This is a genomic window from Streptomyces sp. NRRL F-5727, assembly GCF_000719555.1.
Classification (GTDB): Bacteria; Actinomycetota; Actinomycetes; order Streptomycetales; family Streptomycetaceae; genus Streptomyces.
Window position 1 is genome coordinate 55913 of the sequence record NZ_JOGX01000016.1, and the last position, 55011, is coordinate 110923.

Here is a 55011-nt window from a genome sequence, read left to right on the forward strand (position 1 = left end):
GCCCGTGGCGGCCGTGACGGCGAAGTTCCAGCCCAGGGCCGGCGCCAGCGGGTTGAGGGCGAAGAAGAACATCGCGCCCACGCCCGCGACCAGCGGCCGGCGCGGCCGGACCCGCATGCCGAGCAGACCGCCGACGATCGTGCCCAGACCGTCGGCCGAGGCGATCCAGCCGTACCCGGTGGCGCCGTGCTGCTCGGTGAGCAGCGCCGCGCCCAGCGGCAGCGACGGGCCGAAGACGAAGAGGCCGTACACCGCCCACAGCGAGATGACGCCCCACAGCCAGGACCGGGACCGGAACTCGTGCCAGCCGGTGGCGAGCCGTCGCCACATCGGATCGTCGCTCTCGTCCCGCTCCGAGGCGAGCCCCCGCAGCGGCAGCAGACCGCCGGCGCTGACGGCGTACGCCACCGCGATCACCAGGAACGACACGGCCCGGTCCCCGTACGCCACCAGGAACCCGGCCAGGCCGGGCCCGATGAGGGTGGCCATCGACTCGGAGATCCGCAGCAGCGCATTGGCCCGCTGGATGTCGTCGGCGACCCGCGGGACGATGCTCGCCAGGCCCGGCTGGAACATGGCGGTCGCCGCGCCGCTCACCGCCATCAGGGCCATGATCTGCCAGAGCCGTACGCCGCCCGCGGCGAACAGCCCGGCCATGACGAGCATCGCCGCCACCCGGACCGCGTCCGCGCCGATCATCATCACCTGCGGGGTGAACCGGTCGGCGAGGACCCCGCCGAAGAGGATGAGCAGCACGATCGGCGCCATCCAGGCGGCGAGCGCGTAGCCCACGCCGGTCGCCCCGAACCCGGAGCCGAGGACCGACGTGGTCACGGACACCATGAGCATGCCGTCGGCGAGCAGCGAGGCGCTGCGCGCGGTGAAGAAGAGCCGGAAGCGACGCGACCGCCAGGGGCTGGGCAGCGGCCCGGCCCCCTGCGCCGCGGCGGTGTCATCGGTGGTCATGTGGCATCTCCCGGCTCGACCGGCCGGTCCCTTCCCTGAGAATCCGCTGCGCCGCGGCGGGCTGCCGCGGCGGGCCCTCGACGAACACGTACCGGTGCGGCGCCAGCACCCCGGGACGCCCCGGCAGCACCCCCATCAGCGCCGCGTGCGTCTGATCAGGCGTCATATGCGAGTAGTGCGCGGCCGGTTCACCGACGCCGATGTACGCGGTCAGCCTCGCGTCCTCCACCGCGACCTCGACCGGTCGCCCGCCCAGCGCCTCGGACAGCGCCTCGGCGACGGCGGCGGGGCGGACCCAGCAGCCGTCCACCCGCGCCCACTCCGGCCCGCGCACCACCGGACGCACCCCGGTCACCTCCGTCAGCGGCCCGGCGGTGTCGAGCGGCACGTCGGCCTCGGCGACGGCCTCCAGGAGCCGGACCAGGCCCGTGACCAGTTCCTCGGCAGCCGCGCGGGGGAAGAGGGCGGGGTCGGCCCAGGTGGCGAGGCGGAGGACCGGCTCCGTCTCGTACACGAAGGTCAGCAGTCGTGTCGGCAGCGACTGCGCCTCGCCCCAGGCGAGCTCCAGCTCCGGGGCGTCCTGGTCCGGGGCGGCCGCTCCGGCGAGCGTGCTGGGCAGCGCGCTGATGTCGTTGTAGACGGCGTCGCGCGCGAACTGGCTGCCGCGCTCGGTCGTGACCCGCCCGATCAGCTCCCACAGGTCGAGTGCGTCGAAGCGGCTGTGCCGGTACGCGTTCATCGCCGCGCCCCACGCCTTGGCGAGCAGCGCGTCGAACGACGGGACGCGGACGTCGAGGTCCAGGAGGGCGTCCTGGGAGAGGGTGCCGACCGAGCGGGCCAGCTTCGGCAGGAAGCGGTTCGAGGTCGGGACGGCGGCGACGCAGACGGACTGGCCGGCCCGGTGGGCGGTGAGCAGGCACCAGGCGGTGAGCAGCACCGTGCCGGGCAGCGCTCCGGTGCGCCGGGCGGCGGCGGCCAGCGCGCGGGCGCCGCGCGCGGAGCGGAGGGTGAGGCCCGGGGTGTCGGTCTCGGTGCCGGCGGCGCCGTCCTCGGCGAACATCGCCTGCGGTCCGGTGCGCAGGATGCGCTCCCAATGGGCCAGCGAGGCCGCGGACTTGCGGCGGCCGGACGGGCTGTGCTCCTCGGCGGCGAGGTCGAGCGGGGTGAGCGCGGTCACCGGCGGCAGCGGCTCGCCGGCGAGCAGGGCGAGCCACTCGTCCCGCAGCACGCCGAGGGCGCTGCCGTCGGTGACGGCGTGGCTGGCGGCGAGGGCGACCCGGACGGGCCGGCCGGCGCGGGCCAGGATCCGCAGCCGCAGCGGGAAGTCGAGGTCGAGGCGGAAGCGGGTGGTCCGGGCCGCGCGGGCCACCGCCTCGGCGTACGCGTCGGCGTCCTCGGGGAGTTCGTCGTGGTCGAGGACGGTGACGGTGAACGACCCCTCGGGGGAGACGACTTGTTCGGTGGGGACGGTGTCGCCGCCCGCGTCGTACGGGAACGTGGTGCGCAACGCCTCGTGGCGGGCGGTGAGCGCCGCGAGGGCACCGAGCGCCCGGTCCATCCCGGTGCCGTCGGGGACCGGCCACACGTCGTGGATGTTGATGCTGTCGGGCTCGTCCCGCAGGATGCAGCGGATCATGTTGGCCTGGCCCATGGTGACGGGGCCCCGGCGGGAACCGCCGCCCGCGTAGCGGACGGTGAGGGTGCGGGAAGCGGTGACGCCGTCCGGCGCGGGGGCGGTCGTCATGGCGTCACCGACGGGAGGCGGGGGCCGGTCGGACGGTTCACGGCGGTGCCTTTCGCGTGCGCGGTGAGGGCGCCCCAGACGTCGACGAGCAGGGCGAAGTCGGCCATGTCGGCGCGGGCATCGGCGATCAGCCGGGCTCGTCGCCCGGCGAACAGCTCGGCGGCGGTGGCGTACCGGCCGCCGAGGGAGCGGTAGCAGCGCTCCAGGACGTCGAGACGGGCCTCGTTGCCCGCCGGGTCGATCCGGGTGCTGTCGCGCACCAGGGCGGCGACGGCGGCGGGCCCGACCCGCCCGGCGGGGTCGAGGAGGGTGTCGCCGGCCGCGGCGAGGCCCGCGTACACCGCGTCGAGGTGGGCGGTGGCCAGCAGGTACTTGGCGAAGCGGAGCTGGTAGGCGAGGAAGCCGTCGTCCGAACGCCGCTCGTCGGTGTGGTAGTTGACGATGTGCCGGTTGTGCAGGACGCCGGGCAGCCGGGCGGCGCGCACGAGGTGCAGCAGGAAGTAGTCGGTGCCGATCGTGTCGGTGGCCGGGGGGAGCGGCACGCGGCCGTACACCTCCCGGCCGAGGGCGACGTTGCACATGTCGACGCGGGTGGGACTGACCAGGGTCAGGGTGCTGAGGTCGGTGGTGAACGGTGTGGTGCCGGCGCCCCGGAACGCCTCGTCGATCAGGTTCCGGCGCCAGAGCTCCGGATAGCCGTCGGGCACCGACAGGCCGACGACCTCGCGGTACACCTCCGGGTCGAGGGCGCGGATCTCCGCGACGTCCACGGACAGTTCGCCGATGAAGGACGCGCCGGCCAGGACGACCGTCCGGTCCGCGCAGCCGGGGTCGAGCCGGCTGCGGCCGACCGTGCCGGCCAGGTCCGCGGCCCGTCGGCCGAGGGTGGCGAGCTCGTGGTGGATGGGGAAGACCGGGGCGCCGTCCAGGAGTTGGTAGCGGCTGTCGGAGTCGCGGCGGTGCACCGAGGCGCAGCCCAGCGCCTCTGCCAGCAGGAAGGCCCGGTTGGTGCAGGCGCCGTACGACACGGCGTCCGGGAGCAGCAGGTCGAGCAGCCGGTCCGCCGTGGCGAGCCCGGCCGCCGCCAGGACCTCGCGGAGGAAGGCGCGCTGCCGGTCCTCGTCGAGGTGGTGGACGACGACCCCGGGCGCCGGCGGCAGGGCGGCCACCGCGGCCCGGTGGGCGGCGAGGTCGGCGGGCGCCGAGGAGTCCAGGATCAGCAGGTGCACCTCGGCGCCGAACTCCCGGGCCCCGTAGGCGGCTTCCTCGGCGACCGCCGCGATCGTCCCCGGGCAGGCGCGGTGGGTGGGCAGGGTCAGGCAGACGCGGCGCACGCGGGCTCCCCGGTGGCCTCGGTCGCGGGCCCGGTCGCGTCGGCGGGGTCCTCGTGCCAGGAGGTCAGTCCCAGCAACCGGGCTCCGAGCGGGGTGAGTTCGGCGGTCGGGTAGCGCTTGGACTCGTGCAGCACGGGGTCGCCGACGAGGGTGCGGTTCCAGCGCGGGGTGCGCAGGTGGCGCCAGGACTCGACGCGGGAGCGGCGCAGCTTCGCGTGCTCCTCCAGGGCGGGCATCATCGACAGGTACTGCACCGCGCGGACCCCGTCGGCGGAGGAGTTGCGGGCGACCCCGTGGGCGAGCAGGCCGTTCCAGATCAGCAGGTCGCCGGGGTGCAGGTCGGGGCGGACGACCGGGTACTCGGCGCGGTCCAGGTCCGGGCGGATCGGGTCGCGGTCGGCGGGCTGGCCGAGCCTCCACTCCTCGAAGCGGCGGAAGAGCTCCGGGTCGCACTGGAAGCCGCCGGTCTCGGGGCTGGTGTCGTTGAGCGCGATGATGCCCTGGACGCGCTGCGGCGGCACGCCGAGCGTGGTGTCGATGTCCCAGTGCAGCTCGATGTCGAAGCCCCGGTCGGTGGGTTCGATGAGGGCCCGGTCGCGGTTGCGGACGTTGGGCGGGTTGAGGTTGAGCCGGTCGAGGGTGACCCACAGCTCCTCGCAGTCCCAGACGTCCACGAAGGCGTCGTAGACGCGCTGGGCCTGACGGCTGTCCCAGAGCAGCTGGTGGTGGTACGCCTCGACGAAGCCGTAGATGTGCAGCTGCTGGTCCAGCTCGGAGCGGAACGGCCGGTCCTCGTACCAGCTGTCGGGCCGGTCGGGGTCCAGGCCCTGGAAGTCCCAGGCGAAGTCGAGCAGTCGGCGGGCCGCGGCGGCCGGGATCGCCTCGCGCACGACGACGAAGCCGTACGTCTGCCAGTGCGCGAAGTCCTCCTCGGAGAGCACCCGCAGTGGTCGGGTCTTCCGCAGCTCGCGCAGGGTCGTCGCGGCGAGGTAGGACTCGCCGTCGGTGCTGAAGTACGGGCGCTCGGTGGCCGCCCGGTGCAGGTACGGGGTGCGCGGGCGGCGCGGGGCGGCGGGGGCGGGGGGCGTGGTCAAGGTCCCTCCAGGCATGGGGTCGGACGGCGTGCGGGCGTGGGGGAGGGGCACGGCGGGACGGGACGCGGAGCTGGCGACGGTGGGGGGCCGCGGGGGACGAGGGACAGAATTGGTGTAGACCATCGCCGGTGTCAAGTGACCCGTCGGTATGCCCGCGTGTCGGTCGCCGCTCGAATTCGGGCCGAGGGGAGGAGAGTTGGACTGACGATCTTTGGTCTAGACAACCCTCGGGCGGCTGGCCTACTGTCCCCACTGCGCGGAGCCGCGACCGACCCGACCCCTCGGTCCGGCCCGACCGCCGCGCCCCGGTCGACGGCGACCGCGAGCCAGGCCCCGTCCCACCCGGCACCCGTACCGGGGCGGCGGCCCGCGCCCGCACGACCCACGCCCCGGGCCCCGGCCGGCCCGGCGCGCCGGATCAGGCCCGAGACCGACCGCCCACGCCGAGAGGGAACGGTTCCATGAGCACAACCAGCGCCACGACCCCGCCCGTCCCCGGCCTCCGGAGCCCAGGCCCGGGCCTCATCACGCTGGACCCGGCGCACACCGCCCTGCTGCGCGGCCTCGACACGCTGCTCACCGGCCTCGCCGCCCGGCTCTCCGCCCCCGAGGTGACCGGCCCTCCGCTGCTCGCCGCGGACGACCTCGCCCGCCTCGACTACTTCCGCAACTTCCCCCATCTCGGCGTCTCCGCCGCACGGTTCACCCCCGACGCGTACGACGCCCTCGCCGCCGGCCAGGCCCCCGGCGGCCGCCCCCTCGAACCCACCGGCTACGTCCTGCCCTCCGCCACGTGCTACGGGCTGCTGCTCTCCCTGGCGGGCACCGACGTCGGCGACGACGGCCTGCGGATCTCCGCCGCCGGACGCTGCTTCCGCAACGAGACCCACTACGACGGCCTGCGCCGGCTCTGGGGCTTCCACATGCGCGAGGTGGTCTACCTCGGCACCCAGGACGGCGCCCTCGAACACCTGGAACGCGGCGGCGCGTTCATCCAGGAGACCGCCGACCGGCTCGGCCTCGCCCTCACCCGCGCCACCGCCGACGACCCCTTCTACGACAAGGGCGGCTCCCGCGCCCGGCTGATGGCCCTCGACCCCGTCAAGCACGAGTACAGCGCCCCCGACGGCACCGCCATCGCCTCCGTCAACCGCCACCGCAACTTCTTCGGCGAACGCCTCGGCATCCGCGCCGGCGACCACGGCCCCGCCTACAGCGCCTGCGTCGCCTTCGGCGTCGAGCGCTGGGTGCACGCCATGCTGCTCGCCCACGGCGGCCCCGAACAGGCCCTCGACCGGCTCCGCGCCGTCACCGCCACCCCCGCATGACCTGCCCGCAACGACAGGAGAACCACCCCATGGAACGCGTCGCCGCCTGGCTCCACGAGAAGAACCCCGGCCTCGACGGGCCGATCGACGCCGACGAGGACCTCATCGAGGCCCGGCTCATCGACTCCATGGACTTCCTGGAGTTCATCGACCTCCTGGAGGACATCTCCGGGACGTCGATCGACCTCCAGGAGGTCACCATCGACGACTTCCGCACCCTCGCCCGCGTCCAGAAGCGCTTCCTCACCCCCACCGGGTGACCCCCGCCTTCGCGGTCGTCGCGACCACCCGGGAGGTCCTCGGCCACCCCGGCCTCGGACCCCACCTCCTCGCCCCCTGGGAGCGCCGCCGCCTCGCCGCCGTCCGCGTCCCGGCCCGCCGCGACGACGTCCTGGCGGCCCGCCTCCTCGCCCGGCTCTGCGCCGCCCGGATCACCGGCCGGCCGCCGGGCGGGAGCGGGCTCCTCGCCCAGCGGTGCCCGGAGTGCCGCCGGGACGGGCACGGCCGCCCGTACCTCCCGGACCGCCCCGGGCTCGGCATCAGCCTGAGCCACGCCGACGGCCTCGTCGCCGCGGCGGCCGGCCGGGGCCCGGTCGGCGTCGACGTCGAACCGGCCGGCCGCCGCCCCGGCCCCCCGTCGGTGCTCCGCCGGGTGCTGTCCGAGGCCGACCTGCGCGAGGCGGCCGCGCACGCCGACCCGGGCCCGGCGCTCCTGCGCGCCTGGGTCCGCGCGGAGGCCCGCTTCAAGGCGGGACCGCCGGGGCCGGAGGCCGTACACCACCTCACCGAGTGGACGGACGAGGGGCGCGGGGCCGTCGCGGCCGTGGTGGCCACCGACCCGCCGTCCCTCCTCCCGCCGTCCGCGGTGCTCGGAGGGCCGGCGGCCGGCGGCCGGTGATCAGGCGCCCACGTACTGCGCCAGGTGCTCGCCCGTGAGGGTGGACCGCGCGGCGACCAGCTCGGCCGGGGTCCCCTCGAAGACGATCTGGCCGCCGTCGTGGCCCGCGCCGGGGCCGAGGTCCACGATCCAGTCGGCGTGCGCCATCACGGCCTGGTGGTGCTCGACCACGATCACCGACTTGCCCGAGTCCACCAGCCGGTCGAGCAGCCCGAGGAGCTGCTCCACGTCGGCCAGGTGCAGGCCGGTGGTCGGCTCGTCGAGCACGTAGATCCCGCCCTTGTCGCCCATGTGCGTGGCCAGCTTCAGCCGCTGCCGCTCGCCGCCGGAGAGCGTGGTGAGCGGCTGCCCCAGCGTGAGGTAGCCGAGGCCCACGTCCACGAGCCGCTCCAGGATCCGGTGCGCCGCCGGGGTGCGGGCCTCGCCCGCGCCGAAGTACTCCTCCGCCTCGGACACCGGCATCGCCAGCACCTCGCTGATGTCCCGCCCGCCCAGCTTGTACTCCAGCACCGCCGCCTGGAACCGCCGGCCCTCGCACTCCTCGCAGGTGGTGGCCACCCCGGCCATCATCGCCAGATCGGTGTACGTGACCCCGGCGCCGTTGCAGTTCGGGCAGGCGCCCTCCGAATTGGCGCTGAACAGCGCCGGCTTGACGCCGTTGGCCTTGGCGAACGCCTTGCGGATCGGGTCCAGCAGACCCGTGTACGTCGCCGGGTTGCTGCGCCGCGAGCCGCGGATCGGGCTCTGGTCGACCGAGATCACCCCGGCGCCCGCCGGGATCGAACCGTGCACCAGCGAGCTCTTGCCGGAGCCCGCGACGCCGGTGACCACGGCGAGCACGCCGAGCGGGAGGTCGACGTCCACCTTCCGCAGGTTGTTCGCGGTCGCCCCGCGGATCGGCAGCACCCCGGTCGCCGTCCGCACCTCCGCCTTCACCGACGCCCGGTCGTCCAGATGCCGCCCGGTGACCGTGCCGCTGCCGCGCAGCCCGTCCAGGGTGCCCTCGAAGCAGATCGTGCCGCCGCCGCTGCCGGCGCCCGGACCGAGGTCCACCACGTGGTCCGCGATCGCGATCGTCTCCGGCTTGTGCTCCACGACCAGGACCGTGTTGCCCTTGTCCCGCAGCCGCAGCAGGAGTTCGTTCATCCGCTGGATGTCGTGCGGGTGCAGCCCCGCGGTCGGCTCGTCGAAGACGTAGGTGACGTCGGTGAGCGACGAGCCGAGGTGCCGGATCATCTTGACCCGCTGCGCCTCACCGCCCGACAGGGTGCCGGCCGGCCGGTCGAGGGCCAGGTAGCCGAGGCCGATCTCCACGAAGGAGTCCAGCGTCTGGCGCAGCGACTCGAGCAGCGGCGCCACCGAAGGATCGTCCAGCTCGCGCACCCACGCGGCCAGGTCGCTGATCTGCATCGCGCAGGCGTCGGCGATGCTGAGGCCCTTGATCTTCGAGGAGCGGGCGCCCTCGTTGAGCCGGGTGCCGTCGCACTCCGGACAGACCTGCGTGGTGGTGGCCCGCTCCACGAAGGCCCGGATGTGCGGCTGGAGCGACTCGACGTCCTTGGCCAGGAACGACTTCTGCAGCTTGGGGATCAGGCCCTCGTACGTGACGTTGACACCCTCGACCTTGACCCGGGTCGCCTCCTTGTACAGCAGCGTGTCCAGCTCCCGCTTGGTGTACTTCCGGATCGGCTTCGCCGGGTCCAGCAGACCGGAGAGGCGGTACGTCCGCCCGTACCAGCTGTCCGCCGTGTAGCCGGGGATGGTCAGCGCGCCCTCGTCGAGCGACTTGGTGTCGTCGTACAGCTCGGCCAGGTCGATGTCCGACACCCGGCCCCGGCCCTCGCAGCGGGGGCACATGCCGCCGGTGATCTGGAAGCTGGCCTTCTGCTTCACCGTCCGGCCGGCGCGCTCGACGGTGACGGCGCCCGCGCCGCTCACCGAGGGCACGTTGAAGGAGAAGGCCCGCGACGAGCCGATGTGCGGGGTGCCGAGCCGGCTGAAGAGGATCCGCAGCATCGCGTTGGCGTCCGTGGCGGTGCCGACGGTGGAGCGCGGGTCGGCGCCCATCCGCTGCTGGTCGACGATGATCGCGGTGGTCAGCCCGTCGAGCACGTCGACGTCGGGCCGGGCGAGCGTCGGCATGAACCCCTGCACGAAGGCGCTGTACGTCTCGTTGATCAGCCGCTGCGACTCGGCGGCGATCGTGTCGAAGACCAGCGAGCTCTTGCCGGAGCCGGAGACGCCGGTGAAGACCGTCAGCCGGCGCTTGGGGATCTCGACGCTGACGTCCTTGAGGTTGTTCTCGCGCGCGCCGATCACGCGGATCAGTTCGTGACTGTCGGCGAGGTGCGGGGCGGAGGGCGCCGCGCCGTTCCGCTGGGCCGTGCTCAAAGGTGTCTCCCTCGTCAGGGTGGGCCGGTGCCCGATCCACCTTAGGCGGCGGGTCCGACAGCGGCAGGGGGACGGGAAGGCCCGGCGCCGCGCGCCCGCTTGATAGGCAAGTGGTGACTTGCCTATCGTGGCGGCATGGAGGAGGATCTGTTCAAGGCGCTGGCCGACCCGACGCGCCGGGTGATCCTCGACGAGCTGACCGAACGCAACGGACAGTCGCTCTTCGAGATATGCGCCCGGCTGGCGACCCGGCACGGCCTCGCCCTCTCCCGGCAGGCGGTCAGCCAGCACCTCGCCGTGCTGGAGACCGCCGGCCTGGTCACGGCCCGTCGTGAGGGCCGCTACAAGTTCCACGACCTCGACCCCCGCCCCCTGGAGCACATCGTCACGCGATGGCTCGCCCCCGCACCCCCGGAGGACACCCCATGAGGATCAACCTGGCCAGCGTCTTCGTCGACGACCAGGAGAAGGCGCTCCGCTTCTACACCGACGTCCTCGGCTTCGAGCTCAAGCACGACGTGCCGCTCGGCGAGGACCGCTGGATCACGGTCGTCTCCCCGGAGGCCCCGGACGGTACCGAGCTCGTCCTGGAACCCTCGGGCCACCCCGCCGTCCCCCCGTACAAGGAGGCCCTGGTGGCCGACGGCATCCCGGCGACCTCCTTCGCCGTCGACGACGTCCACGCCGAACACACCCGCCTGACCGCCCTCGGCGTCCGCTTCACCCAGCCCCCGGTCGAGATGGGCCCGGTCACCACGGCGGTCCTCGACGACACCTGCGGCAACCTCATCCAGATCGCGCAGTACGCGTAACCCGACCGCACAGCCGCCGACCCCGCCCACGCGAAATCGGACGCGCCGTCGCGGACCTGCTGCGGCGCGGCGGGGTCGTCAGTCGGTGACCGCCAGGCGTACCGCGAAGGCTCCGATCACCGTGCCCGTCACCCGGTCCAGGGCCCGGCGGGCGCGGGGGCCGCGGAGCCAGGTGCCGAGGGCGGTCGCGGAGGCGATGAGGACCGTCGACCAGAGCATGCCGAGGACGACGTGGACGGAGGTCAGCGCGAGGCCCATGGCGAAGTGCGGCGCCTCGGCGGGGATGAACTGCGGCAGGACGGCGACGTAGAAGACGCCGACCTTGGGGTTGAGGAGGTTCGTCAGCGTGCCCTGCCGCCAGCCGCCGGAGAGCGTGTCGGCGCCGCCGGCCTCCACCTCCGCGTGCGCCCCGGTGCCGTCGCGCCGGAAGGTCTCGGCGATCATGCGGACCGCCATCCACAGCAGATAGGCGGCGCCCGCCCAGCGCAGGGTCTCGTACGCGAGGTGCGAGGCGGTCAGCAGGGCCGTGACACCCAGGGAGGTCAGCGCGCCCCAGACCAGGGTGCCGGTCTGGATGCCGAGGACGACGCCCCACGCGCGGGTGCGGCGGCCGAGCGCGGCCGTGCGGAGGACGAGGGCCGAGTCGAGGCCCGGAGTGAGGGTGAGGAGTCCCACGACCAGAGCGAAGGACCAGAGTGCGGTGCTCGATGCCATGGGAGGCCACCGTAGCGCAGGCCCGGCCGCCACCGGCCGGGCAACCCTCACTCCGGCCGTCGGGCGCGGTCGGCGCGTTCATAGGGTGGCCGCATGAGAGAACTGTTCCTGGCGGACCGGCGGGCGTACCTGCGGTGGATCGACCTCCCGGGCGACGGCCCCGTCCGCGTCTACCTCCACGGCCTCGGCTGCACGGCCGCCTCCGACTTCGCGCACATCGCCACCCACCCGGCGCTGGGCGGCGGCCGCGCCCTGCTGGTCGACCTGCTCGGGCACGGACTGAGCGACCGCCCCGCCGACTTCGACTACCGGCCCGAGGGGCAGGCCGCGGCGGTCGCCGCGCTCCTCGACCACCTCGACCTGACCGGCGTCCACCTCGTCGGCCACTCCATGGGCGGGGCCGTCGCCCTCCACCTGGCCGCGGCCCGGCCCGGGCGGATCGCCCGGCTGGTGGTCGCGGAACCCAACCTGTACGCGGGCGGAGGCGCGTTCAGCACACCGGTGGCGCGCCAGACCGAGGAGCAGTTCGTCCGCAGCGGGTTCGCCAGGATGCTGGCGCTCGCCGACCGGGCCGACTACGCGGCGCGGCTGCGGCTCGCCGACCCGCGGGCCGTGCACCGCTGCGCGGTCGCGCTCGTCGCGGGCGGCGACCCCGAGGCCGGCGACGTGCTCGGCGCGCTCACCATGCCCCGGGCGTTCCTGGTGGGGGAGAAGAGCCTGCCGGACCCGGCGGCGGAGCAGGCGGCGGCGATGGGCGTCCCCGTCCTGGAGGTGCCGGCCGCGGGGCACAACATGATGCTCGACAACCCGGACGGCTTCGCCACCGCCCTGGCCCGCGCCCTGACGCTTCCCCGATAGACAGCGGTCCTCCCTGCCGGGGCCCCGCGCAGAGGTCTTGCGCGGGGCCCCCGCCGCTCTCTACGCTCGGCGCGCCGATGGTTAGGAACGTTTCCTAACGAGCAATGGCCGTGAAGTGAAAGGGAGTTGTCATGCGCCGACGAAGCCTCCTCGCGCGAAGTGCCACCCCACGCACCGCCGTTCCCCGCAGGGGCATACCGCGCGGCGTCGTCCCGCTCGGACTCGCCGCCCTGCTGGCCCTGCCCCTCACCGTCCTCCCCGGGCACCACGCCGAGGCCGCCGACAGCCTCGTCTCCGCGGGCAAGCCCGCGACCTCGTCCTCCGTGGAGGGCTCCGGCTTCGGCCCCGGCCTCGCCGTGGACGGCGACACCACCACCCGCTGGGCCAGCCTCGAAGGCGTCGACCCCCAGTGGATCCGGATCGACCTCGGGGCGAACCACACCCTGTCCCGGGTGAAGCTCGACTGGGAGGCCGCGTACGCGAAGACGTACCGCATCCAGACCTCGGCCGACGGCTCCACCTGGACCGACGTCTACACGACGACGACCGGTGACGGCGCCGTCGACGACCTCACGGTCTCCGGCAGCGGCCGCTACGTCCGGATGTACGGCACCGGACGCGGCACACCGTACGGTTACTCGCTCTGGGAGTTCCAGGTCTACGGCGCGCCCACCGGCGGAGGCGGCGGCACCGGCCCCGCCGTCCCCTTCGGCAGCCACCTCAAGCCCTACGCGGCCGGCATGCTCAAGCCCTCCGGCACCCAGGCCGCGCTCGACCAGAAGGTCGTCGACTACTACAACCGCTGGAAGTCCGCCTTCGTCCGGCAGAACTGCGGCAACGGCTGGTACCAGGTCATCTCGCCCGACGCCGACCACCCGTACGTCGCCGAGGCCCAGGGCTACGGCATGGTCATCGCCGCCACCATGGCCGGCGCCGACCCGGACGCCAAGAAGATCTTCGACGGCCTGGTCAAGTGGAAGCTCGACCACCCGTCCTCGATCAACCCCGACCTCCTCGCCGCCGAACAGGACGTCAACTGCCGCAGCGTCAACGGCGGCGACGGCGCCACCGACGGCGACATGGACGTCGCCTACGGCCTGCTCCTCGCCGACAAGCAGTGGGGCAGCGGCGGCACCTACGACTACAAGGCGCTCGCCCTCAAGCACATCGCGGCCATCAAGAAGGACGAGCTGAACCCCACCACCAAGCTGCTCAAGCTCGGCGACTGGTCCAGCTCGGGCGACCAGTACTACTACATCTCCCGCACCTCGGACTGGATGGTCGACCACTTCCGCGCCTTCCGCGCCGCCTCCGGCGACACCACCTGGGACGCCGTCCGCACCGCCCACCAGACGCAGATCGCCAACCTCCAGTCCGGCTACGCCCCCGCCACCGGCCTCCTCCCCGACTTCGTCGTCGACACCGCCACCAGCCCCAAGCCGGCCCCGAACCAGGTCCTGGAGGACCCCAACGACGGCCAGTACTGGTGGAACGCCTGCCGCACCCCCTGGCGCATCGCCGACGACGCCGTGACCAGCGGCGACGCCAAGTCCCTCGCCGCGGCGCGCAAGCTGAACACCTGGATCAAGGGCAAGACCGGCGGCGACCCGAACAGGATCGGCATCGGCTACAAGCTCAACGGCACCCAGATCTCCGCCGGCAGCGAGGCCGCCTTCTTCGCGCCCTTCGCCGTCGCGGCCATGACCGACTCCGGCAGCCAGGCGTGGCTCGACGCGCTGTGGAACAAGATGCTCGCCACGCCGGTCGACACCAGCAGCTACTTCTCCGCCAGCATCCAGCTCCAGGTGATGATCACGGTCTCCGGCAACCACTGGGTGCCGTAGGCGCCGACGGGTCAGACCGTGGGCACCAGGCCCTCCCGGGGATCGGCGCGGACCGCCGCCTGCCAGACGGTCGGTCCGCAGCCCTCCCCGTTCGGGGTCGCCTTCCGCAGGGTGACCCGCGTGGAACCGTCGTGGACGACCCGGCCGCCCCCGGCCGGGTCGGTGACCGACAGACGCACCGCCACCTCCCGCGGCCCGTCCTCCTCCGGCAGCCGCACCTGGAGCGAGCCGAACGGGAACTTCCGCGACGACCCACGCTCCCCGCACTCCTCGTCCGCGCAGAGCCGGAACCGCGCGCCCTCGGGGTAGGCCGCCGGATCCCAGGTCACCGACACGCCGGAGTCCGCGCCGATCAGTGTGCAGACCCGCCCCGGCCCGACCTGGCAGGCGGTCGCCGTCAGCAGCGCGGTGACGGAGACCGCGAGGGCGGCCCGGGGGCCGCGGCGGGGCGAGCGCGACACGAGACGTGCGGATATCCGGATCATGGAGGTCAACTACAGGGTGATCCCGGAAAGTTCAACCAGACCCGTGACCAGACCTGTGGCCGGGTCCACGGCCAGACCCACGATCAGACCCACGGCCGGCCCCGCGGCCGGCCCCACGACCAGACCCACGGTCGGGTTCCACGACCAGACCCACGACCGGTCCCCCGGCCGGACCTCACGACCAGACCCCACGACCGGGCCCTCCGGCCCGGACTTCCGACCATGATCACCTGAACGAGTGAGCGGACCGCCGGCGCGGTCCGCTCGTGGTCCATCCTGGCTCGGTAGGCGCCCGCCGCGGACGCCCCCACCCCCCTTCCCCCAGGAGCCGGCCGGCATGACCAACCGCACCGACCGAGACGAACGCCCCGACGAACAGGCCCTGTTGCTCGTCGCCGGACTCGCCGACCTGATGGTGGACACCCTCGGCACCGCCGTCGGGTCGTTCCGCTCGCTCCTCGGCCGGTCCGACTCCGCGGACCTCGCCCAGGACGCCGCCGCCGACCTCCGCGCCCGCGGCCGGCTCGCCCTCGACCGCCTCGCCCCCGGCGGGGACGGCTCCGGCGGGCTCGCCCACATGGAGGTCCTGGCCCGCGAGTCCCTCGCCTGCCGGGCCGCCGCCGCGGCTGCCTCCGATGAGTGACGGCTGGGCGCCGGAGGCGTTCAAGACCCGCACCGACACCGTCCTCGCCGGCTTCCTCGACGACGAGGCCGCCGAACTCCTCGCCGTCGACGACGCCCTCGACCCGCTCGCCGAGGCCCTCCGCGCCACCGCCCGGCACGGCAAGCGGCTCCGCGCCGCCTTCTGCTACTGGGGCTGGCGCGCCGCCGGCCAGCCCGACAGCGACGCCCTGATGCGGGCCGCCGCCGCCATGGAACTCGTCCACGCGGCCGCCGTCGTCCACGACGACCTCATCGACGACAGCCCGCTCCGGCACGGCCGCCCCACCGCCCACCACGCCTTCGCGGCCCTGCCGCACCCCCGCCGGCGCCCCCGGGCCGCGGCCCGCGCCCTCGCCCTGCTCCTCGGCGACCACCTGATGGCCCTGGCCGGCCGCCTCTACGCCGAGTCCGGGCTGCCCGCCGCGTACCTCTCCCGCGGCCGCCCCCTCTGGGCCGCGCTCGCCCGCGAACTCGTCGCCGGCGAAGCCCTGGAGATCCTGCACACCGGCGGCCTCCCGGACACCGGCACCTCGCTCAAGGTGATCCGTTACAAGACGGCCAAGTACACCGTCGAACAGCCCCTCCTCCTCGGCGCCCTGCTCGCCGGAGCCCCCGCCGCGCTCCGCGACGGACTCTCCCGGTACGGGCTGCCGCTCGGCGAGGCGTTCCAGCTCCGCGACGACCTGCTCGGCCTCTTCGGCGACCCCGCCCGCACCGGCAAGGCCCCGCTCGACGACCTCCGCACCGCCCGGCCCACCGTGCTGCTCGCCGAGACCTGGAGCGCCGCCGGCCCCGCCCAGCGCGAGCTGCTGCGCCGGACCCTCGCCGGGGACGGAACGCCGGACGACGACGGGCTGCGCGAGGTGCGCGCGCTCATGACGGAACTCGGCGCGCCCGCCCGCGTCGAGCGGATGATCGCCGGCCGCGTCGAGGACGCCGTCCGCACCCTCGACGAACTCGACCTGCCCGCCCCCGCCCACCGCGCCCTCACCGACCTGGCCCACCGCGCCGCCGTCCGCCACCACTGAACCGCCCCCGGCCCACCGCGCCGCCGTCCGCCACCACCGAACCGCCCCCGAACCGCCCCGAACCGAGCCTGGAGCGCACCCGTGACCACCACCACGCACACCGAGGCGTCCCTCGACGCGCTGCGCCACAGCGGCGACGAGCTCGCCGACGCGGTCGTCGCGACCCTCTTCGAGCGGGGCGAGGTCGGCCTCTTCAACTCCCTCATGCGGTACGTCTCCGTCTCCGGCCAGGAGCTGCCCGCCGGCCTCCCCGACGTGGCCCGGGAGTACCTGGAGGCCACCGCCGTCCCGCCCGCCTGGGTGGACTGGAACGAGATGGAGAAGGCCCGGCTCTTCTTCACCGACAACAACGTCCACATCAACACGGCCCTCTCCTTCGCCGCCATGCCCGCCTGCTACGTCGTCCCGCGCGTGGCCCGGCTGCTCTCCGCCACCCACGGGCTGCGCTACCCGAGCAAGCGGATGGCCGAGACCGGCCAGTTCACCGTCTACCTCATGCGGCCCGACGCCTTCGAGGCCGGCGGACGGTTCGTCCCCGCCGCCCAGAAGGTCCGCCTGCTGCACGCCTCCATCCGCCACCACCTGATCCGCTCCGACCGCTGGGACACCGCCGCCGACGGCGTGCCCATCTGCCAGGAGGACATGATCGGTGGGCAGATGTTCTTCTCGATGCTCGTCCTCGACAGCCTCCACCGACTGGGCATCCACATGTCCACCGAGGGAGCCGAGGCGTACTACTACGCCTGGCGGGTCGTCGGCGCGATGCTCGGCGTCGACCAGGAGGCGGTGCCCAAGACCCTCGACGAGGCGCGCCGCTACCTCGACCTCTACCTGTTGCGGTACATGGCCCCCTCGGAGGAGGGCGTCCTGCTCACCCGGCAGCTGATCGACCTGTACGAGGAGGTCGTCCCCGGCACCTTCTTCGACCCGGTCGTCTCCGCCCTCATCCGCCACCTCGTCGGCGACACCTGCGGCGACTGGCTCGGCGTGCCCCGCAGCCGCTGGGACACCGCGGTGAAGGCCGTGCCGACGCTGCTCGGCGTCCTGGAGTCGGTGGAGGACGCCTCGCCGTTCGCCGCCTGGGCGCTCGACCGGCTCGGCCACCTCACCTCGGTCTTCGAGCTGTCCACGCTCACCCGGGGCCGCGTGATGCACTACGCCATCCCGGAGCACCTCAGGAAGGAGTACGGCGTCGACACGGGCGTCTCCCGCAAGAGCCGCTGGACCCCGCCGCCGGCCACCGTCTGACCCCGCCGCGCGGGAAGGCTCCGGCCCCACCGTTCCCGCCGCCCCCACCGCTCCCGCCGAGGCAAGGCTCTACTCGCAGACCATGTCGATTGGGATGAAAATAGTCTCACCCGGTGAAGGTGAGGCATGCATGGACAGCGAGCGGAACGGGTTCGGCGAAGAGCCGCCGGCCCGCCGGGGCGACCGCTTCACGGTGGACGTCCGGTCCGCCTGGGGCACCGAGACCGTCGTCGTCGTCCCGCGGGGAGAACTGGACCACGACACGGTCGAGCCGCTGCGCACCGCCCTGGAGAAGCACGAGGACGCGGCCCGGATCGTCGTCGACTGCGCCGGGCTCGACTTCTGCGACTCCACCGGCCTGAACCTGCTGCTCAGGGCCCGTTCGCGGGCCCTGGAGGCGGGGGCACGCCTCGACCTCGCCGGACTGCGACCCCCCGTCGACCGCATGTTCGAGATCACCGGGGCCCTCCACGTCTTCCAGGTGTACGCCGACGTGGGCGCGGCCCTCGCCGCCGACGGCACGGGCGACGCCCGCCCCGCGGGCCCGGCGTGACGGGCCCTCCGGCAGTGTGGGAGGGCGAGATGACCCAGGGCGACGGGACACCCGTGCAGACCCGCCGGCTGCTGCTGCACGGCAGCGTGGGCGCGGTCTCCCGCTGCCGCGACTTCACCGCGCGGGCGCTCGCCGACTGGGGCTGGATCCCCGCCGAGAGCCCGCGCGCCCGGGAGCGGGTCGAGGACGTGCTGCTGCTGGTCTCCGAGGTGGTCACCAACGCCTGTCTGCACGGCGGGGGACCGGAGGAGTTCGTCCTCCGGTACGGGGCCGGGGTGCTGCGCGTCGAGGTCGCCGACCGGAGCCCCGAGCACCCGCGACGGATGGCGCCCCGCTCCCCCTCGCTGCCCGGCGGTCACGGGCTGATGGTCCTCGACCGGCTGGCGAGCGACTGGGGCTCCTCCGACCGGGGGCCGGACGCCCCGGGCAAGGTGGTGTGGCTGGAGGTCAGCCGGCCGTCCGGTCCTCCGTGGCGCCGTCGTCCAGCAGACCGCTCCTGAGTTCGCCGAGGATCCGGGCCAGCAGCCGGGAAACGTGCATCTGGGAGAGGCCGACCCGCGCGCCGATCTCGGCCTGGGTCAGCTCCTCGCCGAAGCGCAGGGAGAGGATCAGGCGGTCGCGGTCGTCGAGCCGGGCCAGCAGGGGCCGCAGCGAGTCCAGGTCGTCGATCAGCTCGTAGGCGGGCTCCTCGACGGCGGTGCGCCGGCCGGTGCTTCCCTGCGGGGCGCGGTCGGAGTCGTCGTCGCCGACGGGCGCGTCCAGCGAATGGGCCGTGTAGGCGTTGGCCGCGAGCTCGCCCTCGGCCACCTCCTCCGGCGTCAGGTGCAGCTGCTCGGCGAGCTCCGACCGGTCGGGCCGGTGGCCGTCCCGCTGCTCCAGCGCGTCGGACGTCTTGGCGAGGTCGATCCGCAGCTCCTGGAGCCGGCGCGGCACCCGTACGGCCCAGCCGGTGTCTCGGAAGAATCGTTTCATCTCGCCGACGATGGTGGGGAGTGCGAAGGCGGAGAACTCGACGCCGCGCTCCGGGTCGAACCGGTCGATCGCCTTGATCAGCCCGATGGTTCCCACCTGGATGATGTCCTCCGCCGGCTCGGGGCGGCCGCGGAAGCGCCGCGCGGCGAACTTCACCAGGCTCAGGTTCAGCTCGACGAGGGTGTTGCGGACGTAGGCGTGCTCCGGGGTGCCCTCGTCGAGGGCGCGCAGCCGCGCGAAGAGCGCCACGGACAGCGTCCGGGCGTCGTCCGTCGTCGCCTCGGTCGGGTTCTCCGGCTCGGAGAGGCCCCCCAGCGCCCGGCGCCGGACGGCCGCCGCGTGCAGAGGACCGTCGTCGCGGGTGCGGGGCGGCGATTCGTTGGTGGCTCGGCCAATGGCCATGGCTTCCCCATCGACGCTTCCGGCGGGCCGGCTCCGCCCCAGGAAGGCAGGGCGAACGTCACGGACCGTCGGTTGAACGTCCTGAGGAAAGGATTCCCCTGAGAGGGTGTTCTGACTCATTTTCCGAGTGTTTAGTCCCTTCCGTCACGGCTAGACGCCGACTATGACGAAAGGCGACGGGAAACGGACAGCTGCACGCACCAGGCGCTACGCGCTCGGCGGAGGGCCGGGGACGGCCGGCCGGCTCCGTGACCTCTCCGCACAGGCGGTGACGGACTGGTACGCACCGCTCTCCCCGGCCGCCCGGACGGCCGCCGACGACGTACTGCTGCTCGTCACCGAGCTGGTCGCCCTCTCGGTGCGGCGCGGGGGAGTCCCGTACGAGCTCCGCCTCGACCGTTCCGTGGACGGCGTCTGGCTCCAGGTGAGCGACACCGTCCCCGGGCACCCCCTCACCCAGGACCGGCACCGCCCGGGCCGCCCCGTGGAGCACTGCCTGTACCTGGTCCAGCGGCTCGCCGGCGCCTGGGGCTGTGTGCCACGGGAGCGCGGGCGGACGGTCTGGTGCGAGGTTCCCTTCCCACCGGGGCCCACCGTCCGGGAGTTCGCCGTCTGAAGGCGTCCCGGGCGGGTAGCCGCCCGGTGGGACGACCCCGCCGGCGGTGGGCGACCAGGACCGAGGAGGTGCCCGCGATGGAAGAGGCCCGGCTCTCCGCGTACGAGCGGCGCGTACTGGCCGAGATCGAGGAGGACCTGAGCACCGACGACGGCCTCGCCCGGAGCATGGCCGGACACCGGCCCTCCCCTCACCTGCCCCGGTCGCGGCTCACCGCTCGGTCCCCCTTCGGCGCCCTGGTGCTCGGCGCCGCGACGCTGGCCCTGCTCGTCCTCGCTGTGGCGACCGCCAGCCCGGCGCTGACCTGGGCCTTCGCCGCCGCCTGGGTGGTGACGCTGATCCTGCTGCTGCGCATGGTGGTCCGCTGGACCCGGCAGCACGCCGGCGGCGGCCGGCCCGACGCATGACACCGACGAGAGGAGCCCGCGATGCCCCGCGGATCGAACGCCAAGCGCGAGAGGCAGTACGAGCACATCAAGGAGAGCGCGCTGGACCGCGGCGAGAGCCAGAAGCGCGCCGAGGAGATCGCCGCCCGTACCGTCAACAAGGAACGGGCCCGTTCGGGCGAGTCGAAGACGGCGAGCAAGAGCTCGACCCAGGACATGTCCTCGTCGCGGCGCGGCGGGAAGCGCTCGCACAGCGGCTCCGAGGGACCGACCTACGACCAGCTCTACGCGGAGGCCCAGCGCCGCAATCTGCACGGCAGGTCACAGATGAACAAGGCCGAGCTGAAGAAGAAGCTCGGCCACTGAACCACCGAGGGCCCCGGAGACACGGTCCCAGCCCACCGGACCACCGGGGCCCGCCCCTGTCCGCGCTCAGTCCGCCCGGCCGGCCCGATGCGCCGGCCGGGCGCCCACCACGCCCTCGACGACCCCCAGGTCCACCAGGTCCTCCGGGCGCAGACGGAGCCGGTCGGCCGTCACGTCCGCCTCCTCCGGAGGACGCTTCAGGATGGCCGTGGCCAGTTCCGGCGCGATCACCGAGAAGTACGCGTCCGGGGTCGCCCAGGTCCGGCCCGGCGCGGCCAGCGCCAGCGCGCCCCCCGAACCGCCCTCGCCGATCAGCAGGGCGGTGACCGGCACCCGCGCCTCCGCTACGGCGCCGAAGAGCTCCGCGATGGCAGGCCCGGCCCCGGCCCGCTCCGCCTCGGCGTCGTTGGCGGCGCCCGGGGTGTCGATCAGCGTCAGCACCGGGATCCCGAGCCGGCCGGCCAGCCGCACCAGCCGGGCGGCGGTACGGAACCCGGCCGGCCGGGTCGCGGTCCCGCACTGCGCCGCGTACGCGGCCGTACGCCCGTCGGGGAGGCGGCCGAAGCCGCACCGGATCCCCGGGTCGGTGCCGCCCGAGCGGTCGCCCGAGAGCTCCGCCCGCTCGGTGAACACCTCGGCGAGATACCGGTCGGCGCGCGGCCGCTCCGGTCGGCGGGCGCGGGCCACGGCCTCCCGCCCCCTCGCCGACGGCTCCGTGCCGCCGAGCGCGTACGGCGGCGGCACCGGGCCCTCGGCGGGGCGGGTGAGCAGCGCCAGCCAGCGGCCCAGCACCGCCCGCAGCTCCCCGGGCGGGACGACGGCGTCCACGTGCCCGTGGGCGAGCTGGGACTCCGCCGTGTACGCCGCGGGGTCGGCGTCCGGCGGCCGGACCCGGGCTCCCGCGAAGCCGACCTGCGCCCCCGGCAGCGCGAGGACCACGTCGGAACCGGCTCCGAGGGTGGCCCAGCCGCCACCGGTCGTCGGATCGCGCAGGACCGCGAGCTGGGGCAGCCCGGCGGCCCGGGTCAGCGCCGACTCCCCGGCCAGCCGCTGGAGCTGGACGAGCGCCCGCATCCCCTCCTGCATCCGGCTGCCGCCCGTCGCGAGGAGCACGGTCACGGGCAGCCGGTGCGCCCGGGCGTGGGCGTGGGCGGCGGCGACCCGGGCGCCGGTCCCCTCGCCGATGGAGCCGCCGAGGAAGCCGAACTCGAAGGAGACGAGCACCGTCCGCGTACCGCCGACCGTGCCGGTGCCGCAGACCACCGACTCGGACTCGCCCGAGCGGTCGGCCGCCGCGGCCCTCGCCCGGCCGTGGCCGGGCCAGCCGAGCGGCCCGTCGCCGTCCGACGGGCCCTCGGGGCGGGGGAGTTCGGTGAAGTCGTCGGTGACGAGGGCCAGTGCCTCGCGCGCGTTCGCAGGTGCTGTCATCGGGGCCTCCCGCCCGTCGCCAGGTCCGCCACCGTACCGCCGGGTAGCCACCCCCGACCGGCCCCCGGCCCGGGTGCGGCGAAGATCACCCCGGGGTGGTCGCGCCGTCCCGGCCGGACGGGCCGCCGAGCGCCGCCAGACCGCCCGCGATCCCCAGCGTCATGCCGACGAGGAACCCGCCCAGGTCGGACGCCACCCAGGAGCCGAGCGAGGCGAGGACGCCGACGACCGCGTACCGGCGCCGCCCGCGCGGATGGAGGACGACCAGCACCCCGCAGCCGCACATCAGCAGCGGCAGCGCGTACCGCACGTCGGCCCCTGCCGACAGCAGCACGCCCGGCCCGGCCCGCTGGACCAGCAGGATCTCCGCGCCGCCGAGCGCCAGGGCGAGCCCCGCGCCGAACGGCCTCCGCCGCCACGCCTGCCGGGCGCGCGCCGTGCCGGGACCGGACCGGGTCATGCGCTGCTCCTGACGCCGGGGGAGCGGTACGGGACGGGGAACCGCCCGGACCGTACGCCCGCCGCCGCCAGAGGTCAACGCCCGTGCGCCGCCCGCCTCAGGCCATGATCCCGCTGCCGTGCGGCGCGTACAGGTCGAGCAGCCGCACCCGCGTCACCTGGAGCCGGTGCGCCAGGATCGACCCGACCCAGAAGTACACCGCCGACCCGAACGCCTCGTCCGTGTGGCACATCGACCGGACCGCCGTCGCGTCGAACTGGTACGCCCGGACCGGGGTCATCGCCTCCGCCCCCGACTGGCACAGATACGGCGGGAACAGCCAGGACAGGCCCACCAGCTCCCCGTGGCGCAGGGTCTCGATCACCGGCGAACCCCGCCCGGGCACCTTGGCGTCCAGATTCACCGCGCCCGTCTTCACGATCCAGAACCGCTCCGCGTGCTGCTGCTCCTCGAAGAGCCGGTCACCGGAGTCAAAGTACACATCCTCGGCGAAGGCCATCAGCCGCTCGCGGTGCTCCGCCGGCAGCGTACTGACCTTGGGTGCGGCACTCCTCATGGCGGACCCTCCTCCTCGCGCGTACGGCTCCGCTCCCAGTCTCCGCCCACCACGGCCGGTCCGCAGGCGGCGGCGCGCGGGCACTCCCGGGACACCGCCCCGGCGTGCGTCCGGACGGAGCAGGGCGGAGCATGAGACCGAGGAGGAAACGGCAGACGGGGGCGTGAGCCAGGAGGGTGACATGCCCGTCCCGGAAGTGCCCGGCCCGGACCGCGGCGGCGCGCCCGGACCCGACCGCGGCGACGTGCCCGGCCGGTACGACGACGGCGACGCGCTCGTGGTCCTCCGCGGGGTCGACAAGCACTTCGGGACCCTCCACGTCCTCCAGTCCATCGACCTGACCATCCGGCGCGGCGAGGTCGTCGTCGTGATCGGGCCCTCCGGCTCCGGGAAGTCCACCCTCTGCCGGGCGATCAACCGCCTGGAGACCATCGACAGCGGCGAGATCCGCATCGACGGCCGCCCGCTGCCCGCCGAGGGCAGGGAACTCGCCAGGCTCCGCGCCGACGTCGGCATGGTCTTCCAGTCCTTCAACCTCTTCGCCCACAAGACCGTCCTCGACAACGTCACCCTGGGACAGATCAAGGTCCGCAAGAAGGACCGCAAGGACGCCGAGGAACGCGCCCGCGCCCTCCTCGACCGGGTCGGCGTCGCCGCCCAGGCCGACAAGTACCCGGCGCAGCTCTCCGGCGGCCAGCAGCAGCGCGTCGCCATCGCCCGCGCCCTCGCCATGGACCCGAAGGTGATGCTCTTCGACGAACCGACCTCCGCCCTCGACCCCGAGATGATCAACGAGGTCCTGGAGGTCATGCAGCAACTGGCCCGCGAGGGCATGACCATGGTCGTCGTCACCCACGAGATGGGCTTCGCCCGCTCCGCCGCCAACCGGGTCGTCTTCATGGCCGACGGCCGGATCGTCGAGGAGACCACCCCCGGCGAGTTCTTCGGCAACCCGCGCACCGCCCGCGCCCGCGACTTCCTCTCCAAGATCCTCCACCACTGAGCCCCCACGGGGTGATCACATGAACCCGCTCAGGACCACCAGGACCCTCGTCGCCTCCGCGACGGCCGTCGTCCTCGCCCTCGGCACGGCGTCCCTCGCCCAGGGAGCCGTACCCGCGGACCACGACGACGACGACCAGATCACCATCGGCATCAAGTTCGACCAGCCCGGCATCGGCCTCAAGACCCCCGACGGCACCTACACCGGCTTCGACGTCGACGTGGCCACCTACATCGCGAAGCAGCTCGGCCACGAACCCGACCAGATCGTGTGGAAGGAGGCGAAGAGCGCCGACCGCGAGACCATGCTCCAGCGCGGCGACGTCGACTTCATCGCCGCCTCCTACTCGATCAACGACGAGCGCGCCGAGAAGGTCGACTTCGCCGGCCCCTACCTCCTCGCCCACCAGGACGTGCTGATCCGCGCCGACGACGACTCCATCAAGCAGCCGTCCGACCTGAACGACAAGCGGCTCTGCTCGGTCACCGGCTCCACCTCCGCGCAGAACGTCAAGGACGAGATCGCCCCCGACGCCCAGCTCCAGGAGTACGGCGGCTACTCCGAGTGCCTGACCGGCCTGGAGAACGGCGTCATCGACGCCCTCACCACCGACGACTCCATCCTCGCCGGCTACGCCGCCCAGGAGGAGTTCAAGGGCAAGTTCAAGCTCGGCGGCTTCGAGCTGAGCAACGAGAACTACGGCATCGGCGTCCAGAAGGGCAGCGACCTCAAGGCCGAGAGCAACACCGCCCTGGAGAAGATGGTCGAGGACGGCTCCTGGGACGAGGCCGTCGAGAAGAACTTCGGCCCGGCGAACTACCAGAACGAACCCGCCCCGAAGATCGGCGTGATCGTCGAGTGAGCCGGCCGCCGTGTTCGACTTCCTCGAAGGCTACGACCTCCTGGGCGCCTTCTGGGTGACCGTCCAGCTCACCTTCTGGTCCGCCCTCGGCTCCCTGGTGTGGGGGACGCTGCTCGCCGCCATGCGCGTCGGCCCCGTCCCCCTCATGCGGGGCTTCGGCACCGCCTACGTCACCATCGTCCGCAACATCCCCCTCACCGTCATCATCGTCTTCACCTCCCTCGGCCTCTTCCAGACCCTCGGCATCAGCATGGGCGCCGACCGGTTCACCACCATCAACTTCCGGCTCGCCGTCCTCGGCCTCACCGCCTACACCAGCGCCTTCGTCTGCGAGGCGCTGCGCTCCGGCATCAACACCGTCCCCCTCGGACAGGTCGAGGCCGCCCGCGCGATCGGCCTCAGCTTCCCCCAGATCCTGCGGATCATCGTGCTCCCACAGGCGTTCCGGTCGGTCGTCGGCCCGCTCACCAACGTCCTCATCGCCCTCACCAAGAACACCACCGTCGCCGCCGCCATCGGCGTCGCCGAAGCCGCCCTGCTCATGCGGGAGATGATCGAGAACGAGGCCCAGCTCATCCTCATCTCCGCCATCTTCGCCTTCGGCTTCATCTGCCTCACCCTGCCCACCGGCCTCCTCCTCGGCCGGCTCGCCAAAAAGGTGGCGGTCAAGCGGTGAGGCGCCCCGGCCAGGCGCGCACGACAAAGCGCCACACCGCCAGGGACGAGGCCGCCACCGTCCTCTACGACGTCCCCGGCCCCCGCGCCCGCCGCCGCAACCTGCTCTGGACCGTGCTCTTCCTCGCCGCCCTCGCCGCCGTCGTCTGGTGGGTGATCGCCGGACTCGACGCCAAGAACCAGCTGGAGGCGGCCAAATGGGAGCCCTTCTTCACCGACGGACGCGTCTGGGAGACCTACCTCCTGCCCGCCCTGAAGAACACCGTCATCGCCGCCGCGCTCGCCATGGTCCTCGCCCTGCCGCTCGGCGCGCTCCTCGGCATCGCCCGGCTCTCCGACCACCGCACCCTCCGCGCCGGCGCCGGCACCGTCGTCGAGTTCTTCCGCGCGATCCCCGTCCTCATCCTCATGCTCTTCGCCAACGCCGCCTACGCCGAGTTCACCGACATCAGCCCCGAGACCCGCCCCCTGTACGCGGTCGTCACCGGCCTCGTCCTCTACAACGCCTCCGTCCTCGCCGAGGTCGTCCGCGCCGGCATCCTCGCCCTCCCCGCCGGACAGACCGACGCCGCCAAGGCCATCGGCATGCGCAAGGGCCAGACCATGGCGTACGTCCTCCTGCCCCAGTCCGTCACCGCCATGCTGCCCGCCCTCGTCAGCCAGCTCGTCGTCATCGTCAAGGACACCGCCCTCGGCGGCGCCATGCTCGGCTTCGCCGAACTCCTCGCCTCCGTCCGCCCCATGAGCGCCAACTACGGCGCCAACACCATCGCCTGCTTCACCGTCGTCGCCGTCCTCTTCGTCCTCCTCAACGCCGCCCTCACCACCTTCGCCTCCTGGCTCGAACGCCGGCTGCGCCGCGGCAAGCGCTCCACCGGCGCCGTCGTCGCCGCCGAGGCCGTCGACGACCTCGCCGCCCCCGGCCCCGGCGAACCCCCCGCGCCACCGGGCCCCGGAACCCGCGAACCGTAACGAACCGATTCCACATCGGCCTTCCGGCGCCGACCTGTAGGACACTGCTCCCGTGCGTGGACATCTACCGGACGACAACCCGGGTTTCGCAGGCCGCCGCACGGAACTGAAGCGCCTCACCGCCGCGCTGGCGGAGCACCGCCTCGTCACCGTGACCGGCGTCGGCGGGGTCGGCAAGACCCGGCTCGCGCTGCGCGCCGCCCACCGCGTCCGCCACCACCACCCCGACGGCGCCTGGTGGGCCGACCTCGGACAGCTCGACGGCGAACGGCTCCTCGTCGCCCTCGTCGCCGACTCCGTCGACCTCGCCGACCACACCCCCGGCACCGACTCCGGCGCCCTGCGCCGACGGCTCGCCGGGACCCGGCTCCTCCTCGTCCTCGACTGCTGCGACCACCTCGCCGACGCCTGCGGCCGACTCGTCGCCGAACTCCTCGACGCCGCCCCCGGCCTCACCGTCCTCGCCACCTCCCGCCGCCCCCTCGGCGTCCCCGGCGAACACACCGTCGCCCTCGACCCGCTCCCGCCCGCCGGCGACGACGCCCTCGCCCTCCTCCGCACCGCCGCCGGCGAGGACCTCCCCGCCACCGGGCCCGCCGGCGAGATCTGCGTCCGCCTCGAAGGCATACCCCTCGCCCTCGAACTCGCCGCCGCCCAGATCCGGCTCCAGGGCGCCGAAGCCGTCCGCGACCAGCTCGGCAGCCGCCTCACCGCACCCCCCGACGCCCGCTTCGACCTCCTCGCCCACCCCGACCGCGTCTGGCCCGCCCGCCACCAGACCCTCCGCGCCGCCATCGGCTGGAGCCACGAGCTCGCCGACCCCCTCGAACGGCTCCTCTGGGCCCGCCTCTCCGTCTTCCGCGGCCCCTTCGACCTCGCCACCGCCGCCGCCGTCTGCACCGGCGGCCCCCTCACCCCCGACACCCTGCCCGCCGCCCTCGAAGGACTCGTCCGCGCCTCCGTCGTCCGCCCCGCCGACACCGCCGGACGCCACCGGCTCCTCGACACCATCCGCGAGTACGGCGCCGGCTGGCTGGACCGGCTCGGCGAGACCGGCACCGTCGCCGACCGCCACGCCGCCCACTTCCGCGCCCTCGCCGGAGAGGGCCCCGCCGCCTGGCACGGCAGCCGCCAGCTCCGCTGGTACCGCGCCGTCGACACCCACCACACCGACCTGCGCACCGCCCTCGACCACCTGCTGCGCACCGACCCCGACGCCGCCCTCGACCTCGTCGGCTCCGTCGCCTTCGCCTGGTCCTGCCGCGGCCGGCTCCGCGAGGCCCGCGACGGCCTCGAACAGGCCCTCCTGCTCAGCGACGCCCGCGGCCGCGCCCGCACCCGCGCCCTCTGGGCCCTCGGCGTCACCCTCGTCCTCCAGGGCGACCTCGGCCCGGCCCAGGCCATCAGCGAACGCTGCGCCCGCGAGGCCCGCCACACCGAGCACCCGCCCGAGCGGCCCTGGACGGCCCCGGAGCCGTACGGCCCCGGCGAACTCACCCTCGACGCCGCCGCCCTCGCCGGCCTGCTCGCCCTCAGCACCGGCCGCGCCCAGGCCGCCCTCGTCGTCGTCGACCACGTCCTCGCCTCGGCCCGCGGCCGCCCGGCCGACTCGGCCGCCACCCTCCGCTGCCACCTCGTCCGCGTCTTCGCCCTCACCGGCCTCGGCCGGCTCGCCGAGGCCCGCCCCGAGGCGCTCGCCCTGCGCGCCCTCTGCGACACCCTCGACGAACACTGGACCCGCACCGCCCTGGAGTACCAGCTCGCCCTCACCGGTCTGCTCGAAGGCGACCCGGCCGCCGCGGCGGCCCACGCCCGGGCCATGCTCGCCGGCACCCGCGCCCTCGGCGCCGGCCTCGGCGTCGCCCTCGGCCTCGACGTCCTCGCCACCGCCCACGCCGCGGCCGGCGACGGCGAACGCGCCGCCGACGTCTCCGGCACCGGCGAGGCGTACTGGCGCGCCACCGGCCAGCCCCGCCGCGGCCTGCCCGGCCTGCGCGCCCTCCACGCCCACTACACCGCCGGCGTCCGCGCCACCCTGGGCGAACCCGTCTACGAGGAGATCTTCCTCCGCGCCCTCACCGACCTCCCCCAGTCCGGCCTCGACCGCGCCCTCGCGGACGGCACCTGACCCGCAGCGCCGTCGGGCGGCCGCGGCGGCTCAGCCCTCCGCGACCGGCGTCCGCGGCGTCCACGGCCAGGCGGCCTCCGCACCCGCCTCGACCAGGCCGACCATCCGGAAGGCGGCGTCCGTCAGCCCCCCGAAGGTGTACCGGTGCCGGCCGGTCTCACCCCCGGCCGGCCGGTAACCCGCCAGGTTCCACGTGTACACCGGGACCGACTTCGGCACCGGCGGCGGCACGGCGGGCCCGAACTGCGGCGCCGCCTGCTCGTCGGTGACGACCAGCACCCGGTCGTGCCCGTCGTAGTGCTCCCGCAGCGCCTTCGCGGTGTGCGTGCCGCCCAGCCGCCGGAACCGGCCGGCGACGTCGAGCAGCGGCTCGTCCGGGCCGAACTCCACCGCCCGGCTGGTCCAGCCGAACTCCACCAGGTCGGCCCGCTCCGCGCGGCGCGCCACCGCCGCCCCGAACACCGCCGCCGCGTCCGCCCGGGTCAGCCGGGAGCGCTCGGAGAGCGTGTCCCAGAACATCGAGTCGGACCGGTCCACCAGGACCAGCGTCCGGCCGGGCAGCACCGGCACCCGGCCCAGCGAGTGCCCCAGCGCCGCCTCCAGCGCCGCCGTCCAGCGCGACGACGGCACCTCCCGGTGGGCGGCCAGATAGCGGAACGGGAACTGCCGCGACCGGGCCACCTCCTCCGGGTCCGCGATCCGCGCCGCCACCCCCGCCGCGACCTCGTCCGAGACGCCCGCCTCGTCGAAGTTCCGCAGGTTCCGCAGCAGCGCCATCGGGCCCATCGACGGGATCACCGCCTCCCACGCCGCCGCGTCCAGCGGCCCGTGCAGCCAGCCCGCCAGCGCCTCCCAGGTCATCCCCGCCCCGGCCAGCCGCGCCGCGCCGTCCGGCGCCGTCACCACCGCCCGCCGCTCCGCCACCGGAAACTCCGCCAGCACGCGGCGCGCGACCAGCAGCCGGTCGCCGGCCGGCGGCAAAGCCGCGGCGGGCCGGTACCGGCGGTCGAGCGCGTACCGGAACAGCTCCCCCTGCCAGGGCTTCGCCGGATCGGGCGCGGCGTGCACCACGTTCAGCACGTCCCCGAACCGGAACGCCCGCTGCGGCGTGTCGTACTTCAGCAGCGACCGGGAGGTGTACAGGCGCCGCACGGCGTCGGCCACGCCCCGCTTCACCGGCTTCGGCACGGTCCGCCCGTACGTCCGCGTCCAGTGCGCCAGCAGCTCGCCCGGCTCGTCCGCGCGCCGCAGGACCGAGTCGATCACCCCGCGGTTCGACGGACCGCCCGTCGCCCCGGCGGTGAGCCGGGCCCGGACGAACGCGGCGGCACCGACCAGCGCCGCGGTGCGCACCGCCCCCTCGTCGCGGAGCCAGCGCAGCAGACCGGCGGTCCACCCGGGATCCTCGACGGCGAGCCGGCCGACCAGCTCCGCGTACCGGCCGTCGCGCTCCGCGCCGCTCTCGTAGAAGGTCGACTGCCCGACGAAGTTCCCGACCGCGAGGAGGAACAGCTCCTCGCGCGGCGGCCGTACGACCGCGGGGGCGCCCTCGTAGGTGTGCGGGGAGGGAAGCCCGGGCGCGCCCGTCGGCGGCCGGACGGGCATCGAGCGCGCGGTCGCCGCGATGTGCGGCGCCACCAGCATCTCGGGCCAGAGTTTGGAGACACGCGGGCTGTGTCGAGGCAGTGAATCCCCCCGGATCCGACGGCGGTGAGCACCCCGGACCGACCGGTACGACGGGGCGGAGCGAACGCGCCCTCCGAGATCGAAGGTGGCGGCGGCGTCACAGGTGTTCGTCAGAGGAAGGAGCCGCAGCCGGGCACACCGGAAGGCGCGAACGCGACGCGAACCTACAACGACGCCGACACGCCACGCGACCGAATAAAAGACGCCCCTCCGCGCCGCGACCGAACGCCGCTGCGCTCCGCGCCAGAACGCCGCTGCGCGCCGCGACCGAACGCCCCTGGGCGCCGCGCCAGAACGCCGCTGCGCTCCGCGACCGAACGCTCCTCCGCGCCGCGCCAGAACACCGCTGCGCGCCGCGACCGAACGCCCCTGGGCGCCGCGCCAGAACGCCGCTGCGCGCCGCGACCGAACGCTCCTCCGCGCCGCACGCCTCCCGCCCCCGTCCCCGGGCGCCGGTCGCGTGTGCGGCGCACCATGGAGGCATGGACCGGAGCAGCGGCGACCTCGGCGCCGTCAGCGGTCCGGCGCGGGTCGCCGGGCCGGACGAGGGGATCGGCGCCGACGAGCTCGCGCTCGCCACGCGCAACCACGGCCTCCCGCTGGAGGCCCTGCGGTACGACGTCACCCCGCCCGGACTCCACTACGTGCTCGTCCACTACGACATCCCCGACACCGACGCCGAGGACTGGCGGCTCACGGTCGGCGGGCGCGTGCTGCGCCCGCTCGACCTGGACCTCGACGCGCTCCGCGACCTGCCCGCCGTCACGCGTCGCGTCACGCTGGAGTGCGCGGGGAACGGCCGGGCCCGGCTCACGCCCCGGCCCGTCAGCCAGCCGTGGCTCGACGGGGCCGTCTCCACCGCCGAGTGGACCGGCGTCCCGCTCGCCGCCCTGCTCGACGCGGCCGGCGCCGCCGAGGACGCCGTCGAGGCCGTGTTCACCGGCGCCGACCACGGCGTCGAGCGCGGCGTCGAGCAGGACTACCGCCGCTCCCTGCCGCTCGCCACCGCCGCCGACCCCGGCCGGGACGTGCTCGTCGCGTACGCCATGAACGGCGCCCCGCTGCCGCCCCAGCACGGCAGCCCGCTGCGGCTCGTCGTCCCGGGCTGGTACGGCATGGCGCACGTGAAGTGGCTGCGCGAGATCACCCTCACCGCCACGCCCTACACCGGCTTCCAGCAGACCAGCGCCTACCGCCTCCGGCAGGAGCCCGGCGAACCCGGCGACCCCGTCACCCTCATCGCGCCCCGCGCCCTGATGAGCCCGCCCGGCTTCCCCGACTTCATGACCCGGGCCCGCGTCGTCCGCCCCGGCCCCGTACCGCTCACCGGCCGCGCCTGGTCCGGCCACGGACCCGTCGTCCGCGTCGAGGTCAGCGAGGACGGCGGCGCCGCCTGGACCGACGCCGAGGTCGTCCCCGACCCCGCCCACCCCTGGGCCTGGGCCGCCTGGCACACCACCTGGACCGCCACCCCCGGCCTGCGGCACCTCACCGTCCGCGCCACCGACGCCACCGGCCGCGTCCAGCCCCTCGCCGCGCCCTGGAACCGCGGCGGCTTCGCCAACAACCTCGTCCAGCGCGTCGAGGTGCTCTGCGCCCCGGAGCCGGAGGGACAGGGACGGCCGGCCACCCCGTAAAGTCGGAGGTGACGCCCGTACCCGTCCTGACGAGGAGCCTTCCGTGACCGACCCGGCGCCCACCGCCCGCCAGCAGCAGATCGCCCGGGAGCTCCAGGTCTCCGAGACCTTCGACCCGGCCGCCGAGATCGAGCGCCGGGTGGCCTTCCTCGCCGAGCGCCTCACCGGCACCGGACTGCGCTCGCTCGTCCTCGGCATCAGCGGCGGCGTCGACTCCACCACCGCCGGCCGGCTCTGCCAGCTCGCCGTCGAGCGCGCCCGCGCCGAAGGCCACGAGGCCACCTTCTACGCCATGCGGCTGCCGTGCGGCGTCCAGGCCGACGAGCAGGACGCGCAGACCGCCCTCGACTTCATCCGCGCCGACCAGGTCCTCACCGTCGACGTCAAGGCCGCCAGTGACGCCGCCCTCGACGCGGCCCTCGCCGCCGGCCTCACCTTCCGCGACGCCCACCACCAGGACTTCGTGCACGGCAACATCAAGGCCCGCCAGCGCATGATCGCCCAGTACGCGGTCGCCGGCGCCCAGGACGGCCTCGTCGTCGGCACCGACCACGCCGCCGAGGCCGTCTCCGGCTTCTTCACCAAGTTCGGCGACGGCGCCGCCGACCTCGTCCCGCTCACCGGCCTCACCAAGCGGCGGGTCCGCGCCGTCGCCGCCGAGCTGGGCGCCCCGGCCGGGCTGGTCTGGAAGGTTCCGACCGCCGACCTGGAGACCCTGGACCCCGGCAAGCCCGACGAGGACGCGCTCGGCGTCACGTACGACGACATCGACGACTTCCTGGAGGGCAAGCCCGTCGGCGAGGCCGCCTACGCGTCGATCGTCCGCCGCTACGACCTCACCGAGCACAAGCGGCAGCTGCCGATCGCGCCCTGAGCCCGCCGTCCGCGGCCACGCGTGCCTGAGCGCCCCGCGCCGAACGGGCGGATCCTGGAAGGGTGGGCGCCGCCCGGGGCCCCGGAAGGGAGCACACCATGTTCGGCGAGACGACGGCGTACAGCAGCTTCTCGGTGGACGACCTGGACGCCGCCCGGCACTTCTACGGGGACCAGCTCGGTCTGACCGTGGAGGACTCCGGGACCGGGGACATGCGGATGCTGTTCCTGACCCTGCCGGGCGGGGCCCGGGTCTTCGTCTACCCCAAGGAGAACCACACCCCGGCCTCCTTCACGATCCTCAACTTCGAGGTCGACGACATCGACCGGGCCGTCGACGACCTGGTCGCCCGGGGCGCGACCTTCGAGCGCTACCCCGGGTTCGAGGCCGACGACAAGGGTGTCGTCCGGCCCGGGGACGGCGAGGGCGGCCCGGCGGGCATCGCCTGGTTCACCGACCCCGCGGGCAACGTCATCGCGGTGATGCAGGAGCGCTGACGGGGGCGCTGACGCAGGCGCCGACGCGGGCACGGTGACGCGGGCACGGTGACGCGGCCGCGGTCTGATCCGGGCGTGCGGGCGGCCGCCGGTGGGCCGATGGGGCGGCCGGCGGCGGACTGTGATCCACTGTGCGAGCGGGGGAGCACGGAGAGCAGGACCAGCAGCAGGAGCACCGTTGACCACCTATGGCCAGCCCGGCGTCGTCGTCACCGACCACCACTTCCCCGTCCCCCTCGACCACGCCCGCCCCGACGGCGAGCAGATCGAGGTCTACGGACGCGAGATCACCGCCGCCGGCCTCGGCGCCGCCGAGCGCGACCGCCGCCCCTGGCTCCTCTACCTGGAGGGCGGCCCCGGCTTCGGCGCCCGCCGCTTCATCGGCCGCCAGGCGTGGATCGGCCGCGCCGTCCGCGAGTTCCGCGTGCTCCTGCTCGACCAGCGCGGCACCGGCCGCTCCACCCCCGCCAACCGCCAGACCCTGCCGCTGCGCGGCGACGCCGCGGCCCAGGCCGCGTACCTCACGCACTTCCGCGCCGACTCCATCGTCAAGGACGCCGAGCTGATCCGCCGCCGGCTCACCGGCGGCGACCCCTGGACCGTCCTCGGCCAGAGCTTCGGCGGCTTCTGCGCCGTCCACTACCTCTCCACCGCCCCCGAGGGCCTGGAGCGCGTCCTGATCACCGGCGGCCTGCCGTCCCTCGACGCCACCGCGGACGACGTCTACACCGCCGCCTATCCGCGCGTCCGGCGCAAGAACGACGCCCACTTCGCCCGCTACCCGCGCGACGCCGAACGCGTCCGCGCGATCGCCGCCCACCTCCTCGACCACGAGGTCACCCTCCCCGGCGGCGGCCTCCTCACCGTCGAGGCGTTCCAGTCCCTCGGCATCCTCCTCGGCTCCGGCGACGGCACCCACCAGCTCCACCACCTCCTGGAGGGCGCCTTCGTGCCGACCCCCACCGGGCCCGCCCTCGCCGACGCGTTCCTGGAGCAGGTCCAGGCCCACCTCTCGTACGCCGGGCACCCGCTCTACGCCGTCCTCCACGAGGCCATCTACGCCCAGGGCCAGGGCCCCACCGCCTGGGCCGCCGAGCGGGTCCGCGCCGACTTCCCCGAGTTCGACGCCGCCGCGGCGCTCGCCGACGGCCGGCCCGTGCTGCTCACCGGCGAGACCGTCCACCCCTGGCACTTCACCACCGACCCCGCCCTCCGCCCGCTGCGCGAGACCGCCGAACTCCTCGCTAGGCGGGACGACTGGACCCCGCTGTACGACCCCGAGGCGCTCGCCGCCAACCGGGTGCCGGTGGCCGCCGCCGTCTACCACGACGACATGTACGTCGACACCGCCCACTCCCTGGAGACCGCCGCCGCCATCCGCGGCCTGCGGACCTGGGTCACCGACGAGTTCGAGCACGACGGGGTACGGGCCGGCGGCCCCCGCGTCCTCGACCGGCTGCTCGCGCTCTCCCGCGACGAGCTCTGACGGCGACGCCCGTACGCACCCGGCGGGGTCCGGCGCCGCGTCTCCGAAAGTCCAAGCGCCGGACCCCGATCGCCCATGGCCCGGCCCGGCCCGGGCCGCTACAAATCGCTCCATGAGAGCGTCACACGTCACCGCCGAGATCGCCGGCCAGCCCGACTGCTGGCGCCGCGCCGCCGCCCTCGCCGGGCCGCTCGCCGACCTGCTGCCCCGGCCCGGCGAGCGGATCGCCGTCGTCGGCTGCGGCACCTCCTACCTGATCGCCCGCGCCTACGCCGCCCTGCGGGAGTCCCTCGGCGCGGGCGAGACCGACGCCTTCCCCGCCTCCGACCGCACCCCGCTCGGCCGCGGCTACGACCGCCTCGTGGCCCTCACCCGCTCCGGTACGACCACCGAGGTCGTCGACCTCCTCTCCGGCGCCGCCGGACGGCTCCCCACCCTGGTCCTCACCGGCGTCCCCGACAGCCCCGCCGGCCGGCTCGCCGACCGGGCCGTGGACCTCTCCTTCGCCGACGAACGCTCCGTCGTCCAGACCCGGTTCGCCACCACCGCCCTCCAACTGCTGCGCGCCGGACTGGGAGTGGACCTCGCGCCCTCCGTCACCGACGCCGAACTCGCCCTCTACGAACCCCTCCCGCAACACTGGGAGAAACACGGTCAGTTCACCTTCCTCGGCACCGGCTGGACCGTCGGACTCGCCGACGAGGCGGCCCTCAAACTCCGCGAAGTGGCCCGCGTCTGGACGGAGTCGTACCCGGCGATGGAGTACCGGCACGGCCCGATCAGCGTCAGCGACCGCGCCAGCCTCGTCTGGTGCATCGGTCCCGTCCCGGCCGGGCTCCGCGAGGAAGTCGAGTCCACCGGCGCCGTGTTCACCGCCGACGCCGTCGACCCGGTCGCCGCCCTGGTCCGCGCCCAGCGGCTCGCCGTGGCCCTCGCCGCACGGCGCGGCCTCAACCCCGACCGCCCCCGCCACGTCTCACGCTCCGTCATCCTCGCCGGAGCGTTCCGCCCCACCGCGGCCGACGCCGCCCGTATCCTGCGGGCATGATCGACACCGAAGCCACCGAGCTGCCCGAGCTGCCGGACGACTGGCAGCGCGCCCTCGCCGTCGTCGCCCACCCCGACGACCTGGAGTACGGCTGCGCGGCCGCCGTCGCGAGCTGGACCGACGCCGGCAAGGAGGTCGTGTACCTGCTGGTCAGCCGGGGCGAGGCCGGGATCGACACGCTCGCCCCCGACGTCTGCGCCCCGCTGCGCGAGCGCGAGCAGCGGGCCAGCGCCGCCGTCGTCGGCGTCGACACCGTCGAGTTCCTCGACCACCGCGACGGCGTCATCGAGTACGGCACCGCGCTGCGCCGCGACATCGCGGCGGCGATCCGCCGCCACCGCCCCGACCTCGTCATCACCCTCAACCACCGCGACACCTGGGGCGACGGACCGGGCGCGCCCCGGAACACCCCCGACCACGTGGCCGTCGGCCGCGCCACCCTCGACGCGGCGGCGGACGCGGGCAACCGCTGGATCTTCCCCGAACTCGGCGAGCAGGGCCTGGCCCCCTGGGACGGCGTCCGCCGGGTCGCCGTCGCCGCCTCCAGCACCCCCACCCACGCCGTCGACGCCGGCCCCGGCCTGGACCGCGCGATCGCCTCCCTCCTCTGCCACCGCGCCTACATCGAGGCCCTGACCGACCAGGACCCGGAGGAGTACGTCCGCGAGTTCGTCACCGCCACCACCGGCCGCGCCTCCGCCCGCTTCGGCGGCCGCCCGGCGGTCACCTTCGAGGTCTTCCCCCGCTAGGCTCCGCCGTGGAACGGGAGTGGGGGGCCATGGTGAGCGATGGGGCGGGGGCGGCGGTGGACCCGGGGGACCCCCGGGTGCGGCGGGCGACGGTCTGGGGCGGGGCCGGTGGGGCCGTCATGGGCCTCGCCGTCGTCCCCTACGGCGTCCTCCAGACCGTACCGGACCTTCTCCACCTCGGCATCGGCCCCGTGCTCGCCGGGGCCGCGGCGGTCGCGAGCGGGGCGTTCTTCGGCTGGATCGGTGCCCGCTGGGGGAGGGCGACGGGGCTCAAGGACTCGACGCTGGAAGGGACGGAGACCGTCCTCGCCGGATACGCCGTCGTGCCCCTGGTGGTGGACGGGCGGCCCGGGAAGCCCTCGGACGGTGAGCGGTTCGAGCTGCGGACGACCACGCGGCGACTCCAGCTCTGGGACCGGACGGACTGCCTCTGGAGCCACCCGTGGTCCGCCGTCCACCTGGCGACGGTCAAGCGGGAGCTGCTGGTCGTGGGGCACGGCGACGAGGTGATCGCCGAGCTGACGCTCCGCCACGACCTTCCGCACGGCTGGGACGAGCTGATGATCGGGGCCCGGCGCCGCGGCCGGGCGCGCAGCTCCTGACCGCGGGTCAACCCATCGGCGACGGCTTCAGGACCGCGAACTCGGCGCCGGCCGGGTCGGCGAACCAGGCGAGGCGGCCCACGTCGGGGATGTCCGCGGGCGGGAGCAGGACCGTGCCGCCCGAGACGGTCACCGCGTCGGCCGTGGCGTCCGCGTCCTGGACCTCGAAGTACGGGATCCAGCGGGACCGTTCGCCGGAGTCCTGGAGCTCGGCGGCGCCGCCGAAGGAGGCGGCCTCCTGGTCGCCCTCGGCGGTCGAGATCACCCGGTACGTCATGCCGGGGGCCTCCATCTCGGCCCAGCGCCACTCGAAGAGGGACTCGTAGAAGGCGAGCGCGGCCTCGGGGTCGGGCGTGTGGAGCTCCACCCAGACGAGCGTGTTCCGCGAGGAGGTGCGGTCGAGGCCGCGCACCGACCCGGGCTGCCAGACGGCGAACTCGGCCCCGGCCGGGTCGGTGAGCGCGGCCATCCGGCCCGCGTCCATCACGTCCATGGCGCGCACCCGGACCCGGCCGCCCTCGGCGGCCGTCACCATCTGGGTGGTGTCCGCGTCCGAGGACTGGAAGTAGACGGTCCAGGCACTGCGCGCGCCCTCCTCGGTGAGCGGGCCGAGCGCGGCGACGGTCGCGCCGTCCTGCTGGAAGAAGCCGTACCCGCCGGCCTCCGGACCGGCCGAGCGGTACTCCCAGCCGAGGACGGCGGTGTAGAAGTCCGCCGCCGTCGCGGTGTCCGGACTGCCGAGGTCGATCCAGCAGGGGGAGCCGTGGGTGTACTGGGTGCCGAGCATGTGTCGGTGCCGTCCTTCCGTCGTCCTGCCTCCGGGCCGGATTCCGGCCACCATGGCCGATCCTCGACCCTCCACCCAGGCAGCGCGACCGCTGCCGCCCCGGTTCATCCGACCGGCGCACCCACCGCCACGACCGGCCGACGGCCGCCCGGGCCAGGTCCCGGGCGGCAGGGAGGCCGACCGCCCCGGCCGCTCAGTCGACGGCCAGGCTGTCCGCGCGGGCCGTCAGGTCGCTCATCAGCAGTTCGCCGTTGATCGTCACGGCGGCGCGGTAGCCGGTGGCGGCCGCGTTGACGACCTGCTCGTTCGGGCCGGTCACGTTGCCCGCGGCCCAGACGCCCGGGACGCTCGTCCGCCCGGTCTCGTCGACCTTCACGAAGGAGCCGAACGGGGTCTCGTACCGCTCCGCGCCGAGCCGCCGCAGCAACCCGTCGCGGGGGAGGAGCCGCGTCCCGGCGGCGAAGAGCACCTCGCAGCCGACGGTACGGCCACCGGCCAGCCGGACCCCGGTCAGCCGGTCGTCCTCGACGGCGATCCCCTCCACCGCTCCCTCCACGGTCCGGACGCCCGCCGCGGCGAGCAGCCGCGCGTCCTGATCGGCGAGCTCGGCGCCGTTCAGGAAGAGGGTCACGTCCGGGGACCAGTGCGACACCATCAACGCCTGATGGGCCGGCATCGCCGGGTGCGCCACGACGCCGAAGGCCCGGTCGCGGACCTCCCAGCCGTGGCAGTACGGGCAGTGCAGCACGTCCCGGCCCCAGCGTCCGGGCAGCCCGTCGATCTCCGGCAGCTCGTCCACCAGACCCGTGGCCACGACCAGCCGCCGGGCGGTCGGCGCGGTGCCGTCGGCGAGCGTCAGGGCGAAGCCGTCGCCGTCCGGGACCGCCCCCGTCACCTCGCCCGTGCGGACCTCGACCCCGTACGCGAGGAGTTCCCGGCGGCCGGCCGCCAGGAACTCCGCCGGGCTCATCCCGTCCCGCGAGAGGTAGCCCTGCATGTGCGCGCTGGGCGCGTTGCGCGGCTCGCCCGCGTCGACGACCAGGGTGCGGCGCCGGGACCGGCCGAGGACCAGCGCGGCGCTGAGCCCGGCCGCCCCGCCGCCGACCACCACGACGTCGTACGTGTTCTCGTCCATGAGTGCGTTCATGCCGCGAGCGTGACCCGGAAGCGCCGATCACGGCAAGAAGACTTGCCGTTTCTGCAACACTGGACGCATGACCGAAGACGACCGCATCGACGCCGTGCTGACCGAGGTCGGCCCCCGCCTGCGCCGGGTCCGCCGTGACCGCGGGGTGACCCTGGCCGAGCTCTCCGCCGCCACCGGCATCTCCGTCTCCACCCTGTCCCGGCTGGAGTCCGGGCAGCGCAAGCCGAGCCTCGAACTGCTCCTCCCGCTCGCCCGTGCCCACCAGGTCCCCCTGGACGAGCTGGTCGGCGCCCCGCCGGTCGGAGACCCCCGGGTGCGGGCCCGGCCGATCGTCCGGCACGGCCGCACCATGTACCCGCTCACCCGCCAGCCCGGCGGCCTCCAGGCGTACAAGGTGATCCAGGAGAAGGCGTCCGAGCAGCCGGACCCGCGGGTCCACGAGGGGTACGAGTGGCTGTACGTCCTCTCCGGGCGGCTGCGGCTCGTCCTGGGCGAGCACGACGTGGTCCTCGCGGCCGGCGAGGCCGCCGAGTTCGACACCCGGGTGCCGCACTGGTTCGGGCCCACCGCCGACGGGCCGGTGGAGTTCCTCAGCCTGTTCGGCCCGCAGGGCGAGCGGATGCACGTACGGGCCCGGCCCAAGAAGTCCGGCTGACCCAAGAAGTCCCGCCGTCCTGTTCCATCCGGCACAAGCGACCGCTTAGTATGCGGCAGACCGCTCGGTACGGACGGAGGCTCGACGGATGCAGGCATGGCGAGTGCACGAGAACGGCGAACCCGGCGCGGTGATGCGCCGCGAGGAGGTGGACGTCCCCGAACCCGGGCCCGGCCAGGTCCTCCTCAAGGTCCGCGCCGCCAACGTCAACTTCCCCGACGCGCTGCTCTGCCGCGGCCACTACCAGATCCGCCCGCCGCTGCCCTTCACCCCCGGCGTCGAGATCTGCGGCGAGACCCAGGACGGGCGCCGGGTCATCGCCACCGCCGCCCTCCCGCACGGCGGCTTCGCCGACCACGCCCTCGCCGACGCCGCGGCCCTGCTCCCGGCCCCCGACGCCCTCGACGACGCCGAGGCCGCCGCCCTCCACATCGGCTACCAGACCGGCTGGTTCGGCCTGCACCGGCGCGCCGCCCTCCAGGCCGGCGAGACCCTGCTCGTGCACGCCGCGGCCGGTGGCGTCGGCAGCGCCGCCGTCCAGCTCGGCAAGGCCGCCGGCGCCACCGTCATCGGCGTGGTCGGCGGCCCCGCCAAGGCCGCCGTCGCCCGCGCCCTCGGCTGCGACGTGGTGATCGACCGCCGCTCCGAGGACGTCGTCGCCGCCGTCAAGGCCGCCACCGGCGGCCGCGGCGCCGACGTGATCTACGACCCCGTCGGCGGCGACGCCTACCAGCAGTCCGCCAAATGCGTCGCCTTCGAGGGCCGGATCATCGTCGTCGGCTTCGCGAGCGGCACCATCCCCGCCCCCGCCCTCAACCACGCCCTGGTGAAGAACTACGCGATCCTCGGCCTCCACTGGGGCCTCTACGTCCAACGGGACCCGGCCGCCGTCCTCCAGTGCCACGAGACCCTCACGGCGCTCGCCGCCAAGGGGATCGTGAAGCCGCTCGTCGCCGAACGCGTCCCCTTCGCCGGCGCGGCCGACGCCGTCCAGCGCGTCGCCGACGGCACCACCACCGGCCGCCTCGTCGTCCTCCCGGAAGGAACCCGCGCATGACCGACGCCGCCGAACTCCAGGAGCGCACGCGGGCGTTGCTCGCCGCGCACCCGCCCGCCACCACCGACAGGCTCGACTTCCTCCGGGCCCGCTTCGACGCCGGACTCGCCTGGGTGCACTACCCGGCCGGCCTCGGCGGGCTCGACGCCCCCCGCTCCCTGCAGGCCGTCGTCGACGCCGAACTCGCCGCCGCCGGTGCCCCCGACAACGACCCGCGCCGGATCGGCATCGGCCTCGGCATGGCCGCCCCCACTCTCCTCGCCTACGGCTCCGACGAGGTCAAGTCCCGCTTCCTCAGGCCGCTGTGGACCGGCGAGGAGGTCTGGTGCCAGCTCTTCAGCGAGCCCGGCGCCGGCTCCGACCTCGCCGCCCTCGGCACCCGCGCGGTCCGCGACGAGGCCGGCGGCGACTGGATCGTCGACGGCCAGAAGGTGTGGACCTCCAGCGCCCACACCGCCCGCTGGGCCATCCTCATCGCCCGCACCGACCCCGGGCAGCCCAAGCACCGCGGCATCACCTACTTCGTCTGCGACATGACCGACCCCGGCGTCGAGGTCCGGCCGCTCCGCCAGATCACCGGCGAGGCCGAGTTCAACGAGGTCTTCCTCACCGGCGTCCGCATCCCCGACGCCCACCGCCTCGGCGAGGTCGGCGACGGCTGGCGGGTCGCCCAGACCACCCTCATGAACGAGCGGGTCTCCATCGGCGGCGCCCGCATCCCCCGCGAGGGCGGCATGATCGGCAAGGCCGCCGCCGTCTGGCGCGACCGCCCCGACCTGCGCACCCACGCCCTGCACCGCCGGCTCCTCGGCCTCTGGGTGGAGGCCGAGGTGGCCCGGCTCACCGGCGAGCGGCTGCGCCAGCAGCTCGTCGCCGGCCAGCCCGGCCCCGAGGGCAGCGCCATGAAGCTCGGCTTCGCACGGCTCAACCAGGCCATCAGCGGCCTCGAGGTCGAACTCCTCGCCGACGAGGGACTGTTGTACGGGGACTGGACGATGGTCCGGCCCGACCTGGTCGACTTCACCGGCCGCGACGCGGGCTACCGCTACCTGCGTTCCAAGGGCAACTCGATCGAGGGCGGGACGAGCGAGGTGCTGCTCAACATCGTCGCCGAACGCGTCCTCGGCCTGCCGCCCGAGCCCCGCAACGACAAGGACGTCCCCTGGAAGGACCTCGCCCGATGACCCGACAGCCGGACCTGCTCTACTCCGAGACCGAGGACGACCTGCGGGCCGCCGTCCGCTCCCTGCTCGCCGACCGGGCGGACACCCGGACCGTCCTCGACCGCGTCGAGGAGCCGAGCCCGTACCTCCCCGGCCTGTGGGAGGCCCTCGCGGGCGGCATCGGCGCCGCCGGACTGCTCGTCCCGGAGAAACTCGGCGGCCAGGGCGCGAGCCACCGCGAGGCCGCCGTGGTCCTGGAGGAGCTCGGCCGGGCCGTCACCCCGGCCCCGTACCTCACCAGCTCCGTGGTGGCGACCGAGACGCTGCTCGCGCTGGCCGCCGACAGCGGCCCGGCGGCCGAGCTGCTCGCCGCGCTGGCGAGCGGCGAACGCGTCGCCGTCCTCGCCCTGCCGTTCACCACCGCGCCGCGGAAGCCGATCGACCCCGAGCACCGCGTGCCCGCCGTCGCGGACGCCGTCGCCGCCGACGTCCTCCTCGTCCCGCGCCCCGACGGGCTGTACGCCGTCGACGCCGCGGACGCCGTCGTCACCCGCCAGTCCTCGCTCGACCTGACCCGGCCCCTGGCCGTCGTCGACACCCGCGACGCCGGCGGGGTCCGCCTCGCCGGCACCGAGGCCGGGCGCGCCGCGGTCCACCGCGGGCTGCTCGCCGGCGCCGGGCTCCTCGCCTCCGAGCAGCTGGGGCTCGCCGAGTGGTGCCTGGAGGAGACCGTCCGGCACACCAGGGAGCGGTACCAGTTCAACCGGCCGGTCGGCTCCTTCCAGGCGCTCAAGCACCGGATGGCCCACCTCTGGCTGGACGTCGTCGGCGCCCGCGCGGCGGCCCGCGCCGCCGCCGACGCGCTCGCCGCCGGAGCGGCCGACGCCGAACTGACGGTGGCCGTCGCCCAGGCGTACTGCTCCGGGGTCGCCGTCCGCGCGGCCGAGGAGTGCGTCCAGCTGCACGGCGGCATCGGCATGACCTGGGAGCACCCGGCCCACCTGGCCCTCAAGCGGGCCAAGGCCGACCAGCTCGCCCTCGGCTCCGCCGGCCACCACCAGGACGCGGTCGCCACCCTGGCGGACCTCCCCGCCCCGGCCTGACCCGCCCGCGCGCGGCCGGGGACCCCCCCGGGCCCCCGGCCGCCACGCCTCACCCGCCCGCGGCCGCCCCGCGGCGCGCGTAACAGAACAGGTGCTCCTCGGGCTCGCCGCCCGGCACCTCGGGCGTGAACACCGACAGGTCGTGGTGGAGCACCTCCAGCCCGCACTCCTCCCGCAGCAGCCCCAGGTACGCCTCGGCCGAGAAGCTGGAGACCCGCGCCCGCCGACCCATCCAGGTGATCTCCAGGCCCTCGACGTCCGCCGGGACCGTCGCCGACACCAGCAGCCCGCCCGGCACCAGCCACGAGGCCATCCGGCGCACGGCGGCGATCTGCTCCTTCCGCTCCATCATCAGCAGCGGGAAGAACGCGCACACGGCGTCGTACCCGCCCTCCGGCGGGGTGTGGTCCCGGACGTCGACCTGCTCGAACCGCGCACCGGGCACCTGCTCCCGCGCCAGCTCGACCATCGTCCGCGAGACGTCGATCCCGGTCACCTCGTGCCCCGCGGCGGCGAGCAGCGCGGCGACCGGCCGTCCCGTCCCGCTGCCGACGTCCAGCACCCGCGCGCCGGCCGGAAGCCGCGCGGTCAGCCACGCGACCGCCGCGAGCTGCGCGGGCAGCCGCCCGAACGCCCGCTCGTAGGCGAGCCCCACCCCGTCGAACAGCTCGGCGGCACCCAGCACACCCTCCGGCCTGTCCCCGTACCCGTCGCCCATCGTCCCTCCCGGTGTCGTGGATGTGACCAGGCGGCCTACCCCACCCGGGGCCCCGTCGCACCCGTGAGGTTTAATTGCGAGTTGTTCGCAATAACAGTTGATCTTCAAAAGGGGTGTGGGCACGATGGCCGCCCGAACCGTCCGCCGCGCGACCGCCGCGACCGTCACCGGGGCCCTCGCCCTGGCCACCGCGGCCTGTACCAACCCCGGCGCCGACACCGCCGGCCCCGCCGGACCCAAGGACTCCGCCGTCGTCGGCATCGCCTACGAGCCCGACACCCTCAGCCCCCTCCTCGGCTACGGCAAGGACGGCAACTCCAAGATCTTCGACGGGCTCCTCGCCTTCGACGCCGACATGAAGCTCAAGCCGGCCCTCGCCCGCACGCTCCCGCACATCAGCGACGGCGGACTCACCTACACCTACACCCTCCGCGACGACGTCACCTTCAGCGACGGCGCCCCCTTCACCGCCAAGGACGTCGTCTTCACCTACAGGTCGATCCTCGACCCGAAGACCAACAACCCCTCCCGCACCGAACTCGACGCCCTCAAGAGCGTCGAGTCCGTCGGCGACGACACCGTGGTCTTCCGCCTCAAGTACCCCTACGCGCCCTTCGCCGAGCGCACCGTCCACGCCATCGCCCCCGAACACGTCGCCGGCCGGCAGGACGTCAACACCGGCGCCTTCACCACCCACCCCATAGGCACCGGCCCCTACGTCCTCACCGGCTGGTCCAAGGGCGAGAAGCTCACCTTCAAGGCCAACCCGAAGTACTGGAACGGCGCCCCCGCGGTGAAGAAGTTCACCATGGCGATCATCAAGGACGACGACGTCCGCGCCACCCGCCTGCGCGCCGGCGACCTCGACGGCGCCATCCTCCCGCCCAACCTCGCCGCCGGCTTCCAGAACGACAAGGCCAAGCGCACCTACGCCGCCAGGACCTACGACTACCGCACGGTCACCCTCCCCACCCACAACCCCGTCACCGGCGACACCGCCGTCCGCCGCGCCCTCGACATCGCCGTCGACCGCCAGACCATGGTCGACAAGATCCTCGAAGGCGCCGGCAAGCCCGCCTACGGCCCCGTCCCCACCGACAGCCCCTGGTTCGCGAAGGGCACCGAACGCCGCCACGACCTCGCCGGCGCCCAGAAGATCCTCGACGAGGCCGGCTGGAAGCCCGGCCCCGACGGCGTCCGCGCCAAGAACGGCGTCCGCGCCTCCTTCCCCCTCTGGTACCTCTCCGGCGACAAGCTCCGCCAGGACCACGCCCTCGCCTACGCCTCCGACGCCCGCAAGGCCGGCATCGAGATCAAGACCCAGGCCGGCACCTGGGAGGTCATCGAACCCCGCATGAAGACCGACGCCGTCCTCGCCGGCGGCGGCGCCCCCGGCGACCCCGACTTCGACCAGTACCTCCTCCTGAAGTCCACCCTCGCCGGCGACGGCTTCAACAACATGGCCTGGTACGCGAACGACACCGTCGACCGCGCCCTGGAGGACGGCCGCCGCACGAACGACGAGACCAGGCGCAAGGCCGCGTACGACACCGTCCAGCGCGAACTCGTCAAGAACCCCGGCTACACCTTCCTCACCCACATCGACCACCTCTACGTCGTCGACGACGCCTGGACCTCCGACGCCAAGGGCGCCCCCCTCACCACCCAGGTCGAACCCCACGACCACGGCCTCGCCGCCGGTCCCTGGTGGAACGTCGAAGCCTGGCAGCCCAAGAAGAACACCGGAGACACGAAGAAGTGAGCCGCCGCCTCCCCTGGGGGGCCATGGCCCGGATGACGGGACGGCGCGCCCTCGCCGCCGTCCCCGTCCTCCTCGGCGTCACCCTCGCCGTCTTCGCGGTCGCCGAAGCCTCCCCCTTCGACCCCGTCAAGGCGTACGCCGGCACCGCCGGCCTCACCGCCTCGCAGGAGAACCTCGACCAGCTCCGCCACAACCTCGGCGTCGACCAGCCCTTCCTCACCCGCTGGTGGGAGTGGCTCACCTCGGCCGCCACCGGCGACCTCGGCGACTCCGCCGTCATGCGCCGCCCCGTCGCCGACGTCATCACCGAACGCCTCGGCTGGTCCGTCCTCCTCGCCGTCACCGCCTTCCTCGTCGCGATCACCCTCGGCACCCTCCTCGGCGTCCTCGCCGGCCGCCGCCGCGGCGGCCTCCTCGACCGCGCCGTCAGCGCCCTCGCGTACACCCTGGAAGCCGCCCCCGCCTTCTGGCTCGGCCTCCTCGCCATCTGGTTCTTCGCCCTCGAACTCGGCGCCCTCCCCGCCGGCGGCCTCACCGACACCGCCAGCGACACCGTCACCCCCGACCAGGTCGCCCGCCACCTCGTGCTGCCCGCCCTCGTCCTCGGCGTCTCCCAGCTGCCGTGGTTCTTCCTCTACGTCCGCCAGGGCGTCGGCGACGCCCTCGACGAGGACCCGGTACGCGGCGCCCGCGCCCGCGGCCTCGCCGAACGGACCGTCCTCACCGGCCACGCCCTGCGCTCCGGCATGCTCCCGATGCTCACCCTCATCGGCTCCCGCGTGCCCGAACTCATCACCGGAGCCCTCCTCGTGGAGACCGTCTTCAGCTGGCCCGGCATCGCCGCCGCCACCGTCCAGGCCGCCACCGCCGTCGACTTCCCGCTGCTCGCCGCACTCACCGTGCTCGCCACCGCGGCCGTCCTCCTCGGCAACCTCCTCTCCGACCTCCTCTACGGCCTCGCCGACCCGAGGGTGGGCTTCGATGGCTGACCCCCGCACCCACCGCCTCCGCCTGTGGACCTCCGCGACCGTCGTCGGCGCCGTCGCCCTCGCCGTCCTCCTCGTCCCCCCGCTCGTCCACCTCGACGAACAGGCCGTCGACCTCTCCCAGAAGCTCCTCCCGCCCTCCTGGGACCACCCCTTCGGCACCGACGACGTCGGCCGCGACCTCCTCCTCCGCTGCGTTTACGGCCTGCGGATCTCCCTGCTCGTCGGCCTCGTCGCCGCCCTCGTCGCCACCGTCCTCGGCACCGCCGTCGGCGCCGCCGCGGGCGCCCTCGGCGGCTGGACCGACCGCACCCTCATGCGCCTCGTCGACGCCTTCTCCTCCGTCCCCCACCTCCTCCTCGGCATCTTCGTCGTCGCCCTCTTCCGCCCCGGCGTCTGGCCCGTCATCGCCTCCGTCGCGGTCACGCACTGGCTCTCCACCGCCCGCATCGTCCGCTCGGAGGTCCTCTCCCTCCGGACCCGCCCCCACATCGAGGCCGCCATCTCCGGCGGCGCCTCCCGCCGCCGCGTCGCCACCCGCCACCTGCTCCCCGCGGTCCTGCCCCAGGCCGGCCTCGCCGCCGTCCTGATGGTCCCGCACGCCATGTGGCACGAGTCCGCCCTCTCCTTCCTCGGCCTCGGCCTCCCCAGCCACCAGGCCAGCCTCGGCAACCTCGTCCAGTCCGCCCGCTCCTCCCTCCTCGCCGGCGACTGGTGGCCCACCCTCTTCCCCGGCCTCTTCCTGATCGTCCCCACCCTCGCCATCGCCGGCCTCGCCGGCGTCTGGCGCGACCGCCTCAACCCCCGCCGCCGATCGGAGCTGATGCTGTGAACGCCCGCCTCGCGCGCGCCCTCGACGCCGTCACCGCCGAACGGGCCGAGGACGCCCTCCTCAGCGTCCGCGGGCTCACCGTCCGCTTCCGCCTGCGCGGCGGCCGCACCGTCGCCGCCGTCACCGACGCCGACTTCGACCTGGCACCGGGGGAGTGCCTCGCCCTCGTCGGCGAGTCCGGCTGCGGCAAGTCCGTCCTCGCCTCCGCCCTCCTCGGCCTGCTCCCCGCGAACGCCGAGACCAGCGGTACCGCCCTGCTCGACGGCACCGACCTGCTCACCGCCGACGAGAAGACCCTCGCCCGATCCGTACGCGGCCGGCGCGTCGGCCTCGTACCCCAGAGCCCCGCCGCCCACCTCACCCCCGTCCGCACCGTCCGCGCCCACCTGGACGAGACCGTCCGGGCCCTCACCGCCACCCCGCGCTCCGGCCGCCGCAAGGCCGCAGAGGACGCCGCCGAACGTGCCGCCTTCCCCGCCACCCACCTCGACGCCTACCCGCACGAACTCTCCGGCGGCCTCGCCCAGCGCGCCGCCACCGCCCTCGCCCTCATCGGCGACGCCCCCCTCCTCCTCGCCGACGAACCCACCACCGGCCTCGACCGCGACCTCGTCGAACGCACCGCCGACGAACTGCGCCGCCACGCCGACGACGGCCGCGGACTGCTCCTCATCACCCACGACCTGACCGCCGCCGCCCGCATCGCCGACCGCGTCGCCGTCATGTACGCCGGCCGGATCGTCGAGATCGCCCCCGCCCACCGCTTCTTCGGCCCCACCGGACCCGACCACCCCTACGCCCGCGGCCTCCTCGACGCCCTCCCCGACCGGGCCTTCACCCCCATCCCCGGCATGCCCCCCGAACTCTCCGACCTCCCCGAAGGCTGCGCCTTCGCCCCCCGCTGCGCCCGCGCCACCGACCGCTGCGCCACCGCCCCGGCCCTCCGCGCCGGCGTGGCCTGCCACCACCCGGAGCGACCCCGTGCTTGAACTCGACTCCGTCACCGCCGGCTACGACCCCCGCAGGCCCGTCTTCCGCGGCGCCTCCCTCACGGTCGCCCCCGGCGAGGCCGTCGGCCTCCTCGGCCCCAGCGGCTGCGGCAAGTCCACCCTCGCCCGCGTCGCCGCCCTCCTCCACCGCCCCGACGCCGGCCGCCTCGTCCTGGACGGCACCGAGGTCACCGCCTGGCGCCACCGCGCCCCCCGCGCGCAGCGCACCGCCGTCGGCGTCGTCTTCCAGCAGCCCCGCACCGCCGCCGACCCCCGGCTCACCCTCGCCGACCTGATCGCCGAACCCCTCCGCGCCACCGGTCGCAAGGCGGAGGCCGCCGACCGCGTCGCCGAGCTGGCCCCCGCCGTCGGACTCACCCCCGAGCTCCTCACCCGCCGCCCCCACGCGGTCAGCGACGGCCAGCTCCAGCGCGCCTGCCTCGCCCGGGCGCTCAGCCTGGAGCCCCGCTGGCTGGTCTGCGACGAGATGACCGCCATGCTCGACGCCTCCACCACGGCCGCCCTGGTCGCCGCCGTCGAGACCTACCGCGCGCGGACCGGCGCCGGCCTCCTCGCCGTCGGCCACGACCGCGTCCTCCTCAACCGCTGGTGCGACCGCACGGTGGAGTGGCAGGACTGCCTGCCGCCCCACATCCGTGCATGATCCTTTCTCCTTTCACCCGGATGGCCGCCCTGCCGTTCCCCCGGACGGATCGCCCATTCCGCCACACTGTCCGCCGAACGCCGCAATTCCGGTGCGGCAGAAGAAGGACGTGAGAGCGATGGCCGTTTCCGTTTCCGTCGTGGTGCTGCTCCTCGTACTGGCCGTGATCTTCCTGCGCAGCGGCGGCCTCAAGGTCACCCACGCCGTCGTCTGCGCCCTGCTCGGCTTCTTCCTGGCCGGCACGAGCATGGCCCCCACCATCCAGAACGGCGTGGCCGCCACCGCCGAGGTCGTGTCCAGCCTCCGGCCATGATCACCCGCAGGGGTCGTCCGACCTGCGGGGTTGACACGGTCCCGTCCGATCCGTAATGTTTCGTGGGCTGTCCGACGTGAGCACCGACTCCGGTCGGCCCCGGACGGCCATTCCGCAAGAACCACCGAACCTGATGATCGCGATTCCTCGCGTGTCGTTCTCGTTCTGCATTCCGTGCGTTTCTGCGAAATGAAGGAGCCGGATCCCCGATTCGCGTCGGGGGCGAGGAATCCGCTAAAGTCTCACTCGTCGGAACGGCCCAGCGGCCGGAAAGACAACCCCCTCTGACTGGGAATCAGACGCCGAAAGGATCTGATAGAGTCGGAAATGAAGGAAGCGCCCGGAGGGCCTGGAAACAGGAACGAAGGAAGCGTTCGCACCTTGAGAACTCAACAGCGTGCCAAAAATCAACGCCAGATTAGTTGATACCCCGTCCAGCCGGTTTCGGTTGGTCGAGGTTCCTTTGAAACAAAACCTTCGGGGTGGATTAGTGGCGAACGGGTGAGTAACACGTGGGCAATCTGCCCTTCACTCTGGGACAAGCCCTGGAAACGGGGTCTAATACCGGATACGAGTTCGGGAGGCATCTCCTGGACTGGAAAGCTCCGGCGGTGAAGGATGAGCCCGCGGCCTATCAGCTTGTTGGTGGGGTAATGGCCTACCAAGGCGACGACGGGTAGCCGGCCTGAGAGGGCGACCGGCCACACTGGGACTGAGACACGGCCCAGACTCCTACGGGAGGCAGCAGTGGGGAATATTGCACAATGGGCGAAAGCCTGATGCAGCGACGCCGCGTGAGGGATGACGGCCTTCGGGTTGTAAACCTCTTTCAGCAGGGAAGAAGCGAAAGTGACGGTACCTGCAGAAGAAGCGCCGGCTAACTACGTGCCAGCAGCCGCGGTAATACGTAGGGCGCAAGCGTTGTCCGGAATTATTGGGCGTAAAGAGCTCGTAGGCGGCTTGTCACGTCGGGTGTGAAAGCCCGGGGCTTAACCCCGGGTCTGCATCCGATACGGGCAGGCTAGAGTGTGGTAGGGGAGATCGGAATTCCTGGTGTAGCGGTGAAATGCGCAGATATCAGGAGGAACACCGGTGGCGAAGGCGGATCTCTGGGCCATTACTGACGCTGAGGAGCGAAAGCGTGGGGAGCGAACAGGATTAGATACCCTGGTAGTCCACGCCGTAAACGTTGGGAACTAGGTGTTGGCGACATTCCACGTCGTCGGTGCCGCAGCTAACGCATTAAGTTCCCCGCCTGGGGAGTACGGCCGCAAGGCTAAAACTCAAAGGAATTGACGGGGGCCCGCACAAGCAGCGGAGCATGTGGCTTAATTCGACGCAACGCGAAGAACCTTACCAAGGCTTGACATATACCGGAAACATCCAGAGATGGGTGCCCCCTTGTGGTCGGTATACAGGTGGTGCATGGCTGTCGTCAGCTCGTGTCGTGAGATGTTGGGTTAAGTCCCGCAACGAGCGCAACCCTTGTCCTGTGTTGCCAGCATGCCCTTCGGGGTGATGGGGACTCACAGGAGACCGCCGGGGTCAACTCGGAGGAAGGTGGGGACGACGTCAAGTCATCATGCCCCTTATGTCTTGGGCTGCACACGTGCTACAATGGCCGGTACAAAGAGCTGCGATGCCGCGAGGCGGAGCGAATCTCAAAAAGCCGGTCTCAGTTCGGATTGGGGTCTGCAACTCGACCCCATGAAGTCGGAGTTGCTAGTAATCGCAGATCAGCATTGCTGCGGTGAATACGTTCCCGGGCCTTGTACACACCGCCCGTCACGTCACGAAAGTCGGTAACACCCGAAGCCGGTGGCCCAACCCCTTGTGGGAGGGAGCTGTCGAAGGTGGGACCAGCGATTGGGACGAAGTCGTAACAAGGTAGCCGTACCGGAAGGTGCGGCTGGATCACCTCCTTTCTAAGGAGCACAGTACCGATTGCAGGCAAACGTAGCTCATGGGTGGAACGTTGATTAGTTGGCACGATCACGAGAGTCCTTCACCAGTACTGCTTCGGCGTGGAACGTGACGAGGTCTCAAGGGATCGTGCCTGGCACGTTGTTGGGTATCTGAGGGTACGGCCGTTAGGACGTATCTTCGCGATGCCGGCCCCAGTGAACCTGGTCTTTGTGATCAGGGTGATGGGTGGCCAGGGTGATGGGTGGCCTACACAGTGGACGCGAGCATCTGTGGCCAAGTTTTTAAGGGCGCACGGTGGATGCCTTGGCACCAGGAACCGGGGAGTCGTCAACCAGGCTTTGATCCGGGGGTTTCCGAATGGGGAAACCCGGCAGTCGTCATGGGCTGTCACCCACTGCTGAACACATAGGCAGTGTGGAGGGAACGAGGGGAAGTGAAACATCTCAGTACCCTCAGGAAGAGAAAACAACCGTGATTCCGGGAGTAGTGGCGAGCGAAACCGGATGAGGCCAAACCGTATGCGTGTGATACCCGGCAGGGGTTGCGCATGCGGGGTTGTGGGATCTCTCTTCTGTCGTCTGCCGGCGACAGGACGAGTCAGAAACCGTTGATGTAGTCGAAGGACATGCGAAAGGTCCGGCGTAGAGGGTAAGACCCCCGTAGACGAAACATTAGCGGCTCGTTTGAGAGACACCCAAGTAGCACGGGGCCCGAGAAATCCCGTGTGAATCTGGCGGGACCACCCGCTAAGCCTAAATATTCCCTGGTGACCGATAGCGGATAGTACCGTGAGGGAATGGTGAAAAGTACCGCGGGAGCGGAGTGAAATAGTACCTGAAACCGTGTGCCTACAAGCCGTGGGAGCGTCGGACACAAGCTTGCTTGTGTCTCGTGACTGCGTGCCTTTTGAAGAATGAGCCTGCGAGTTTGCGGTGTGTTGCGAGGTTAACCCGTGTGGGGAAGCCGTAGCGAAAGCGAGTCCGAATAGGGCGTTTCAGTAGCACGCTCAAGACCCGAAGCGGAGTGATCTAGCCATGGGCAGGTTGAAGCGGAGGTAAGACTTCGTGGAGGACCGAACCCACCAGGGTTGAAAACCTGGGGGATGACCTGTGGTTAGGGGTGAAAGGCCAATCAAACTCCGTGATAGCTGGTTCTCCCCGAAATGCATTTAGGTGCAGCGTCGTGTGTTTCTTGCCGGAGGTAGAGCACTGGATAGGCGATGGGCCCTACCGGGTTACTGACCTTAGCCAAACTCCGAATGCCGGTAAGTGAGAGCACGGCAGTGAGACTGTGGGGGATAAGCTCCATGGTCGAGAGGGAAACAGCCCAGAGCATCGACTAAGGCCCCTAAGCGTACGCTAAGTGGGAAAGGATGTGGAGTCGCAGAGACAACCAGGAGGTTGGCTTAGAAGCAGCCACCCTTGAAAGAGTGCGTAATAGCTCACTGGTCAAGTGATTCCGCGCCGACAATGTAGCGGGGCTCAAGCGTACCGCCGAAGTCGTGTCATTGCAGCAATAAGCCCCAACGGGTGCTGTGATGGGTAGGGGAGCGTCGTGTGCCGGGTGAAGCAGCCGCGGAAGCGAGTTGTGGACGGTTCACGAGTGAGAATGCAGGCATGAGTAGCGATACACACGTGAGAAACGTGTGCGCCGATTGACTAAGGGTTCCTGGGTCAAGCTGATCTGCCCAGGGTAAGTCGGGACCTAAGGCGAGGCCGACAGGCGTAGTCGATGGACAACCGGTTGATATTCCGGTACCCGCTTTGAAACGCCCAATATCGAGCCCATTAATGCTAAGCCCGTGAAGCCGTTCCGGACCCTTCGGGGAATGGAAAGTGGTGGAGCCGGCGAACCAAGGTGGTAGTAGGTAAGCGATGGGGTGACGCAGGAAGGTAGTCCAGCCCGGGCGGTGGTTGTCCCGGGGTAAGGGTGTAGGGCGTGTGATAGGCAAATCCGTCACACATATAGCCTGAGACCTGATGCCGAGCCGATTGTGGTGAAGTGGATGATCCTATGCTGTCGAGAAAAGCCTCTAGCGAGTTTCATGGCGGCCCGTACCCTAAACCGACTCAGGTGGTCAGGTAGAGAATACCGAGGCGTTCGGGTGAACTATGGTTAAGGAACTCGGCAAAATGCCCCCGTAACTTCGGGAGAAGGGGGGCCACGCCTGGTGATCGGATTTACTCCGTGAGCTGGGGGTGGCCGCAGAGACCAGCGAGAAGCGACTGTTTACTAAAAACACAGGTCCGTGCGAAGCCGTAAGGCGATGTATACGGACTGACGCCTGCCCGGTGCTGGAACGTTAAGGGGACCGGTTAGTGACCTTTCGGGGTTGCGAAGCTGAGAACTTAAGCGCCAGTAAACGGCGGTGGTAACTATAACCATCCTAAGGTAGCGAAATTCCTTGTCGGGTAAGTTCCGACCTGCACGAATGGCGTAACGACTTCTCGACTGTCTCAACCATAGGCCCGGTGAAATTGCACTACGAGTAAAGATGCTCGTTTCGCGCAGCAGGACGGAAAGACCCCGGGACCTTTACTACAGTTTGATATTGGTGTTCGGTTCGGCTTGTGTAGGATAGGTGGGAGACTTTGAAGCAGCCACGCCAGTGGTTGTGGAGTCGCCGTTGAAATACCACTCTGGTCGTGCTGGATGTCTAACCTGGGTCCGTGATCCGGATCAGGGACAGTGTCTGATGGGTAGTTTAACTGGGGCGGTTGCCTCCCAAAGGGTAACGGAGGCGCCCAAAGGTTCCCTCAGCCTGGTTGGCAATCAGGTGTTGAGTGTAAGTGCACAAGGGAGCTTGACTGTGAGACCGACGGGTCGAGCAGGGACGAAAGTCGGGACTAGTGATCCGGCGGTGGCTTGTGGAAGCGCCGTCGCTCAACGGATAAAAGGTACCCCGGGGATAACAGGCTGATCTTCCCCAAGAGTCCATATCGACGGGATGGTTTGGCACCTCGATGTCGGCTCGTCGCATCCTGGGGCTGGAGTCGGTCCCAAGGGTTGGGCTGTTCGCCCATTAAAGCGGTACGCGAGCTGGGTTTAGAACGTCGTGAGACAGTTCGGTCCCTATCCGCTGTGCGCGTAGGAATATTGAGAAGGGCTGTCCCTAGTACGAGAGGACCGGGACGGACGAACCTCTGGTGTGCCAGTTGTCCTGCCAAGGGCATGGCTGGTTGGCTACGTTCGGGAGGGATAACCGCTGAAAGCATCTAAGCGGGAAGCCTGCTTCGAGATGAGTATTCCCACCTCCTTGAGAGGGTAAGGCTCCCAGTAGACGACTGGGTTGATAGGCCGGATGTGGAAGCCCAGTAATGGGTGGAGCTGACCGGTACTAATAGGCCGAGGGCTTGTCCTCAGTTGCTCGCGTCCACTGTGTTAGTTCTGAAGTAACGAACTCCCAATCCGGTTGGTTGAGTTCAACTTCATAGTGTTTCGGTGGTCATAGCGTTAGGGAAACGCCCGGTTACATTCCGAACCCGGAAGCTAAGCCTTTCAGCGCCGATGGTACTGCAGGGGGGACCCTGTGGGAGAGTAGGAC

52 protein-coding genes and 3 rRNA genes (1 of these 55 running past the window's edge) are annotated in these 55011 nt (G+C 72.9%); 40 read left to right on the forward strand and 15 right to left on the reverse strand.

The window, feature by feature from the left end:
* The 4 genes in view from IF73_RS0114315 to IF73_RS0114330 are tightly spaced (each overlapping or abutting the next) and all read right to left on the reverse strand, a layout consistent with a single transcriptional unit that may run on beyond the window.
* Window positions 1-966, reverse strand: the 5' portion of a protein-coding gene (locus tag IF73_RS0114315; protein WP_078868057.1) for an MFS transporter. 336 nt of this gene lie to the left of the window's left edge; the window shows 966 of its 1302 coding nt (coding positions 1-966); it begins with the start codon at window positions 964-966; its stop codon lies off the left edge, out of view.
* Window positions 953-2710, reverse strand: coding sequence for a condensation domain-containing protein (locus IF73_RS0114320; protein ID WP_031007493.1), 1758 nt, complete (start codon window positions 2708-2710; stop codon window positions 953-955). The genes IF73_RS0114315 and IF73_RS0114320 overlap by 14 nt, the downstream gene beginning before the upstream one ends.
* Window positions 2707-4044, reverse strand: coding sequence for a DUF6271 family protein (locus tag IF73_RS0114325; RefSeq protein WP_031007495.1), 1338 nt, complete (start codon window positions 4042-4044; stop codon window positions 2707-2709). Before IF73_RS0114325 ends, IF73_RS0114320 begins: the two co-directional genes overlap by 4 nt.
* Window positions 4026-5153, reverse strand: a complete 1128-nt coding sequence (locus tag IF73_RS0114330; RefSeq protein ID WP_051716776.1) for a phytanoyl-CoA dioxygenase family protein — start codon at window positions 5151-5153, stop codon at window positions 4026-4028. The genes IF73_RS0114325 and IF73_RS0114330 overlap by 19 nt, the downstream gene beginning before the upstream one ends.
* 446 nt (window positions 5154-5599) lie before the next feature.
* Here IF73_RS0114330 and IF73_RS0114335 point away from each other — a divergent pair, with 446 nt between their 5' ends.
* The 3 genes from IF73_RS0114335 to IF73_RS0114345 are packed head-to-tail and all read left to right on the forward strand — an operon-like array spanning window position 5600 to window position 7364.
* Entirely contained in the window at window positions 5600-6466 is an 867-nt protein-coding gene (locus IF73_RS0114335) for a hypothetical protein (RefSeq protein WP_031007499.1), read from the forward strand.
* Window positions 6467-6495: 29 nt separating this feature from the next.
* Window positions 6496-6726, forward strand: coding sequence for an acetylxylan esterase (locus IF73_RS0114340; protein WP_031007501.1), 231 nt, complete (start codon window positions 6496-6498; stop codon window positions 6724-6726).
* A complete protein-coding gene (locus IF73_RS0114345) occupies window positions 6723-7364 on the forward strand; it encodes a 4'-phosphopantetheinyl transferase family protein (RefSeq protein WP_051716777.1) in 642 nt (213 codons plus the stop codon). The genes IF73_RS0114340 and IF73_RS0114345 overlap by 4 nt, the downstream gene beginning before the upstream one ends.
* On the opposite strand, the gene IF73_RS0114350 is transcribed toward IF73_RS0114345, so the two are convergent.
* Window positions 7365-9755: an ATP-binding cassette domain-containing protein gene (locus tag IF73_RS0114350; protein WP_031007505.1), complete on the reverse strand. Its 2391-nt coding sequence runs from the start codon at window positions 9753-9755 to the stop codon at window positions 7365-7367.
* 135 nt (window positions 9756-9890) lie between these two features.
* Here IF73_RS0114350 and IF73_RS0114355 point away from each other — a divergent pair, with 135 nt between their 5' ends.
* Window positions 9891-10184: an ArsR/SmtB family transcription factor gene (locus IF73_RS0114355; RefSeq protein WP_031007507.1), complete on the forward strand. Its 294-nt coding sequence runs from the start codon at window positions 9891-9893 to the stop codon at window positions 10182-10184.
* A complete protein-coding gene (locus IF73_RS0114360; protein WP_031007509.1) occupies window positions 10181-10567 on the forward strand; it encodes a VOC family protein in 387 nt (128 codons plus the stop codon). Before IF73_RS0114355 ends, IF73_RS0114360 begins: the two co-directional genes overlap by 4 nt.
* A gap of 78 nt (window positions 10568-10645) precedes the next feature.
* Here IF73_RS0114360 and IF73_RS0114365 read toward each other — a convergent pair whose 3' ends face one another.
* Window positions 10646-11281, reverse strand: coding sequence for a LysE family translocator (locus tag IF73_RS0114365; RefSeq protein WP_031007510.1), 636 nt, complete (start codon window positions 11279-11281; stop codon window positions 10646-10648).
* Window positions 11282-11374: 93 nt separating this feature from the next.
* Here IF73_RS0114365 and IF73_RS0114370 point away from each other — a divergent pair, with 93 nt between their 5' ends.
* Together IF73_RS0114370 and IF73_RS0114375 are read left to right on the forward strand one after the other, a co-directional pair.
* Complete coding sequence (locus tag IF73_RS0114370; protein ID WP_031007512.1) at window positions 11375-12139, forward strand: alpha/beta fold hydrolase; 765 nt, start codon at window positions 11375-11377, stop codon at window positions 12137-12139.
* 131 nt (window positions 12140-12270) lie between these two features.
* The gene (locus tag IF73_RS0114375; RefSeq protein WP_078868058.1) at window positions 12271-13983 is read left to right on the forward strand and encodes a glycosyl hydrolase family 8; all 1713 of its coding nucleotides are present in this window, start codon (window positions 12271-12273) and stop codon (window positions 13981-13983) included.
* Window positions 13984-13994: 11 nt separating this feature from the next.
* Here IF73_RS0114375 and IF73_RS0114380 read toward each other — a convergent pair whose 3' ends face one another.
* Window positions 13995-14468: a hypothetical protein gene (locus IF73_RS0114380; RefSeq protein ID WP_158822001.1), complete on the reverse strand. Its 474-nt coding sequence runs from the start codon at window positions 14466-14468 to the stop codon at window positions 13995-13997.
* 337 nt (window positions 14469-14805) lie between these two features.
* Between IF73_RS0114380 and IF73_RS0114390 the strand changes: the two genes are divergently transcribed.
* The 5 genes from IF73_RS0114390 (at window position 14806) to IF73_RS0114410 (ending at window position 18460) form a co-directional block, all read left to right on the forward strand.
* Window positions 14806-15111 (forward strand): hypothetical protein, encoded by a 306-nt coding sequence (locus IF73_RS0114390; RefSeq protein WP_031007518.1) that lies wholly within the window; start codon window positions 14806-14808, stop codon window positions 15109-15111.
* Complete coding sequence (locus IF73_RS0114395; protein ID WP_031007519.1) at window positions 15104-16159, forward strand: polyprenyl synthetase family protein; 1056 nt, start codon at window positions 15104-15106, stop codon at window positions 16157-16159. The genes IF73_RS0114390 and IF73_RS0114395 overlap by 8 nt, the downstream gene beginning before the upstream one ends.
* An 81-nt stretch (window positions 16160-16240) precedes the next feature.
* Window positions 16241-17407, forward strand: a complete 1167-nt coding sequence (locus IF73_RS0114400; protein ID WP_031007521.1) for an oxygenase MpaB family protein — start codon at window positions 16241-16243, stop codon at window positions 17405-17407.
* Window positions 17408-17537: 130 nt separating this feature from the next.
* Window positions 17538-17960 (forward strand): STAS domain-containing protein, encoded by a 423-nt coding sequence (locus IF73_RS0114405; RefSeq protein WP_031007523.1) that lies wholly within the window; start codon window positions 17538-17540, stop codon window positions 17958-17960.
* 29 nt (window positions 17961-17989) lie between these two features.
* Entirely contained in the window at window positions 17990-18460 is a 471-nt protein-coding gene (locus tag IF73_RS0114410; protein ID WP_031007525.1) for an ATP-binding protein, read from the forward strand.
* On the opposite strand, the gene IF73_RS0114415 is transcribed toward IF73_RS0114410, so the two are convergent.
* Window positions 18408-19334: a SigB/SigF/SigG family RNA polymerase sigma factor gene (locus tag IF73_RS0114415; RefSeq protein WP_078868059.1), complete on the reverse strand. Its 927-nt coding sequence runs from the start codon at window positions 19332-19334 to the stop codon at window positions 18408-18410. The two genes, IF73_RS0114410 and IF73_RS0114415, sit on opposite strands and share 53 nt — an antisense overlap.
* Before the next feature lie 268 nt (window positions 19335-19602).
* On the opposite strand from IF73_RS0114415, the gene IF73_RS0114420 reads away from it, so the two are divergent.
* From IF73_RS0114420 to IF73_RS0114430, 3 genes are all read left to right on the forward strand, one after another.
* The gene (locus IF73_RS0114420) at window positions 19603-19950 is read left to right on the forward strand and encodes an ATP-binding protein (RefSeq protein WP_107049247.1); all 348 of its coding nucleotides are present in this window, start codon (window positions 19603-19605) and stop codon (window positions 19948-19950) included.
* Window positions 19951-20027: 77 nt separating this feature from the next.
* On the forward strand, window positions 20028-20357 hold the full coding sequence (locus IF73_RS0114425; RefSeq protein ID WP_051716779.1) for a DUF3040 domain-containing protein: 330 nt from the start codon (window positions 20028-20030) through the stop codon (window positions 20355-20357).
* A 21-nt stretch (window positions 20358-20378) separates the two neighbouring features.
* Window positions 20379-20702, forward strand: coding sequence for a hypothetical protein (locus tag IF73_RS0114430; RefSeq protein ID WP_031007533.1), 324 nt, complete (start codon window positions 20379-20381; stop codon window positions 20700-20702).
* Window positions 20703-20768: 66 nt separating this feature from the next.
* On the opposite strand, the gene IF73_RS0114435 is transcribed toward IF73_RS0114430, so the two are convergent.
* The 3 genes from IF73_RS0114435 to IF73_RS0114445 all read right to left on the reverse strand — a co-directional run bounded on the left by IF73_RS0114435 (window position 20769) and on the right by IF73_RS0114445 (window position 23146).
* Window positions 20769-22130: a carboxyl transferase domain-containing protein gene (locus IF73_RS0114435; RefSeq protein ID WP_031007535.1), complete on the reverse strand. Its 1362-nt coding sequence runs from the start codon at window positions 22128-22130 to the stop codon at window positions 20769-20771.
* 85 nt (window positions 22131-22215) lie between these two features.
* On the reverse strand, window positions 22216-22590 hold the full coding sequence (locus IF73_RS0114440; protein WP_051716781.1) for a DUF6114 domain-containing protein: 375 nt from the start codon (window positions 22588-22590) through the stop codon (window positions 22216-22218).
* A gap of 97 nt (window positions 22591-22687) precedes the next feature.
* Window positions 22688-23146 carry a Crp/Fnr family transcriptional regulator gene (locus tag IF73_RS0114445; protein WP_031007539.1) on the reverse strand — a complete coding sequence of 153 codons (459 nt, stop codon included), beginning with the start codon at window positions 23144-23146 and terminating at the stop codon, window positions 22688-22690.
* 181 nt (window positions 23147-23327) lie between these two features.
* On the opposite strand from IF73_RS0114445, the gene IF73_RS0114450 reads away from it, so the two are divergent.
* The 5 genes from IF73_RS0114450 to IF73_RS0114470 are packed head-to-tail and all read left to right on the forward strand — an operon-like array spanning window position 23328 to window position 28786.
* Window positions 23328-24149 (forward strand): amino acid ABC transporter ATP-binding protein, encoded by an 822-nt coding sequence (locus IF73_RS0114450; protein WP_234338234.1) that lies wholly within the window; start codon window positions 23328-23330, stop codon window positions 24147-24149.
* A 19-nt stretch (window positions 24150-24168) separates the two neighbouring features.
* Window positions 24169-25011, forward strand: a complete 843-nt coding sequence (locus IF73_RS0114455; protein ID WP_031007543.1) for a glutamate ABC transporter substrate-binding protein — start codon at window positions 24169-24171, stop codon at window positions 25009-25011.
* Between the two features lie 10 nt (window positions 25012-25021).
* Window positions 25022-25687 (forward strand): amino acid ABC transporter permease, encoded by a 666-nt coding sequence (locus IF73_RS0114460; protein WP_031007545.1) that lies wholly within the window; start codon window positions 25022-25024, stop codon window positions 25685-25687.
* Window positions 25684-26658, forward strand: coding sequence for an amino acid ABC transporter permease (locus IF73_RS0114465; protein WP_051716782.1), 975 nt, complete (start codon window positions 25684-25686; stop codon window positions 26656-26658). Before IF73_RS0114460 ends, IF73_RS0114465 begins: the two co-directional genes overlap by 4 nt.
* Window positions 26659-26710: 52 nt before the next feature.
* The gene (locus IF73_RS0114470) at window positions 26711-28786 is read left to right on the forward strand and encodes an ATP-binding protein (RefSeq protein WP_031007548.1); all 2076 of its coding nucleotides are present in this window, start codon (window positions 26711-26713) and stop codon (window positions 28784-28786) included.
* Between the two features lie 30 nt (window positions 28787-28816).
* On the opposite strand, the gene IF73_RS0114475 is transcribed toward IF73_RS0114470, so the two are convergent.
* Window positions 28817-30430 (reverse strand): TROVE domain-containing protein, encoded by a 1614-nt coding sequence (locus IF73_RS0114475; RefSeq protein ID WP_031007550.1) that lies wholly within the window; start codon window positions 30428-30430, stop codon window positions 28817-28819.
* 524 nt (window positions 30431-30954) lie between these two features.
* On the opposite strand from IF73_RS0114475, the gene IF73_RS0114480 reads away from it, so the two are divergent.
* The 7 genes from IF73_RS0114480 (at window position 30955) to IF73_RS38635 (ending at window position 37365) form a co-directional block, all read left to right on the forward strand.
* A complete protein-coding gene (locus IF73_RS0114480) occupies window positions 30955-32109 on the forward strand; it encodes a molybdopterin-dependent oxidoreductase (protein ID WP_031007552.1) in 1155 nt (384 codons plus the stop codon).
* A 43-nt stretch (window positions 32110-32152) separates the two neighbouring features.
* Complete coding sequence (nadE, locus tag IF73_RS0114485) at window positions 32153-32983, forward strand: ammonia-dependent NAD(+) synthetase (RefSeq protein WP_031007553.1); 831 nt, start codon at window positions 32153-32155, stop codon at window positions 32981-32983.
* Window positions 32984-33081: 98 nt separating this feature from the next.
* On the forward strand, window positions 33082-33480 hold the full coding sequence (locus tag IF73_RS0114490) for a VOC family protein (RefSeq protein ID WP_031007554.1): 399 nt from the start codon (window positions 33082-33084) through the stop codon (window positions 33478-33480).
* Window positions 33481-33658: 178 nt separating this feature from the next.
* A complete protein-coding gene (locus tag IF73_RS0114495) occupies window positions 33659-34966 on the forward strand; it encodes an alpha/beta fold hydrolase (RefSeq protein WP_031007555.1) in 1308 nt (435 codons plus the stop codon).
* 112 nt (window positions 34967-35078) lie between these two features.
* Window positions 35079-36014, forward strand: a complete 936-nt coding sequence (locus IF73_RS0114500; protein WP_037879181.1) for an SIS domain-containing protein — start codon at window positions 35079-35081, stop codon at window positions 36012-36014.
* Window positions 36011-36763, forward strand: a complete 753-nt coding sequence (locus tag IF73_RS0114505) for a PIG-L deacetylase family protein (RefSeq protein ID WP_031007558.1) — start codon at window positions 36011-36013, stop codon at window positions 36761-36763. Before IF73_RS0114500 ends, IF73_RS0114505 begins: the two co-directional genes overlap by 4 nt.
* 29 nt (window positions 36764-36792) lie before the next feature.
* Window positions 36793-37365: a hypothetical protein gene (locus IF73_RS38635; RefSeq protein ID WP_158822005.1), complete on the forward strand. Its 573-nt coding sequence runs from the start codon at window positions 36793-36795 to the stop codon at window positions 37363-37365.
* 7 nt (window positions 37366-37372) lie between these two features.
* Here the strand turns inward: IF73_RS38635 and IF73_RS0114515 are convergent, their stop codons facing one another.
* Window positions 37373-38152, reverse strand: coding sequence for a VOC family protein (locus IF73_RS0114515; RefSeq protein ID WP_031007562.1), 780 nt, complete (start codon window positions 38150-38152; stop codon window positions 37373-37375).
* 193 nt (window positions 38153-38345) lie between these two features.
* A complete protein-coding gene (locus tag IF73_RS0114520; RefSeq protein WP_234338235.1) occupies window positions 38346-39299 on the reverse strand; it encodes an NAD(P)/FAD-dependent oxidoreductase in 954 nt (317 codons plus the stop codon).
* A gap of 67 nt (window positions 39300-39366) precedes the next feature.
* On the opposite strand from IF73_RS0114520, the gene IF73_RS0114525 reads away from it, so the two are divergent.
* The 4 genes from IF73_RS0114525 (at window position 39367) to IF73_RS0114540 (ending at window position 43277) form a co-directional block, all read left to right on the forward strand.
* A complete protein-coding gene (locus IF73_RS0114525) occupies window positions 39367-39954 on the forward strand; it encodes a helix-turn-helix domain-containing protein (protein WP_031007567.1) in 588 nt (195 codons plus the stop codon).
* 88 nt (window positions 39955-40042) lie between these two features.
* Entirely contained in the window at window positions 40043-41011 is a 969-nt protein-coding gene (locus IF73_RS0114530; RefSeq protein WP_031007569.1) for an NADPH:quinone oxidoreductase family protein, read from the forward strand.
* On the forward strand, window positions 41008-42195 hold the full coding sequence (locus tag IF73_RS0114535) for an acyl-CoA dehydrogenase family protein (protein ID WP_031007571.1): 1188 nt from the start codon (window positions 41008-41010) through the stop codon (window positions 42193-42195). Before IF73_RS0114530 ends, IF73_RS0114535 begins: the two co-directional genes overlap by 4 nt.
* The gene (locus tag IF73_RS0114540) at window positions 42192-43277 is read left to right on the forward strand and encodes an acyl-CoA dehydrogenase family protein (RefSeq protein ID WP_031007573.1); all 1086 of its coding nucleotides are present in this window, start codon (window positions 42192-42194) and stop codon (window positions 43275-43277) included. The genes IF73_RS0114535 and IF73_RS0114540 overlap by 4 nt, the downstream gene beginning before the upstream one ends.
* Before the next feature lie 49 nt (window positions 43278-43326).
* Here the strand turns inward: IF73_RS0114540 and IF73_RS0114545 are convergent, their stop codons facing one another.
* On the reverse strand, window positions 43327-43995 hold the full coding sequence (locus IF73_RS0114545) for a class I SAM-dependent methyltransferase (RefSeq protein WP_051716787.1): 669 nt from the start codon (window positions 43993-43995) through the stop codon (window positions 43327-43329).
* A gap of 124 nt (window positions 43996-44119) precedes the next feature.
* Between IF73_RS0114545 and IF73_RS0114550 the strand changes: the two genes are divergently transcribed.
* From IF73_RS0114550 to rrf, 9 genes are all read left to right on the forward strand, one after another.
* Window positions 44120-45757, forward strand: a complete 1638-nt coding sequence (locus IF73_RS0114550; protein ID WP_031007585.1) for an ABC transporter substrate-binding protein — start codon at window positions 44120-44122, stop codon at window positions 45755-45757.
* Window positions 45754-46746 carry an ABC transporter permease gene (locus tag IF73_RS0114555; protein WP_031007588.1) on the forward strand — a complete coding sequence of 331 codons (993 nt, stop codon included), beginning with the start codon at window positions 45754-45756 and terminating at the stop codon, window positions 46744-46746. Before IF73_RS0114550 ends, IF73_RS0114555 begins: the two co-directional genes overlap by 4 nt.
* On the forward strand, window positions 46739-47575 hold the full coding sequence (locus IF73_RS0114560) for an ABC transporter permease (protein ID WP_031007590.1): 837 nt from the start codon (window positions 46739-46741) through the stop codon (window positions 47573-47575). The genes IF73_RS0114555 and IF73_RS0114560 overlap by 8 nt, the downstream gene beginning before the upstream one ends.
* A complete protein-coding gene (locus tag IF73_RS0114565) occupies window positions 47572-48564 on the forward strand; it encodes an ABC transporter ATP-binding protein (protein ID WP_051716788.1) in 993 nt (330 codons plus the stop codon). Before IF73_RS0114560 ends, IF73_RS0114565 begins: the two co-directional genes overlap by 4 nt.
* A complete protein-coding gene (locus IF73_RS0114570) occupies window positions 48557-49228 on the forward strand; it encodes an ABC transporter ATP-binding protein (protein WP_031007595.1) in 672 nt (223 codons plus the stop codon). The genes IF73_RS0114565 and IF73_RS0114570 overlap by 8 nt, the downstream gene beginning before the upstream one ends.
* 118 nt (window positions 49229-49346) lie before the next feature.
* The gene (locus IF73_RS0114575; protein WP_031007597.1) at window positions 49347-49541 is read left to right on the forward strand and encodes a hypothetical protein; all 195 of its coding nucleotides are present in this window, start codon (window positions 49347-49349) and stop codon (window positions 49539-49541) included.
* Window positions 49542-49894: 353 nt separating this feature from the next.
* Window positions 49895-51466: ribosomal RNA gene (locus IF73_RS0114580) — 16S ribosomal RNA — on the forward strand.
* Window positions 51467-51738: 272 nt separating this feature from the next.
* Window positions 51739-54828: ribosomal RNA gene (locus tag IF73_RS0114585) — 23S ribosomal RNA — on the forward strand.
* Window positions 54829-54904: 76 nt separating this feature from the next.
* A 5S ribosomal RNA gene (gene rrf / locus IF73_RS0114590) occupies window positions 54905-55011 on the forward strand; the annotation flags it as partial.

Bases quoted from the DNA above. Each gene is read 5' to 3' on its own strand.
- IF73_RS0114540 (WP_031007573.1), top strand. From the start codon at position 42,192: ATGACCCGACAGCCGGACCTGCTCTACTCCGAGACCGAGGACGACCTG.
- IF73_RS0114500 (WP_037879181.1), top strand. From the start codon at position 35,079: ATGAGAGCGTCACACGTCACCGCCGAGATCGCCGGCCAGCCCGACTGC.
- IF73_RS0114365 (WP_031007510.1), bottom strand. From the start codon at position 11,281: ATGGCATCGAGCACCGCACTCTGGTCCTTCGCTCTGGTCGTGGGACTC.
- IF73_RS0114525 (WP_031007567.1), top strand. From the start codon at position 39,367: ATGACCGAAGACGACCGCATCGACGCCGTGCTGACCGAGGTCGGCCCC.
- IF73_RS0114335 (WP_031007499.1), top strand. From the start codon at position 5,600: ATGAGCACAACCAGCGCCACGACCCCGCCCGTCCCCGGCCTCCGGAGC.
- IF73_RS0114575 (WP_031007597.1), top strand. From the start codon at position 49,347: ATGGCCGTTTCCGTTTCCGTCGTGGTGCTGCTCCTCGTACTGGCCGTG.
- IF73_RS0114390 (WP_031007518.1), top strand. From the start codon at position 14,806: ATGACCAACCGCACCGACCGAGACGAACGCCCCGACGAACAGGCCCTG.
- IF73_RS0114445 (WP_031007539.1), bottom strand. From the start codon at position 23,146: ATGAGGAGTGCCGCACCCAAGGTCAGTACGCTGCCGGCGGAGCACCGC.
- IF73_RS0114550 (WP_031007585.1), top strand. From the start codon at position 44,120: ATGGCCGCCCGAACCGTCCGCCGCGCGACCGCCGCGACCGTCACCGGG.
- IF73_RS0114440 (WP_051716781.1), bottom strand. From the start codon at position 22,590: ATGACCCGGTCCGGTCCCGGCACGGCGCGCGCCCGGCAGGCGTGGCGG.
- IF73_RS0114395 (WP_031007519.1), top strand. From the start codon at position 15,104: ATGAGTGACGGCTGGGCGCCGGAGGCGTTCAAGACCCGCACCGACACC.
- IF73_RS0114355 (WP_031007507.1), top strand. From the start codon at position 9,891: ATGGAGGAGGATCTGTTCAAGGCGCTGGCCGACCCGACGCGCCGGGTG.
- IF73_RS0114425 (WP_051716779.1), top strand. From the start codon at position 20,028: ATGGAAGAGGCCCGGCTCTCCGCGTACGAGCGGCGCGTACTGGCCGAG.
- IF73_RS0114320 (WP_031007493.1), bottom strand. From the start codon at position 2,710: ATGACGACCGCCCCCGCGCCGGACGGCGTCACCGCTTCCCGCACCCTC.
- IF73_RS0114330 (WP_051716776.1), bottom strand. From the start codon at position 5,153: ATGCCTGGAGGGACCTTGACCACGCCCCCCGCCCCCGCCGCCCCGCGC.
- IF73_RS0114340 (WP_031007501.1), top strand. From the start codon at position 6,496: ATGGAACGCGTCGCCGCCTGGCTCCACGAGAAGAACCCCGGCCTCGAC.
- IF73_RS0114515 (WP_031007562.1), bottom strand. From the start codon at position 38,152: ATGCTCGGCACCCAGTACACCCACGGCTCCCCCTGCTGGATCGACCTC.
- IF73_RS0114455 (WP_031007543.1), top strand. From the start codon at position 24,169: ATGAACCCGCTCAGGACCACCAGGACCCTCGTCGCCTCCGCGACGGCC.
- IF73_RS0114535 (WP_031007571.1), top strand. From the start codon at position 41,008: ATGACCGACGCCGCCGAACTCCAGGAGCGCACGCGGGCGTTGCTCGCC.
- IF73_RS0114360 (WP_031007509.1), top strand. From the start codon at position 10,181: ATGAGGATCAACCTGGCCAGCGTCTTCGTCGACGACCAGGAGAAGGCG.
- IF73_RS38635 (WP_158822005.1), top strand. From the start codon at position 36,793: ATGGTGAGCGATGGGGCGGGGGCGGCGGTGGACCCGGGGGACCCCCGG.
- IF73_RS0114545 (WP_051716787.1), bottom strand. From the start codon at position 43,995: ATGGGCGACGGGTACGGGGACAGGCCGGAGGGTGTGCTGGGTGCCGCC.
- IF73_RS0114450 (WP_234338234.1), top strand. From the start codon at position 23,328: ATGCCCGTCCCGGAAGTGCCCGGCCCGGACCGCGGCGGCGCGCCCGGA.
- IF73_RS0114380 (WP_158822001.1), bottom strand. From the start codon at position 14,468: ATGATCCGGATATCCGCACGTCTCGTGTCGCGCTCGCCCCGCCGCGGC.
- IF73_RS0114475 (WP_031007550.1), bottom strand. From the start codon at position 30,430: ATGCTGGTGGCGCCGCACATCGCGGCGACCGCGCGCTCGATGCCCGTC.
- IF73_RS0114405 (WP_031007523.1), top strand. From the start codon at position 17,538: ATGGACAGCGAGCGGAACGGGTTCGGCGAAGAGCCGCCGGCCCGCCGG.
- IF73_RS0114560 (WP_031007590.1), top strand. From the start codon at position 46,739: ATGGCTGACCCCCGCACCCACCGCCTCCGCCTGTGGACCTCCGCGACC.
- IF73_RS0114505 (WP_031007558.1), top strand. From the start codon at position 36,011: ATGATCGACACCGAAGCCACCGAGCTGCCCGAGCTGCCGGACGACTGG.
- IF73_RS0114410 (WP_031007525.1), top strand. From the start codon at position 17,990: ATGACCCAGGGCGACGGGACACCCGTGCAGACCCGCCGGCTGCTGCTG.
- IF73_RS0114435 (WP_031007535.1), bottom strand. From the start codon at position 22,130: ATGACAGCACCTGCGAACGCGCGCGAGGCACTGGCCCTCGTCACCGAC.
- IF73_RS0114520 (WP_234338235.1), bottom strand. From the start codon at position 39,299: ATGAACGCACTCATGGACGAGAACACGTACGACGTCGTGGTGGTCGGC.
- IF73_RS0114430 (WP_031007533.1), top strand. From the start codon at position 20,379: ATGCCCCGCGGATCGAACGCCAAGCGCGAGAGGCAGTACGAGCACATC.
- IF73_RS0114480 (WP_031007552.1), top strand. From the start codon at position 30,955: ATGGACCGGAGCAGCGGCGACCTCGGCGCCGTCAGCGGTCCGGCGCGG.
- IF73_RS0114370 (WP_031007512.1), top strand. From the start codon at position 11,375: ATGAGAGAACTGTTCCTGGCGGACCGGCGGGCGTACCTGCGGTGGATC.
- IF73_RS0114490 (WP_031007554.1), top strand. From the start codon at position 33,082: ATGTTCGGCGAGACGACGGCGTACAGCAGCTTCTCGGTGGACGACCTG.
- IF73_RS0114415 (WP_078868059.1), bottom strand. From the start codon at position 19,334: ATGGCCATTGGCCGAGCCACCAACGAATCGCCGCCCCGCACCCGCGAC.
- IF73_RS0114530 (WP_031007569.1), top strand. From the start codon at position 40,043: ATGCAGGCATGGCGAGTGCACGAGAACGGCGAACCCGGCGCGGTGATG.
- IF73_RS0114375 (WP_078868058.1), top strand. From the start codon at position 12,271: ATGCGCCGACGAAGCCTCCTCGCGCGAAGTGCCACCCCACGCACCGCC.